The organism is Paenibacillus gorillae, from assembly GCF_000513275.1.
Classification (GTDB): domain Bacteria; phylum Bacillota; class Bacilli; order Paenibacillales; family Paenibacillaceae; genus Pristimantibacillus; species Pristimantibacillus gorillae.
Window position 1 is genome coordinate 1 of the sequence record NZ_CBVJ010000023.1, and the last position, 57671, is coordinate 57671.

Sequence of the window (57671 nt, forward strand, 5' to 3'; positions counted from 1 at the left end):
TTTCGGCTGGTGCTCCGCTCGAACCGACGACCTGCTGAATTACATACCAGCTCGTCTAACCGGCCTTTTATTGTCGCTTTCAGCGCTGCTGCATCCGGGAATGTCTGCTGCAAAGGCTTGGCAGTCCATGCGAAGGTTCGCCAAGCTTCACCCGAGTCCGAACAGCGGCATTCCGGAATCTGTGGTGGCCGGGGCACTCGGCATACAGCTCGGCGGCTTGAATTATTATTTCGGCCAGCCAAGTGAACGAGCCAGAATGGGCTGGCCGCTGCGCAAGCTGGAAGCGGCCGATATTCGCCGAGCGACGCGATTGCTCTATTTGACAAGCATCCTAATTCTAGTTGGAGTGTTGACATTATGGTGTTTCGTTCATTGATTTTGCATGGTCAAGCCTTCATAGCGGCCATCCAGTTTTTAACCCGGGTTCCGGTTCCTGTTCAGGTGCCGTTTGAAGCGAAGGTGCTGTCCCGAAGCCTGATTTACTTTCCGGCCGCAGGCATAATTGTCGGAGCAGTTACTGCAGCTGTCTTTGGCGGGCTTGAATGGTTCATGCCCGCTCTGCCGGCAGCTGTCATTGTGCTTGCTGCTTGGACGATCATGAGCGGAGGGCTTCATCTCGACGGCTGGATGGATACGGCAGATGGAGTGTTCAGCTACCGATCCCGCGAGCGGATGCTGGAGATTATGAAGGACAGCCGGGTTGGCGCCATGGGCGTTATAGCTGCTGTTCTGCTGTTATTATTCAAGTTCGCGGTCTTGAGCGAGCTGTTTGCACTTGTTGCAGCTGGAGATTTGCCGCAGTGGAAGCTATTGGCGCTTATTGTCATCGTACCGGTATGGAGCCGCTGGTGGATGTCCGTCGCAATCGTGGGCTGGCCAAGCGCTAGGAAAGGCGAAGGGATCGGAGCAATGTTCAGCTCAGCCAGATTCGGCCAGGCTTCAGCCGGTTTCGTCCTTGCTGCTGCACTGACGATGGGCTGCATGCTGGCCGGCGGAGTTGACGCATGGCCGGCAGCGGCTTGGTGCGCGGGTGCCGCGATTTTGGCTGCTTTGGTCGGCTCGGCAATTGCCGCATGGCTGAACCGGAAGCTTGGCGGTTTGACCGGCGATACATACGGGGCGATGAATGAAGCGGTTGAAGCCGTACTGCTTCTTGGGGTGCTGCTGTTGTTGAAATAAAGGTTGAGGTGAAGCGTAATGCTTGAAAGATACGGACACGGGGGCGATTTGCGGACAGCCGAGGAATCATACGGACTGCCCGCTGGCCGATTTCTCGACTACAGCTCCAATATGAATCCATTTGGCCCTCCTCCCGCCGTGCGGCGAGTGCTGGCTGCTTACGCAGAAGAAATAGACCGTTATCCCGATCCGGCCGTACGAGGGCTGAGGACGAAGCTTGCCCGGCTGCACGGCGTGGACGAGCAGTCCATTCTGATCGGCAATGGCGCGGCGGAGCTGATCGATCTTGTCGTGAGGTATCATAATCCTGTCATTACCGGACTGGTTTGTCCTTCATTTACGGAATACGGCGATGCCGTTCATAAAATTGGAGGCGGAACGGTGTCCATCCCGCTTGCCGATAGCGATCAATTTGAGTTAACGGAAAGCGCCTTGGAGCATTCGCAGGCGGCTGATTTTTTCATGCTTGGATCACCGAACAATCCGACAGGGAAGCTTGTCCGTCCTGACTTGATCCGGATGCTGCTGCGCCGCGGGGCAACTGTTGTTGTCGATGAAGCCTTTATGGACTTTGTTCCGGAGGAAAATAAATACTCGCTGCTGCATGAAGCCGCCGAGAACGAGCGGTTGTTCGTGATTCGTTCCATGACGAAATTTTATGCAATTCCCGGGATTCGTCTAGGTTACATGGTCGGTGAGCCAGTCAAAATCGCCGGATTGCGCGAGCTTCAAGTGCCGTGGAGCGTGAATTCACTGGCTCAGCTGATTGGCGAGGCGGTTTTGGATGAGACGGAATTTGCCGCAAGAACGATTGGCTGGCTGCAGGAGGAAAGCCGCTGGTTTGTTGACCAGCTTCGGGACAACGGATTAGAGGTGTTTCCTGGAGCGGCGAATTATGTGCTGGTCAGACTGCCTGAGAAGCAAGGGCTAACGGCAGCCGCCCTGCAGAAGGAAATGGGGAATCGTGGTATATTAATTCGCGATGCCTCGCATTTTACCGGTTTGAATAAGCAGTACTGCCGTTTCGCGATTAAGCTTCGCTCTCAGAATGAACAGCTGCTGGAGCAGCTGGAACAAGCGATGAATACGCTGCATACCCGCAGCACTGAGGAGGGGGAAGCCGAATGACACAGCCCTTTCGCCATTCAACACATTATGAATCTGGCGTGTGGAGCGGCGTTACAGCCGAGCTGCTGGATGGGGATCGTATCGTCGTCTCCGCTCCAACGGAGCTTCGTACAGTCAGCAGTGCTGTCCATCTCGGCGGTTTTGCGGCTGCCGGCACCGTCGTCAATTGGATGGTTCCCGTTCCTTATGAATGTGAGGACCCGGCATCAGATGCCAGCGGGCGGCTGGGCAAGTGGGGGTATGATCCGAACCGGACGGTGTGCTTGATGACTGCAGCCAAGCTGACGCATGTTTCTGTGGCCGAAGAGGAGGGGGACTGCTTCAAGGTGGTCTGTTTTACGACTTCCGGCACTAGCAACAGTGCGCGTGCAGGACTGGTACGGGAGACATTCTCCGCCTATACACCTGGTACGATTAATACAATTGTTCTGATCGAAGGCCGAATGACGGACGCAGCTTTGATCAATGCCGTTATTCAGGCGTCAGAAGCGAAAGCCGCTGCTCTGCAGGATCTCAACATTATCGATCCAGAGAGCGGATTGACGGCTACCGGCACGACAACGGATGCGATCGTTATCGGCGTCAGCGGGCAAGGATATGGCAACGCAGTGCATGCCTATGCAGGCGCCGCAACGACGATCGGCAACGCAATTGGCCGTCTTGTCTATGAGACGGTGTATGAATCGAGCCGGACGCAGCATGAGAAATAAGGAAATGTAAAAGGGCTGCATCTATCGTACCGGTAATGGTCGATAGATGCAGCCCTTTCCTTGTCAGAAAGTAAATTGTGAATGCCAGCTTGTGCTAGGCATCGGCTTGAAGAGACTCCCGGATGTCAAGCCGGGCTTTGCCGCCTTGTCCAACCCAAGTCTTTTTCCATTGGCCTTGCACAACCGCAATCAGAATGACGCAGCATAAGGCGATGCCGCTTAAAATGAGAAATCCTGGCGCATAGGAGCCGGTCGATTGATAGAGACCGCCCAAGATAAGAGGGAGCAAATAACCGCCGATACCTCCTGCCGCGCCAACAATACCCGTAACGATGCCAATGTCTTCACCAAACCGCTGTGGAACGAGCTGAAAGACGGAGCCGTTGCCTGCACCGAGGCACATCATGCCGAAGAACAGCAGGACGGCGACCGTGTAAAGCGGAGGGATCGAAGATATGGTGGCCAGCATGATGCCTGCTCCTCCGTAAAGCAGCATGAGCATCCGGATGCCGCCTATTTTATCCGACAAATAACCGCCAAGCGGCCGGAACAAACTGCCTGCTACAACGCAAATTGTTGTAAAGTCGGCGGCTTGCACAGCGGATAGCCCGTACTGCGTATTGAAGAAAATCGTCAAATAGTTGGATAAGCCAACGAACCCGCCGAACGTCACGCTGTACAATCCGCAAAACAGCCAAGCATCTTTTTGCTTTAAAATACGGCCGTAATGCCCCAGTTTTTTCGGAGCGGGCTGATTGGGGCTTTCTTTGGCGAATATCGTAAAAATAATAAAAACAAGCGTGATTGGAATAAGCGCCAAGCCGAATACGACTTCCCAGCTGCCAAAATGCTGTGCGATCCGGTTGGCAAACAGCGTTGTCAGCACAGTGCCGCTGTTGCCTGCGCCGGCAATGCCCATCGCCAGCCCTTGATATTGCGGCGGGTACCAGCGGCTTGCGAGCGGGAGGGCGGCGGCGAAGGAAGCGCCGGCAACACCTAGCAGAATAGCGACTATATGAAGCTCGGCAAGCGAGTTGACGAACTGCCAGCCCCAAATTAGCGGAATCATCGTCACAAGCATACCGATCTGTCCCGTTCTCTTGGGTCCAATGTAATCGGTCAGGAAGCCGAGTACCAGTCGTAAAATCGAGCCGCCGAGAATAGGCAATGCGACTAAGTTTGCTTTTTGCGCGGCATCCATCGGGTAATCGGCCATAATGACGACGGCCAGCGGCCCGATCAAAATCCAAATCATAAAGCTGATATCAAAGTACAGAAATGCGCTGAACAAGGATGGTTTATGTCCGCTTTGCCAAAAGGTTTTGTTCCCCATCATCTCCAAAACTCCCTCCATTACTCTTTTCTTTTGTTTTTCGGTACCGTCTTGCTTGCCCGGGAAGCAAGACAGGTTGGTTAAACGTTTATTCGATTGTGTTCGCGGCGCGGGGGCCCGAGCGGGCATTCATGCCATCGCCGGTAAAGTCCGCAATAAAAAAGGCCGCATTTTGTCCGGAAAGACAAAATAGCGGCCTCATTGCCAACGGAAGCATATGCGCTATGCTCCGATTATAAGCGGTCACGTCGTTGTGAACCCCAACCGAATTATAAAATAAACGTTAAGTCGGTGTCAATATACCTTACGTAAAATAGTTCTATAAAAAGATATCGGTTTATTATGTTAATATTATTGACATTACTTGCGGATTCAGATATGCTCAAATCAATTCAATAACAGTGCCACAACGATGTGGCGCAAGACCGGCAATGAAGCCCGTTCCCTTCGTATGGGACGGGTTTTTTCTGTTTTAATTAGGAATGCCAGTCGGGGATGAGGAGGGGAAAGCAATGCCGGCAGTTCGAATTAATACGGATCCAAAGCTGCACGTTTCGGTAGAAGAAGCGGTCGTTCTGCTCTGCGAGAAGCTTCCTTTTCCTAAGGGAAAGCAGCAGGTAGAGCTTCAGCAGGCCATGCATCGTATATTGGCGGAAGATTTCGTTACGCCTTTTCCGATGCCGCCTTTCCGCAGATCCGCTATGGATGGCTATGCCGTTTCATCAGAATGGACGGCTGCGGCATCGCCAGTGAACAAAGCGGTCTTTCCAGTCGCCGGGGAAACCCGGGCGGGCGGACATCGTCAGGATGCCGAAGGCAAGTCGATGCCAGTTCAAAGTGTTATGCGGATATTTACTGGAGCGCCGGTTCCAGACGGCTTTGATGCTGTTGTCGTGCAGGAAATGGCAAAGCCCTTTGTGAAGCGGGACGGCCAAAAATGGATGGAAATCGACCGGCCGGCTTTGGCCGGAACCCATATAGCAGAAGCGGGCGAGGATGTGCCAGCCCAAACCGTATTGTTGAAGAAAGGAAAGCCGGTTGGCTTAAGGGAGACAGCGATTTTGGCATCTTACGGCCATTCGGCGGCCTTCGTCTATCCGAAGCCCGTCGTTGCCGTGCTGCCGATTGGCGACGAATTGCTCACGGCCGGACAGCCGCTGCTGCCTCATCATATTTACGACGCTAATGGCATAACCGTGAACGCCTTTGCAAGAATGGCGGGGGCTGACACGATGCTTCATGCACCTATTGCGGACCGGCTTGAAGCTATTGAAGCGGCCTTGCATGCAGCGCAGGAACAAGCCGAACTGATTGTGACGACAGGGGGCATATCGGTCGGGGATTATGATTATGCCGGAAGAGCTGCGATTCGGTGCGGCTGGGAGCCTCTCTTTACGAAAGTGCTGATGCGGCCTGGAACGCCGACCTCATCTTACAGGAAGGGAGAGAAGCTGCTGATCTGTCTGTCCGGCAATCCATCCGCCTGCTATTCTGCGCTTGAGCTGCTCGTGAAGCCGGTGCTCATGAAGCTGTCCGGCCAATCCGGCTATAAGAGTGTTTGGCTGGAAGGTATTCTGGAGGCTCCCATAACGAAGCCCTGCCCGTATCCCCGGTTTATTCGGGCAACGACCTGCTATGCCGGCGGGCAATGGCGGGTAGCTCCGCTTACGAATGACCGCTCCGGCAATATTGCGGCATTCGCCGAGGCCACCGCTCTTGCCGTAATACCGGCCGGGGGAAGAGGGGCTGGGGCGGGAGAGGCGGTCCGCTTCATCCAGCTGACTTAGCCAGTGTTTATTTCTACAGAAAGGGAGGCTGGCGATGGGAAAAGAAAAACTCGTCGTAATCGGCAACGGGATGGCCGGCGTCAAGTGTGTGGAGCATATTCATGATCAAGCGCCTGATGCGTTTGATATTGCGATTATCGGCAATGAGCCTCATCCCAACTATAACCGGATCGAGCTCTCGAAAGTGCTGCAGGGCGATGCGCATATTGACCGGATTACGCTGAATGACTGGGACTGGTACAAGGAGCGGGGCATTCGTTTGTTCGCAGGCGAAACGGCGGTTAAAGCCGATACGGCTAATCGTCTCGTCGTCACGAATTCCGGGCTGACTCTGCCTTACGATAAGCTGATTTTTGCTACCGGCTCATCTGCCTTTATGCCGCAGCTGCCGGGTATCGACAAAGAAGGGGTAACGGCCTTTCGAACGCTTGCGGATTGCCGGACTATGCTTCGCGCAGCGGCGAAATATAAGCGCGCAGCCGTCATCGGAGGCGGACTTCTCGGGCTGGAGGCAGCGCGCGGCCTGCTGAATTTGGGCATGGAAGTGACTGTCGTCCACAATGCCTCCTATTTAATGAATCGTCAGCTCGACACGGCTGCCGCTGAGCTGCTGCAGCAGGAATTGACAGAGCAGGGTATGCGGTTTCTGCTGGGTAAACGAACCGAGCGGATTATCGGACGAAAGCGCGCTGAGGGGCTCCAGTTTACGGATGGCGGCCGCTTGGCTGCTGATTTAATTGTACTGGCGATCGGAATCAGTCCCAATATATTGGCAGCGGAAGCGAGCGGTATAACCGTCAATCGCGCGATTATCGTCAACGATTACTTGGAGACGAGCGTACCTGATGTCTATGCGGTTGGAGAATGCGCGGAGCATCGCAGCACGGTTTACGGGCTGGTTGCGCCGTTGTATGAACAGGGCAAGGTGTTGGCGGCGCGTTTGTGTAAGGCAGCAACGAAGCCTTATGAGGGCTCTGTACCCTATGCACAGCTGAAGGTGGCTGGCGTTGAGGTGTTTTCGGTGGGATTGATCCGGGAGGAGGAAGCCGAGACCGCTTTGCAGCGTTATAACGGGCTGAATAAAACGTATCAAAAAATAACAATGCGCGATGGCAAGGTTGCTGGCGCCGTGCTCTACGGAGACAGCACCGAGGGGATGAAGCTGCTCGATTTGGTGAAAAGATCGGCATCTGTTCAGGATCTGCAGCCGTTGGAATCCAGCTCGGGGACAGAGCAAAGCGGGCTGGACAAGGCGGCGGCCATGCCGGAGGGAGAGACGGTCTGCGCCTGTAATGGCGTTAGCAAAGGCGTTATCGTCGAGGCAGTCTGCTCATTTGGGCTGAAGACGGTAGAGCAGGTGCGGGAAAAGACGAAGGCTTCCGGGTCCTGCGGAGGCTGCAAGCCGGTCGTCAAGCTGCTGCTGGATTACGCCGTTGCCGGAGGCGGCGAACGGATTAAGGCGGGACCGCCGATATGCGATTGTACGCCGCTTGATCATTCGGCGGTGAAAGAAGCAGTGGAGAAACAGGGCCACCATGACTGGGCAGCGGCGATGAGGTCGCTCGGCTGGCTGAATGCGGAAGGGTGCAGCATTTGCCGCCGTACGCTGCGATATTATGCCGAGAAGAGGTCCGGACGTAATGCTCATACGCTTTGGGGACCTTCAGGCAGCTCCAAAGCAGGCTTTTCCAGAGATCATACCCCGATTGGGAATGCGCTTGAGGAGGGGCTGAGGGGAATTCCAATGCCGGCCGAGGTTCAAATTGCGATATCGGCAGGTCCTGCCTTTCCAGCAGGGGTCATGGTACATGATTTTGGCATTCGGGGCGTGCCTGCCGGCTGGGAAATATATGTTGGCGGGTACGGGGAAAATCCAGTCAAGCAAGGCACGCTTCTTAGCATCGAAGCGACTGGCGCTGCGGCAATTCTGACGATGTTAGGCTGCGTGCAGATCTATCGCGAGACAGCGCATTACGGAGAGCGGCCTTGGAAATGGCTCGACCGCTACGGCTTGCAGCGTATAAGAGAAGCTGTGCTCGACGGAGAAGAGTGCGAACAGCTGTATGCGAGATTGTCGGGTGCACGGCTGCCTCTGCCTGTATCTGCGAATAGCTGAGCTTTGCGTTAGAGAAATGGAGGGTGAAGACATTGACGACGATAGCGAATAACAGGGGGACAGAACGTGATACAGCACCGGCGATAAAAATGCTGACGCAGTGTCCGTTTTGCAGCGTGCAATGCAAAATGGCTGTCGAAGAAAAGGTCGATGAGAGAACGGGCCGCGCCGCCTACACGGTGTCAGGTATTCCGAATGCAGCATCCGAGGGAAGATTATGCGTGAAGGGGATGAATGCCCACCAGCATGCGACGAGCCGGGAGCGGCTGCTTTATCCGATGCTGCGCCAGGATGGTGTATTGACCCGCGTCTCATGGGAGGAAGCGCTGAATGAGGTTGCAGGCCGAATCGCTGCCATCCAAAGCAATCACGGCCGTGACTCTGTATCGGTATACGGAGGGGGCTCGTTAACGAACGAGACTGCCTATTTGCTGGGCAAATTTGCCCGGATAGGCTTACGTACTCGCTACATCGACTATAACGGCCGTTTTTGCATGTCCGCCGCAGCTTCCGCTGGCAGCAAGACATTCGGCATCGATCGCGGCTTAACGAATCCGCTGTCAGATATCGCGCTGGCTGAATGCATCATACTGGCGGGAACGAATATCGCAGAGTGCCAGCCGACGCTTATGCCTTATTTTACGAGGGCTAAGGAAACGGGCGCCTTTATTATTGTGATTGATCCCAGGGTTACGGCTACGGCCGAGATGGCGGATTTGCATTTGCAGGTACGGCCGGGCGCAGATGCAGCTTTGGTCAACGGAATGCTGAAGATAATCGTAGATGAGGGATTAACTGATGCAAGCTTCGTAGAGGGCAGAACGAAGGGTTATGAGGAACTGAAAAGCACGCTTGACGAGATGAAGCTTGAGGAGATCACGGCGTTGACGGGCGTTGATCGTGATCGGATCATTGAGGCGGCTCTTGCCTATGGCAGGGCGAAGACGGGGATGGTTTTTACGGCACGGGGTGTAGAGCAGCATGCGAATGGACATTTGGCCGTACGCAATTTTTTGAACCTTGTCCTTGCAACGGGAAAAATCGGCAAACCCGGCTGCGGTTATGGGGCGGTAACGGGTCAAGGGAACGGCCAAGGCGGCCGGGAGCATGGACAGAAGGCGGATCAGCTTCCCGGCTATCGTCTGATCGATAATGAGCAGGACCGTGCTTATATAGCGGGAGTATGGAAAATCAACCCGGAAGAGCTTCCCGGCAAAGGTGTATCAGCTTACGAGATGATGGAGCTGATTCACCGGAAGGAAATTAAGGCGATGTTCGTCATGGGCTCGAATCCGATCATGTCCAACCCGAATGCGCCGCTCGTGGAGGAGGCGATAGAAGGGCTGGATTTTCTCGTGGTTGCCGATATGTTTCTTTCGGAGACGGCTCAATTGGCGGATGTCGTATTGCCGGTAACGGCTTATCTTGAAAATACGGGCACGATGACTAATCTGGAAGGCCGCGTATTGCTCAGGCAAGCGGCAAGGGAGGCACCTGGGGAGGCGGTTCATGACTGGCAGCTGTTGTGCAGTCTTTCCGCCAGGCTGGGGAGGGCCAGCTATTTTACTTTCGACGAATCGGAGCAAATATTCGAAGAGCTGCGTGAGGCCAGCCGGGGCGGTATTGCCGACTATTATGGGATCACGTATGAAAGGCTGCTGCAGGAAGAGGGTGTGTATTGGCCCTGTCCGGAGAAGGATCATCCCGGTACGAATCGGCTGTTCGAGCAGTCCTTTGCGCATGCTGACGGTCGTGCCGTGTTTCAGCCGGTGCCATCGCAGTCAGAAGGGGAAGCGACAACGGGCGCTTATCCGCTGTTGTTGACCAACGGCCGCGTGCTGTCGCATTATTTGACCGGCGCACAAACCCGCCGCAGTCCGGCGCTCGCAGCGAAAGAAATTGAGAATTTTATGGAAATCCATCCGGAGACGGCGGAGCGGCATCGTATTGAAGACGGTACGCTTGTCAGCATCCAGTCAAGCCGTGGCACAGTGATCGTCCGCAGCAGACTGTCAGCCCGTATCCGCAAGGATACCGTTTTCGTTCCGATGCATTGGGGTGACGTACAAAATGTGAACCGGGTTACGAGCCCGTCGCTGGATCCTTTTTGCAAAATGCCGGATTTCAAAGTGAGCGCCGTACAAATAAGTCCGTTCTATGAGCCGGAGAGCGAGGAGGGGGAAGCTGATGAATGGGGCGTGTCCACATAAAGGAATGGATGGGATTATACTCGCTGGGGGACAAAGCAGAAGAATGAACGGAAAGCCAAAAGCACTGCTTCCATTTGGCGGAAGCCGGATGCTGGAACGGCTTCTCTCTCGAATGTCGCCGGTATGCGGCACCTTGACTGTTGTCGCCGGGACATCCAAGCAGGCGCAGGCTTTCGCGGGAGCCGCCATTCATACGCTTGTCGATAGACAGCCGCAGCAGGGGCCGCTTGCTGCTCTGCATCTAGCCTTGGAGCAGTCCAACTCCGAAAGGCTGCAATGGGTGACCGCATGTGATATGCCGTTTCTATCGGCAGAGGCGGCCGTCTGGATGCAGCAGCGGCTCCAACGGAGCGGGAGCATGGCTGTCGTTCCGGAAATCGGGGGGAAGCTTCATCCGCTGCAGGCGATATATCGTCCTGCCTGCGCATCGGCCGCCGCCACTTGCTTGGAGGATGGAAGCCGCGGCATGATGAGTCTGTTCCACCTAATCGATGTTGAGATTCTCAAGGAAACGGATTTTGTTGACGCCGGGCATGATATTCGCTTCGCCTTTAATATGAACACACCGGCGGATTACACCCAGGCTCTAATGCTAGAGAACGAAATGGGGACGGGGATGGAAGGTGTCTGCCGATGAGTGATAAAGCGGTCTTTCAAGTCGTTGGCTATAAAAAGCACGGGGAAAACGACACTTCTATGCGCTCTCATTGCGAGGTTTGTCGAAGATGGCATAAGCACAGCTGTGATCAAGCATGACGGACATGATTTTGAAGCCGATCCGCCGGGCTGCGATACGCGTCTCCTGCGGGAGGCGGGAGCGGTCTGGTCGGCCATTTCCTCCCGCGAACGGACAGCAGTTGTATGGGACGGAGCGACAGCTCTCGGCGAGCTTATCGCCGAGACGCCGCCCGTCGAGCTTGTACTAGTGGAGGGTTATAAGCAGGAGTTGTATCCCAAGCTTGTGATTGTTCGTAACGAGGAAGACTGGAATTTGGTTCGGCAGCTTTCGGCGGTAACGGCAGTCGTCTTCTGGCCAGAGGCTTGGAAGTTCAGGAATGAGATGATTGTGCCGGAGGACATGCTCATCTATCCATTAAATGATACGAAAGCGATAGCGGCTCATATTGCCGGATATGTCTGCGCTGTAAGCTCAAGCTAAATTCGCATAAGCTGCTTCATCGCGGTGCTGTCGATAATAAACGGCTCGGTCGGAACGAGGTCGAGCCGAAAGCCTTGAACGAGCTCAGCGGCCGACAGAGGCTTGAAGACGTCTGTTTGTCCAGCCAGCCGGGCGAGCCAGCCGATAATATGAGCGGGAGCGACGCCTGCTGCCCGCAAGCCGGCGATCGACGTGTCGCCGTGGCGCTTGGCAAGGCGTTTGCCGTCTTCTCCCATCAGCAGCGGGACATGGGCGAAGCGCGGGGCAGGAAGCGAAAGCGCCTCGTACAGCATCAGCTGCCTGGGGGTGGAATCCAGCAGGTCATAGCCGCGTAAAACATCGGTAATGCCCATTGCGGCGTCGTCCACCACGACGGCGAGCTGATAGCTGACGATGCCGTCCGCCCGGCGAACGACGAAGTCGCCCCCTGCATCCGCCGCGAAGGTTTGCTTGCCGGCAGCCTCATCATGAAAAGATATGGAGGAATGGTCCTCTCCAATCCGGAACCGAAGCGAAGGCGCCTTAATGGCCTTTCGCTTTTTTTGCTCTTCGGGCGACAGACAGCGACAGGTTCCTCCGTAGGCAGGACCTTCCTCGCTAAGACCATGAGGCGCGCTGGCAACAGCGAGCAGCTCGGCGCGGCTGCAGAAGCACGGGTATAGGAGGCCGTTCTGCTCTAGGCGGTCGAGCGCCGCAGCATACCATTCATCACGCTCGCTTTGTGTATAAGGAGCGAACGGTCCTCCAATATCGGGCCCCTCATCCCAGTCGATCCCCAGCCAGCGAAGGTCGGCAAGCGCCTGCTCCGCCAGCTCAGGCCGGCAGCGCGGCTTATCGATATCCTCCATTCGCAGCACGAATTGGCCGTTCGCATGTCTGGTCTGCAGCCAGGCGAGCAGCGCCGCCCATATATTTCCGATATGCATAAGCCCTGACGGCGTCGGGGCGAATCGTCCGCGAATCATAGACAAATCTCCTTTTCTGCAACGCATTCTCTATTTTACAAACGATAGCATGTCTAATTCCGCGAACGCAACCATTTCCGCCCGTTTGAAGTCTAATAGAGGAATGCTGCGTATGAACAATTAGAACGAAAAGATAAAGGGTAAAGGGGACAATGCGAATATGAACGAGGCCATTGCAAATTGGAATCGATTGCTGGAGGAAAACCGGGAGCGCGTCTCGACGCAAAGGCAGCTGGAACGCCGCCGCGAGCAGCTGCAAACGCAGGTTAATGCGGAGCTGAAACGCATCGTCGAGCTGGAGGTTAAACTGGATAAAGAGCAGGAAGATGTCGACCGGCTGCTTAAGCTGTCTTGGACGAACTTGTTCCATACGCTGCTGAGAAGCAAAGAGGAGCAGCTCGAGACAGAGCGTCAAGAGGCGCTGGCCGTATCGTTAAAGCTTCAACAGGCAAAGTTGGAAGTGGATACGCTCAAGGAGGAACTCGTCGAGGCAGGCGATAAGCTGGCATCGCTCCGGGGGGCCGATGAGGAATATACAAGCTTGATGCGCCAAAAAGAGCAATGGATCGTTCATTACGATGCCGAGTTTGCACGGCAGCTAGGTGAGCTTGACGAGCGGCTTGCGGAAGCGCAGCTGCAGGACAAGGAATGGTATGAAGCGGCTGCAGCTTGCCGCCAGCTTGTGCTCTCGCTGGAGGAGGCTGTGAACAAGCTGGATTCTGCGGCGAACTGGGGTACATATGATATGCTTGGCGGAGGGCTGATCAGCACCTCTATTAAACATTCCAAAATTGATGATGCCAAGGTTGCAATCAATACCGCCCGCCATTTGGTGAAACGGCTGAAGGAAGAGCTGAAGGATGTCAATCTTCAGTCGGATTTGGCGGTGGAGATCGGCGGGATGTCGACGTTTGCCGATTATTTTTTCGACGGATTGATTGCAGATTGGATTGTACAAGGTAAAATAAAAGAATCGCTGTCGCAGGCCGAGAACCAGCTTCACAAAGCCAGAATGCTGTTGAAGACGCTGGAGAAGGAAAGCGGACAGGCCGCAGGGCCGCATGCATCGTTGAAAGAGGAGCGCGACCGGCTGATCCGGCAGTTTGCGGGTTAACGGGCTTTCAAGGCGCTCCGCACAGGAGGTTGTTCGATTTGATAAGGATTACGGGATTGACGAAAGACGGACAATGGAGAGAAGATCTGACGATCGGCCAGCTGGCGACAGCCGGGCTGGAATGGTTTTGGGCAGATTTTAGCGAGCCGAGCGAGGAGGAATCCGCCTTGCTCTCTTCCTATTTCCATTTTCACCCGCTGGCAATCGAGGATTGCTTCCATCTGCTGCAGCGGCCGAAGCTGGATCATTATGATCCGCTGCATTTTTTGGTGCTGCATTCGATTGATCCCCGCACTTTGGCGATTTACGAGGTCAATATGTTTATCGGGAAAAATTTTCTGGTTACGTATCATTATCAGCCCTCTGAGGAAATTCAGGAGGCGCGGGCCAAAATCGCTAAGGTACCGGTCACGAAGCAGAATTGGTCTCTATTCGCCGCTTATATGGTGATCGACAAGCTGGTCGATCAGTACTTCCCTGCCGTTCAGGAGCTGGAGGAGCAGGTGCTGGACATGGAGGTAGGAGGCGGCAATGACAAGAACCAGACCGCGATCGAGGATATTTTCAGTATCCGTTCCCGACTGCTCCGATTGCGTAAAACAATTCTCCCGATGCGGGAGCTGCTGTACCGGATTATCAATACGGAGCGGATCGACGGTCTCGACCAGTACGTGGCGTTTTATCACGACATTTATGATCATTTGCTGAAGCTCGCCGAAATGACCGACGCCTGCCGTGAGATGACGGCGGATTTGCGGGACAGCTATATGTCGTACAATTCCAACCGGATGAATTCGATTATGAAGACGCTGACGGTGATTACGACGATTTTTATGCCGCTCACCTTTTTGGCGGGCATCTACGGGATGAACTTTCATAATATGCCAGAGTTGAATTGGAGCTGGGGATACTTTTTTACTGCTAGGCATCATGTTCGTCATCGGGCTGGGCATGTACGTCTGGTTCCGGCGCAAAGGCTGGTTTGATTGAGGGGATAGACGAGACAGACGAGATAGACGTGATTGACAGGCTGCATCCTGGCGGAGCTTGCAGTGACCGCCTTGCTTCGGCAATTCGGCGGACTCGGCGTGATGCAGGGAGACGGTTTGTGAATGGCTGAAAGAGAGAAGGGGCAAAGGGGAACGCAATGATGACAAGCAAGAACAATAATATAGAGACTGGACAGGGTCAGGGTGCGGTTAAAACGCCGCCGAACGATAAGCTTGGCGGTAAAAAGACAGCTGCCGTAGTAGCTGTAATGGCAGCTGTCATTGTTGGAGCTGGCATTTTGTTCTTCGTCATGATGACTGCGCTGCAGGCGAAAAGTGATCGGATGGAGGATTTTCCTAGCAGCTATACTTACGCTACGGCGACGTCAGCCGGGGGCATGGAGCTCCATGTGCTGGCGACTAAACCTTCTAACGTCACCTTGACGGCAATCCATAACAATGTATCGATCTCGCCGTTTTACGGCATTAACGGCGGTTTTTCTACGATAAGGCTTTACTTAGCATCGCCATCGTTAATAGTTTGCCAGTCAATGGAGCCATTAGCGATTATGGCTCAGGCAATGAAAATATCAAATATGCTCGCGGCACGCTGGTATGGGACGGGGCGGCCAATAAGCTGTCAGTTCAGGTTGCCGGCAAGGCATCGGAATTGAAGGTAATGGACCATACGCGTTTTTGGGCGCAGGGCGGCATAAGCATGAGTCTTGGTCATGACGCGGAATGGAGGGCGCAGACAGAAAGGGAGCAGGCTCCTTTCCCGGATGATCTTCGATTGCGCTCTGGAGCTGTCTACGACGAAAGTGGAACGCTGTATCTAGTTGTAAGCAAGACGAAAGGGACGCTGAGTCAATTCCGTGAAGCGGTTACGGAACTGGTCGGGGGAGGAAAGCTCGTTGATGGTATTTTTCTAGACGGCGACGGCTCATCGCAGCTGCGAAGCGGGGAGGCGCAGCTGGCTGGGGACAATCGGCCAGTTGTACAAATGATGCGAATCGTAAAATAGCCGGCCATACATCAGGAGATACATCATTAATTATTAATTGCGTTAATTATTGGCTTGGAGGCTATCTACATGTTAAAACCATCATTGCCCATCGATGAAGTGCTGCCAGAACTACTGGCAGCGCTTCGGACAAATACCGGTGTTGTGCTGACAGCGGAACCCGGCGCGGGCAAGACGACGAGAGTGCCGCTTGCACTGCTGGACGAGCCGTGGCTGCAAGGGCGCAAAATTATTATGCTGGAGCCGAGACGGCTGGCAGCTCGTTCCGCAGCTAAATATATGGCGGATATGCTGGGCGAGCCGGTGGGGGCAACGGTCGGCTATCGGGTGCGGCTCGATACGAAGGTGAGCCGTTCGACCCGCATCGAAGTCGTTACCGAAGGCATTCTCACGCGGATGCTGCAAGAGGATCAAGCATTGGAGCAGGTTGGGGCGGTGTTGTTCGACGAATTTCACGAGAGGCATCTGCATGGTGATTTGGGGCTGGCGTTATGCCTGCAGACGCAGGCGCTGCTTCGGGATGATCTGCGCCTGCTCGTCATGTCCGCGACGCTAGATACGGCAGCCGTAGCCGCACTGCTGGACGAAGCGCCGGTTATCACCAGCAAAGGCCGGGCCTATCCGGTGAATACAGTCTATCTTTCGTCGCGGCCGGAGGGCAAGCTGGAGGCCAATATGGCCGTTCTTATTGAACAGGCTATGCGAGACAGCGAGGGAGACGTCTTGGCTTTTCTTCCCGGTGTAGGAGAAATTAGACGGACAGCCTCCTTACTTGCACAGGCTGGCGTTAATGCGGACTGGGCAGTAAGGATAACGGAACTTCACGGCAATATGCCGCTTGAAATGCAGGATGAAGCGATAGCACCATGTAAGCCGGGAGAGCGGAAGGTTGTGCTTGCTACGTCGATTGCAGAATCGAGCTTGACTGTGGAAGGGGTTCGTATCGTCGTGGACAGCGGGCTTATGCGGGTTCCGCGTTTCTCGCCGCGAACCGGGATGTCAAGGCTTGAGACGATTCAGGTGTCACAAGCGTCAGCCGATCAGCGGAGAGGCCGTGCAGGCCGGCTGGCGCCTGGCGTTTGTTACCGGCTATGGACGGAACAGGAGCAGCGCTATTTGCCGGAGCAGAGCACGCCTGAGCTTGCAGAAGCGGATTTGACGCAGCTGGCGCTGGAGCTCGCCGTATGGGGCATTCAGCAGCCATCCGAGCTCCGCTGGCTGGACGAGCCGCCGCAAGCGGCGTTCGAGCATGCGACGGAGCTCTTGAAGCTGCTGCGCGCCATCGATGCTTCCGGCAAGCCAACAAGCTGGGGCAGGCGTATGGCCAGACTGGGTTTGCATCCTCGACTGGGCTATATGCTGCTCCGGGCGAAGCGGCTTGGATTGGCGGAAACTGCCAGCGAATTGGCTGCGCTGCTCAGCGAACGTGATTTGCTGCCGCAGGAGCGCAATGTCGACCTGATGCTGCGGGTCGATGCGCTTAAGGGCAGAGGCGCTGGTGCCGCAGACCGCGGCGCTGTTCAGCGGATGAAAGCGCAAGCGGCACAGTGGATGCGGATGCTGGATACAGCTGATGGAGAGGAGGCCGGCGGCGGGAAAGAAGCGGAACAGCGGGAGCAGACGACAGAAGGTGAGCCTTTCGGCTTGCTGCTAGCTTTCGCTTTCCCTGACCGGATTGCCCAGCGGCGGAACGACGGCCGCTACTTGCTGGCGAACGGCCGGGGAGCTGCGCTTCCTGAGCTTCAGCCGTTATCGCGGGCTGCGTATTTAGTCGCAGCCGAGCTGGATGATTCCGGTACAGAAAGCCGGATTCGGCTGGCAACTATGCTTCAAGCGGAACAGCTTCAGCTGGCAGCAGGCGAGCAAATTGACGTACAGGATTCGGTGGAGTGGGACTCTGCCGCTGGAGCTGTCAGGGCGCGCCGGCGGCAGCGGCTGGGTGCTATTGTCTTGAAGGAGGGCCCACAGCCGAAGCCTGATCCCGAGCAAGTGGCAAGGGCGCTGCTGGATGGTATCCGGCAATCAGGGCTAGGGCTGCTCCAGATGAGCAAGCAGTCGTTGCAGCTGCTCGCACGAATGCGACTGATGTCAGGGAGGAACAAGGACTGGCCGGATGTTTCGGAGGAGACGCTGCTTGCGACTCTTGAGGATTGGCTGCTGCCGCATTTGACCGGAATGAAAAATCGCAACGATCTGCAGCGGCTGAATATGTTTCAAGTGCTGCAATCAGTGTACAGCTGGCAGCAGTGCCAACAGCTCGATGAGATGGTGCCAACTCATATTACCGTGCCGAGCGGCTCGCGTATTCCTGTAGATTATAGCGATCCCGAAGCGCCATTCATTGCTGTTCGGCTGCAGGAGCTGTTCGGCTTGCGGGAAACGCCGATGCTGGCTGGCGGCAAGCTGCCGCTTACGATTCATCTGCTTTCCCCTTCCCAGCGGCCGGTTCAGGTGACTCGGGATTTAGGCAGCTTTTGGAGCGGCGCTTATTTCGAAGTGAAAAAAGATCTAAAAGGAAGATATCCGAAGCACTATTGGCCGGACGATCCCTATGCCGCGCAGCCTACTAATCGGGCGAAGCCGCGGGGGCAGTAAAGGAAGGAAGTGCATGAGCATTCCAGTAGAGTGGTTATGGAGCTATTTGGTTGTCGTTAATGTAGTTGCGTTTGCCCTCATGGGAGCGGATAAACATGCTGCCCGCAAAAAGCAAAGACGCGTACCTGAAAAACGGTTATTTGTCTTCGCGGCCCTAGGAGGAGCGGCTGGCGCTTGGATTGGGATGCAGGCGTATCGTCATAAGACGAAGCACCGGTCGTTCATGGTTGGTATGCCGCTGCTGATTCTGTGGAACCTGATAGCGGTTTATGTTGTTTTACACTTGCTAGGGAAGTTGGTTCTTCCGTTCTAGTGTACGTTTAGCAGGAGCCGACCTTCTTCGCACCGTAGACACAGCTCTATGTTCAGATGTTTGAAGTATGAGGGGCTTGGCGTCATGATGGCGGGAGGTGTAATTGTTAATTTGCAGAGTTCCAGCATGAGAGCCACCACGGTGTAGTATCACGGTCCGCCCCCTCTCATCAAGAGTAAAAGCAAGAGCAAACGTAATGACAGCCGAATCAAAATGTAAAAGTGCATTTTGATTCTGTCTAAACTCGCCTAAATCGCCATCAAAATGTAAAAGTGCAGGTGAAATAGCCTCAAATGGTCAAAATGGGCTCAAAAAGCACGATCAAACTGCACTTTTGCATTTTGACGGGCTAAATGGGCTATTTTACCCGTAACAAAATGTACTTTTACATTTTGTTGCTCCGAATGGTGAATGTTAGGCCAACTGGGAGCTCACGCCACGGCACCCCGAACATTCCGGGCAAGGCTGCGGCCCTGCAGAGCGTGATACCCCTATAATGCTTGGAATACTTGCTCGACCAGTTGCTACGAGTCCAATCGAGTCGACCCAATAGCCCCAAGTACAGGAGCACACTGAGAATTGGATTGCCATTGGGCCTGTAATAATGGTATAGTTGTAATCCATATTTTATCCATCGCAAACATACTCGCCGTCGTTCAGACGGCGATCTTTGCGTTTGAGAGAGTAATCAACCTTAGGAGGTAACTGACACATGACGGTTCAAAGTGCCTATCAAGAAGAGAAGGACCGGCTCGCGATGTCGATGAATGAGATCGTCGCGCAGTTGAATGAGATCGGTCCGCGATACACAGGCCATGACTTCACGGAGCAAATGCTCGACCTGCAGCGCGAAGAGCGCAAGCAAAGGCTGGAGATCGCACAGCGGGAGCCTTATTTCGGACGCATCGATTTTCAGGAGACACAGGCGGAGGCAAGCAAGCCGCTCTATATCGGTAAAGCCGGCGTGGCGAAACAGAGCAACAAGGATGAGCTGATCGTCATCGATTGGCGGGCTCCTGTAGCCAGCCTTTTCTATTCTTTTACGGGTGGAGAGGATATGGCTGCCTACGAATCGCCGGAGGGCGAAATTGAAGGCTACGTGCATTTGAAACGCAACCTGATGGTCCGGCACGGGGAGTTAGTGCGCATGGTGGACAGCTATACGCGCGGACAAGAGGATGACGCCGTTACCGATGAGTTTCTGCTCTACCGGTTAGGCGAGAATAAGGATAATAAGCTTCGCGACATCGTCTCCACCATCCAGCACGAGCAGGATCAAATTATCCGTTCGGAGCGGGCAAAGGCGCTGTTTATTCAAGGTGTGGCGGGCAGCGGTAAGACGACGGTGGCGCTGCACAGGCTTGCATTCCTTCTCTATCAATATGCAGATCGGATGCGTGCCGAGCGAATGATTATATTCGCGCCGAACCGGATGTTTCTTGACTATATTTCCGGCGTGCTGCCGGAGCTTGGCGTAGGCGATATTCAGCAGACGACGTTCGCGGACTGGGCGCTTGAGCTTCTGGAGCTTGAGGTGTCGCTCGCAAGCACGGAGGATACGCTCAATTATTGGTTCGAGCAGCACCGTACGGCGGAGGAGGCTGCGAATTCTTCCGGCAGGCTGAAGGGTTCGCTGGCGTTCAAAGCGATCGTGGATCAGCGCATTGCCGAGACGGCAGCCCGCATCGTACCGGTCATTCCGTTCGAACCGCTTCCGGGACTGGTACTTAAGCCCGAGCAGATGCAGGAGTGGTACGACACAGATTACGGCGAAGAGACGCTGATGAAGAAACGCGACCGGCTGGCGAGCCGTATTCGCCGCTGGTTTGAGTCGGAGCTAAAAACCCGCGGCATCACGGATAAAAAAATTCGGGCGAAGGCTTCCGCTAAGCTGAACGCTTTTCTGAAAAAAATTCCTTCCTATACGGCTCCTCAGCTGTATATGACGCTATTCCACGGCAAGCAGGCTTCCTCTGAGCTGCCGAAAGGCGTAGCTGCTGCAACCTGGTCTCGTCTAAAAGAAGGCAGAGTGGAAGGCGAGGATCTGGCTCCTCTGGCGTATATTCACTTGCGACTGCGCGGCTTGCAAACGCCGGCCTACGACCATGTCGTCATTGATGAAGCACAAGATTATTCACCGTTCCAGTTGGAGGCTCTACGACTTTGCCAAACGTCGCCATCCATGACGGTGCTGGGCGACTTGCAGCAGGGGATTCATGACTATGCCGGCATCCAGAGCTGGAAGGAGCTTACAGCGCTGTTCGACGAGGAGCGTACCGGCTACTTCGAATTGAATCGGAGCTATCGTTCGACGATGGAAATTATCGAATTTGCCAACCGGATTTTAGGCGCGATGGGCGGCGGTGTAAAACCGGCAGTACCGGTATTCCGCAGCGGCGATTCTGTACTTGTTGAAGCCATCGAGCCTGAGGGCTGGGCTTCCGGCATCATCTCAACGGTCCGGGAATGGCAGAGCACAGGCCTCTACGAGACGATATCCGTCATCGGGAGAACCGCGGAACAGTGTGAGCGGATATATGAAGCGCTCAAAGCTGATGGACTGGAGCCATCCCTAGTGCGAAGCAAGCAGCCGGAATACGGGGGCGGACTGTCAGTTGTACCGGTTTATTTGTCAAAAGGGCTGGAGTTTGACGCCGTACTTATCGCAGATGCGGATGCGGACAGCTACGCGAATCATGATGCCAAACTGCTCTATGTCGGCTGTACGAGAGCACTGCACAAATTAAAGCTGATTCATAGTGGAGAATTAACGGCATTAATTGCTCCGGAGCAGTTGACAACGTAATAGTAAATTTGACAGTATTAAGACAACTCCTTTAGGCATATTGACTTTAAAGTGACTTGTAACTAAACTTGCTACAAAGCGCTATAATCCCATGTCCAGGAAGGAATTGAATGGCATTGAGTAAACCGAAACCAAAAAAGCAAAATCGCCCCAACACGTATAAGCAATCTAAAGAGGCGCAGCGAAAAGGGTCGAACAAATCGCTTATTTTTCTGACACTGGCGTTTGTGGCCGTTATTGCTGTCATCATTATCGGCCTGAACCAGCAAGGCAAACCGGCTAGCTTCGATTATGCTTCATTGCCAACGCAAGGAAGCGCGGAAGCACCAGTCAAACTCGTCGAATTCGGCGACTACAAATGTCCATCCTGCCAATTTTTCGCGCAAAATATTAAACCGCAGCTAGAGAAGGATTTTATCGAAACAGGCAAAGCTTCGCTATCTTTCGTAAACTATACGTTCATCGGCCCGGACTCGGTGACGGCAGCCCTGGCGGCTGAATCGGTTCATCAGCAAAATCCGGAAGCTTACTGGACATACTACAAAACGTTGTATGACAACCAGCAGGACGAGCGAATTGAATGGGCAACGCCGGATCATCTCGTACAACTGGCGAAGGACGCTAACCTGCCGATCGACTTCGATAAGCTGCGCAGCGACATCGACAACAAGACCTATCAAAAAAGAGTGGACAAGGATAATGACTCTGTTCGTCCATTGAACGTAACGGGCACGCCGACGCTGTTCATCAACGGCAAGAAGTATACCGGTTCGATGGATTACGTATCGATTAAAGCGACGATCGAAAAAACGCTGAAGGGGTAATATCCATTGAGATATGAATCTTGGAGTCAAAGGACCGGCCTGTACTTAGCTTGGCTGGTATCGCTCGTAGCGACCGGAGGCAGCTTGTATTTCAGTGAAATCGAAGGCTTTATTCCATGCGATTTGTGCTGGTACCAGCGTATATTTATGTATCCGCAAGCGATTATTCTAGGCATCGCAGCTTATCGCGGCGACCGCCGTATCGTCTGGTACACGCTGCCGCTCAGCTTGATTGGCGGACTGATTTCCCTGTATCACAACATCGAAATTTGGTTTCCTAAGCTTGGTGAGGTTGCACCTTGCCGTTCCGGCATTCCATGCAACCAAGACTATCTCAATTGGCTGGGCTTCATTACGATTCCGCTGATGGCGCTTGCCGCTTTCATCTTGATTACGATTTTCTTGCTGTTGGCGCGTGAAAGAGCTCAACTGCAAGAAGATGCAGATGAGCAGGAGTCAGCAGAGTAACAAAATGTTCAAATGTAACAGAAAAAAGCTCCGAACGGGCCAGGTATGCTGGCTGTTCGGAGCTTTTTTCATCTATAATAGACCTATTCTATTAATAAATTATCGGAGTGAATACGTTTGTCGGATTGGACTTGGGAACAATGGACGGAGCCGCTCCTCCTATCTCTGCGCATTGCGCTGATTGCCAGTGTCATCGTGCTTGCGTTAGGTACGCTAGTAGCCTGGCTTATGACGAAAAAGCCGCTGCGGGGCGCTTTATGGCTGGAAACGTTATTCATGCTGCCGCTTGTCCTGCCCCCGACTGTCGTCGGATTTCTGCTGCTTGTTGTTATAGGGCGAAGAGGCTTGGCCGGCAAAGCGTATGAATGGCTGTTCGGGCAGCCGGTTATCTTTACTTGGATGGCTGCAGTTATCGCAGCTGTCATCGTCGCTTTTCCGCTCGTCTATCAGACGATGAAAAACGGTTTTGCGGCGGTAGACAAGCATTTGGTGGAAGCGGCGCGTTCAGCGGGAGCGAGCGAATGGCAGGTGTTTCGCCATATTTCCTTGCCGCTGGCAAGCCGCTCGCTTATGACAGCCTATTTACTCGGCTTTGCCCGGAGCCTTGGAGAGTTCGGCGCTACGCTGATGGTGGCCGGCAATATTCCGGGCGTCACGCAAACGACACCGACAGCTATTTATGTAGCAGTCGAATCCGGCAATATGGGACTTGCCTGGGCATGGACTGGAGCTATCGTCTTGGTTTCGTTCGTCATGCTTTACTTGACAGGACGAAGAAGTGACCGATTAGACAAGTAAGCAACCGTGCGTCTTTGCAACTGCAGTATCCCGGAATGCACCCATTTGATCGTTGATTTCGTATTGCAAGCAAAGGGAGGCGTCAGAATGATAAGGGAACATAGGGATACGGAGAAGCAGCTTGCCGATGCGCTGCGCGAGATTGAGGCATGGGAAAGCTCGCAGAAGGATTTATGGTTTTGGGAGAAGCTGGGCCGGTTGCCATTCATGCTGCTGGATAAATTGACGCCTGCCATCATTCAGCAGAAAATCGGAGAAGCAGTTAATGAGGTTGGCGCGTTCATCCAGACCGGCGGCCGCTATCTGCTGTCGGAGAAGTCGGTACTGGAACGATTGAAGAAGCAAATGCCTGATGGGACAGAAAGATTTGAACTGGACGGCGTCGCAAGATTGCCGCTTAGCGTTATGGATGTAACGGCAGACCAACTGTCCGCTAGCCGTTCGAAGCTCGCAACGGTGCAAGGGGCGACGACCGGCTTTGGCGGACTATTGACACTAGCCCTCGACATTCCCGCTATATTGGGTTTGTCGCTGAAGATTATACAGGAAATCGGCATCTGTTACGGCTATGATCCGAATCTCCGCGAGGAACGGGTATTTGCGGTGAAAATCATGCAGTTCGCCTCGTCGGATATCGTAGGCAAAAAGGCTATTTTAGATGAATTGGCGGTATTCGAGGGGAGTGACGGAGACAGGCAAATGATGTCGCAGCTTCAAGGCTGGCAGGAAGTCGTCGCTCTCTATCGTGACAATTTCGGCTGGAAGAAGCTGTTTCAGATGATTCCAGTTGCAGGCATGCTGTTTGGCGCGTTTATCAACAGAGGCATGTTGAATGACGTAGCTGAGGCTGCAAAGATGCTGTATCGTAAAAGAAGAGTATTGCAAAAGATTGAAGAGAGCAGGGAACAGCATGATCGCATCTAGCGCTGCACTATGGTCGGAAGCGGAACAATTTATTATAGAATGTTATGCCGAGCTCGGAAAAAGTGAAGAAGAAGCTAAGCTCCGCTTGTCCGAGATTGAGCGGCTAATTGAGCGCGACGGCAGTTATACACATACGTACGAAGAATTGCAGCATGGCGCCAGACTGGCTTGGCGCAACAGCAACCGCTGTATCGGGCGGCTGTTCTGGCAATCATTAGAGGTCCGTGACGCAAGGGAACTAGAGCAAGAGGATGAGGTTGCTGAGGCGATATTTAATCATATTAAATATGCCACAAACGGAGGACGCGTTCGTTCAACCATTACCGTATTTGCCCCTGAGCGGCCGAACCGCCGTATTCGCATATGGAATCATCAGCTCGTCCGTTATGCCGGCTATCAGACAGAGCAAGGCGTAATTGGTGATCCGGCTTCCGTTGCATTTACAGAAGTTTGTACGAAGCTTGGCTGGAAAGGCCTCCAGACACCGTTTGATGTGCTGCCGCTCGTCATTCAGATTGATGACCGCAAGCCAAAGCTTTACGAGTTGCCGGAAGGCATTGCGCTTGAGGTTCCGCTTGAGCATCCGGAGCTTGGAGAGGCTTTTCAAGCGCTGCAATTGAAATGGTATGCCGTCCCGTTCATTTCGGATATGAAGCTGGAAATCGGCGGCTTGAACTATACGGCTGCTCCATTCAACGGCTGGTATATGGGGACGGAGATCGGTGCACGCAACCTGGCTGATGTGCAGCGCTACAATCAGCTGCCGAAATTAGCGCAAGTGATGGGTCTGGATACGACGACGAATACGTCGCTATGGAAGGACCGGGCTTTAGTAGAGCTGAATGCGGCCGTTATCCATTCCTATAAAAAGCATGGTGTCAGCATTGTGGATCATCACACGGCCGCAGAGCAGTTTATGCGGTTTGAGAAGCAAGAGGAGGCGAACGGCCGCGAAGTGACGGGCAGATGGTCCTGGCTTATTCCGCCGCTGTCACCGTCCACAACCCCGATATGGCATCGGGGCTTTAAAGATAAACAATTGAAGCCGACCTACAGCTATCAGGCAGCGGCTTATGATACCGGGGGTTAATCTGTGGATTTCAAAATGGAGTATTTATCGTTTTTCGTCATTGTGACCGATGGCGACGACAGCGGTTCGTCCAAGCGGTACAAGCATTATCAGACGCTGGACGAGGATGATTATGAAGACAGTGAAATTAAGAAGTTTTTGGATGGAGAGTTCAAGCGGATCGTCAAGCGAAAAGTTGAACGGAATCCTAATTCCGAGAACGCGCCGACTAAAATCGGAAGATTTATGGTTGAGCCCGGCTATGAGCTTGGAAGCAACCAGAACTACAATCTGTTCCAGCGTTTGCGCGATGCTGAACATAAGGAGCGTTTCATTGGCATCGCCGATGAACTCGTTCATATTTATATGGATACAAGTGCAGTGCGCGGCGGTGCGTTTATTATTGCAAGAGCGAAGCTGAATACGTATTTCGATGAACCGTTTTTGTTTTTGCTGAAATGTGATTTCGAGCCCAATATCGCACGTATTGCCGATGAGCGCAGCTTGATTTCTCATGTCGAAATGGCTATCAGCGCGCGCAGCATCAAGTCGATTCAATATCCGCATATGCCGGAGGAAGGGATGCTCGAGCACTGGGAGCTGAAAATACACCAGGCTTCTCATGCCCGCTATTTCGAAGACTTTTTGAAGTATGTGTCCTATGAAAAACCGCTGCCTGAAGTTATGGGAGAGCAGGTTCTAGGCATGGTTCAGCAGTATATGGAGGATAAATGGCAGGATGCTCCCGAAAGCACAGAGCGGCGGGAGGAAGAGAACGCCATCGAGGTGTGGGCTAGCAGCGAGAAACGCGACATTCAAGAATATTGGACGCATGAGCAGGTTGCTGCGGCATCGGCGGCGCTTGTGGAGCAGAAGCCGGACTTATCTTTTTCGTTCAAGCTCGATAGCGTCACGATGAAAGGGCTGCTGGCTGATTTCGGAACAGCGTTCCACTTCGCCAAGCATAACGGAAGATACGTTGTCGTCATTGAAGGCGATTCCTTCCAATTTGACAAGGGAATGTCTCCAGTCGAGCTGCTTCAGCCGCCGGATTTGACTGATATCCTCGATGTGATCGGAACGCACCGGCGCGAGCGGGAGGAAATGCCTCCACCTCAAACGGAGCTTGAAGCTTCGCTGAACAGAGCCCAGTCAGACGATACGCATGGGAACGACAGTTCCTCTAATGACGATGTGCCCTGGTAGTACCCGCTAATTCCGCTGCGGAATGTGAATGATGAGCTTTGGCAACAATAAGGGCAAGCCAAGCCATCTTGCATTGTTAAAGGGGAGTTGCTGCGGCATATGGTGCTGAAATTGTTCTTATTCGCGATACTGCTGTTATTTTCAGCTTTTTTCGTCGCCACGGAATTTGCTGTCGTACGCTTACGCACGAGCCGCGTTAACCAGATGGTTAACGAAGGAGCTAAAAACGCCAAAGCTGTTGAGAAGGTCATTACTCATCTCGACGGCTATTTATCCGCGTGCCAGCTTGGAATAACAATAACAGCACTGGGCCTTGGCTGGCTCGGTGAACCGACTGTACATGAGCTGCTGCATCCGTTGTTTGACCGGCTGCATCTTCAAGGAAATGTATCGAATGCTTTATCCTTTATTATTTCCTTTGTCATTGTAACCTATTTGCATGTCGTGCTGGGGGAGCTTGCGCCAAAGACGCTTGCAATTATCAAATCGGAGCAAGTCAGCCAGTTCACTGCACCGATTATCATCTGGTTCAATAAGCTGATGTTTCCGTTCATCTGGCTTCTTAACGGCTCCGCCAACGGACTCGTTCGTATGCTCGGTTTAAAGCCGACGGGGGAGCATGAGGCTCATTCCGAGGAGGAAATTCGGCTTATTATGTCGGAGAGCTATGAGAGCGGAAAAATCAATAAAAGCGAGCTTAGCTACGTGAACCGGATCTTTGAATTCGACGAACGGCTGGCCCGTGAAATTATGGTGCCGCGTACCGATATGGTTTGTCTGTACGTCGAGAAATCGAAGGAAGAAAATATCGCGATAATCCGTAAAGAGCAATATACGCGTTTTCCGGTAGCAAGCGGGAGTAAAGACAATATAATCGGCGTAATTAATACGAAGCAGTTTTTCATGCATGATTTCGAGACGCATAACTCAACCGTACGTTCACTCATGCAGCCGATGATGTCGGTGCCTGAAGTGATGCCGATCAAAAAACTGCTGCGTCGCATGCAGCTTGAACGCGTTCATATTGCGATCTTGCTTGATGAATATGGCGGCACTTCCGGAATGATTACGATCGAAGATATCGTAGAGGAGATTGTCGGTGAAATACGCGATGAATTCGATGAGGATGAAGTCGTAGAAATCGATCCTATCGGGGACAATGTTTTCCTGGTGGACGGCAAAGCGTTAATTAGTGAGGTCAACGAGGCGACGGGAAGCCATCTGGAGAGTCAAGACGTCGACTCCATCGGCGGCTGGCTGTTCAACCAGAACCCGGAGCTAAAGGTTGGCGAGCCATGGACGTATGCCGAGCTGACATTTACCGTACGGGTGAAGGAGAAGCACCGCATCCGCAAAGTCGAAATTATGGTGAATCACAATAAATAATTTAACCGCATTCTGAAGGGAAACACCGTTGAAGAAGAAACGCTTCAGCGGCCTCCCGTTAAGAATGCGGTTTTTTGTATACTCTTTCACAAATTATGGGAGAGGACAGGTCATATTTAAACCGCTATGTATCGTAGAATGGAAGAGGGCGGCTGGACAAGGATGACAGGCCGCGGCTTACGTTTGGGAAAGGCGGAGATGGCGTGGGAGATTTGCTGAATGCGATTATTATGGGCATTGTGGAAGGCTTAACTGAATTTTTACCCGTTTCATCGACGGGTCATTTAATTTTGACTGCAGATTTGCTTGGGTTTACGGATGAACGGGCGAAAACGTTCGAGGTCGTCGTTCAATTTGGCGCTGTCTTGGCCGTACTTGTGCTGTACCGGAAAAGGTTCCTACGCCTGCTCAACTTCAATCTGTCCAAAACGTCGGGACTGAACGTGCTGCATATTGCACTAGCGCTAATTCCAGCGGGGATATTCGGTTTTCTTCTGCACGGCTTTATTAAAGACTATTTGTTCAGTCCGGCAACGGTGCTTGTCGGATTGGTAGCTGGCGGGCTGCTAATGATCGCCGCTGATCGGTTGAAACGGAAAATAACGGCGGAGGAGCTGGACGATATTTCGTATAGGCAAGCGCTAGCCATCGGTTTGTTCCAGGTACTTGCCTTATGGCCCGGCTTCTCACGCTCGGGCTCGACGATATCGGGCGGGATGTTTTTTGGCGCAAGCCAGAAGGCGGCCGCTGAATTCACGTTTATCGTCTCCGTGCCTATAATGGCTGGAGCAAGCGGAATCGATTTGATTAAAAGCAGGGAGTTTCTAACAGCAGCGGATTTGCCCCTGTTTCTAATCGGCTTGCTCGCTGCGTTCATCGTGGCTACGATTGCGATTGTAACCTTTTTGAATTTGATTAAAAAGCTCCGGTTATCCTGGTTTGCCTATTACCGGTTTGGACTTGCCGCTTTATTTGCGCTCCTTATTTTATAGAGCCAGCTTTTTGTGAAGCGTGTCCGCTTATGGCTTCCGCGGAGCAAGACCGTTCCAGAAGAGCTGAACAATATCTTTGGCCGCTTGCTGCAAGCTCTCTTTGTCATTCACAATATCTTTGCGGTTACGTACTGTCATGACGGCAATATAAGCGTGGGCGAGGAGCAGCGGATTGGCCGGGGCAATCTCTCCGTCTGCTATAGCCTGCCGGAACACGTCCTCAAGCAGCTGATTGAGGGCGTTTTCGGCATTGCGGATACGCGTAATCTGTTCCTCGCTCAAGCCTGCGGAAGCCTCTCGCATCATCGTCTCGAAATCGACGTGTGCATTCGCCATATGCCCCTCTGCTACTTTAAGCAGCCGCTCTTGCAGTGAGCCAGGCCCGTCCATAATTCGTCTGGTCTGCTCAAGCGCGACAGAGAGGACCAGCAGTACCGATTCGGTGAACAACTGAGCTTTGTTGTTGAAATAATAATAGACGCTCGCTTTCGTTACGCCGCATGCTTGAGCGACGCCTTCCAGCGATACCTTCTCGAAGCCATGCTCCATAAATAAAAAGGCGGCAGTGCGCATAATTTGAATCATCGTCTGGTTTTTTCCATCGGCTTTAGGTCTTCCGGGTTTTCGTTTTGGCGGCTGTTCTGTCAAAGTCAGGCCCTCCTCGTTAATGTTGGCAGGTTTAGCCTAACGGCTAGCTTTATATAGCGAGTTCGCAAATTTGTAATCAAATTCGGTTGATTAATTAACCTTCCGGTATATATAATTATTTTATACACAAATCTATTGTAAACCAAATAAGACTGCAAAGGAAACGGGGATGAATCAGAATGTTGGAAAAGCTTAGCCACATCGTGGCAGGAAGACGCAGTAGATGGGTGACGCTGGCGGTCTGGATTGCGCTTGCTGCGCTGCTGACCGTATTGCTGCCGCCTGTCGGCGACAAGGAAAACAATAGGGCTCCGAATTTAGAGAAGGACAGTCCATCCGTTATCGCAGATCACTTAATTAAAGAAAAATTCCCTAGTGAGTCCGGGGTGCCCGCATTAATCGTCTGGCACCGGGAAGGGGGGCTGACCGAGGATGATTACAAGCTCTTCCAGCAATTGTCCGCCTCACTCTCCGACAATCCGCTGGAAGCGCAGGGCGCAATTATTCCTTTTCACCAAATGCCTTTGCCTGCGCTCGCCGCTTTCACCTCTGAGGATGGAGCGACTCTGGTGCAGCCTGTTCCGTTTGATGAAAGCACCGAATCCGACGTACTGAAAACCAATTTCGAGCACATTCAGAAGGAAGTCTCTTCATGGACTAGCGGACCCGATCCTTTCTCGGTTCCGGTGAAAGACCAGAACGCGCTAAGCGCCAGAATAAGCGGTCCGGCCGGTATATCGGTGGATGCCAGCGGCTTATTCAAGGGTGCCGATATCTCCCTGATGATCGCAACCGTGCTGCTCGTTCTCGTCTTGCTGCTGCTTATCTACCGCTCACCGATACTGGCATTTATTCCGTTAATCGGTGTTGGATTTGCCTACTTGGTTACAAGTCCGCTGCTCGGCTGGATGGCAGGCGAGGGCTGGATTACAGTCGATGCTCAAGCGATTTCCATTATGACCGTGCTGCTGTTTGGCGCGGGGACCGATTATTGCCTGTTCCTCATTTCACACTACCGTCAGGAATTGAAGCTGGATAATGATAAGCTCCGCGCCTTGCGTACCGCGTTCAAGGACGCTTCCGGCGCTATTGCGATGAGCGGTTTCACGGTCGTTCTTGCTTTGATCACACTGCTGGCGGCTAAATATGGTGCTTACCAGCGTTTTGCGGTACCGTTCAGCTTGTCGATTCTTATTATGGGAATCGCTAGTCTTACGCTTGTTCCAGCCTTGCTCGCTATTTTTGGAAGAGGCTCCTTTTATCCCTTTGTTCCACGGACCGCTGAAATGGAGGCTGCCCGCGCGCAAAGCAAAGGGAAGCCAGTGAAGGCGGAGAAGCGGAGGGAAAATCGTTTTGGCACGAAAATCGGCAATCTAGTCGTTGCCAAGCCTTGGACCGTAGTCATTGCTAGCGTCGTTGTACTGACGGCATTGGCCGGATTTACGACGCAAGTAAAATTCACGTATGATCTGTTATCGTCATTTCCGAAGGATATGCCTTCCCGAGAAGGCTTCGACGTCATTTCCGACTCATTCACCCCTGGTCAGCTAGCGCCTGTCACCGTTGTCGTCCAAACGGAAGGCAAATCGGTAGACCTGGCGTCTGGTTTAGGCACGCTGCGCGAGGTGGATACGGTATCGAAGGCGGTGGCCAGCGGGCAGGATCCGAATTTGCAGTCGGTGCAACTGCTCTTCAATCTCAATCCTTACTCGCAAGAAGCAATGGATGCAATTCCGCAAATTTATGAGAAAACGGAGGCGCTGCTCACTGAGGCAGGCATAGACCATGCAGCCGATAAAGTGTGGGTCGGAGGACAGACGGCGACCCAATACGATTCGAGGGCGCTCACGAACCGGGATAATACCGTTGTGATTCCGCTTGTCATCGCGCTGATTATGCTGCTGCTCCTCATCTATTTGCGATCAATAACGGCAATGCTGTATTTGACCGCAACCGTTGTGCTTTCATTCGGCTCGGCGCTTGGCCTTGGCTGGATCATTCTCCATTATGTCATGGGAGTCGATGCGATTCAGGGTGCCATTCCGCTCTACTCCTTTGTGTTTCTCGTTGCACTCGGCGAGGATTACAACATCTTCATGATTTCGAGCATCTGGCGGAAACGCAAGACGATGCCTTTGTCGCAAGCCATTAAGGAAGGCGTCAGCGAGACGGGAGGCGTTATTACTTCGGCCGGACTCATCCTGGCGGCAACCTTCGCCGTGCTGGCAACGCTGCCGATCCAGGTGCTTGTACAGTTTGGCCTTATAACGGCGCTGGGCGTTCTTATGGACACGTTTATCGTGCGTCCGTTCCTTGTGCCGGCTATAACGGCGCTGCTTGGCAGACGGGCATTCTGGCCGTCTAAAGCGAATCTGATCGAACAAACGAAAAACGAAGGCTAGTTATCATTTATTGTACCGGCTTGATGGATCGTTAGATCTGTTGGGTCGGTTTTTTTGTGCGCTGCTGCTATGGAATGGCAGATGGTGCGCCTGTAACGGGGCATGAAACATTTTGGAGCCGGCAGCCGTCTAGGAATGAAATTGCCAAAAATTAGAGAGAGATAAGGGAGGTTGTCTGCATTGAACAAAATCGCGGTCACGGCCGGCTCCATTGCCATTGCACTCATAATTATTGTTATAGGCGGTTTGCTGGCTCCGCAAGCGGTACAGGCTTGCTCATGCGCGGAGAGACCTGAAGTACAACAGCAAATGAAAAGCAAAGCCGCTATTTTTGCTGGAACAGTCGTTTTTACGAAAAAGAAGGCTGATATCCCATTCGTTAGCCGCTCGTCGGACAGTCCGGTTCAGGTGAACTTTGAAGTCAATGAAGTTTGGAAGGGTCATGTTACCAATCATTTAACCGTACATACTGCTCTGGGCAGCGAAAGCTGCGGCGTCGAATTCAAGGACGGTCAACAATATCTTGTTTATGCCAATGCAAAAAAGGGGGATCTCCAGGTCGATTCCTGCAGCGGAACGATGCTGCTGTCGCAAGCCAGCGCTGATCTCTCCGTTCTTGGAGGCGGCTCAGTACCGCCTGTACTGCAAGCGCCAGCCAAACAATCGAGCAGTATTCCCATTATCATCTCCATCGTCGCCGTGCTGCTGCTTGCCGTTTTTATAGCGTATGCGATTCGAAGAAGACGAGAGGTTAGCTAATAACCATTATTGACGAAAAATTTTATAAGGGTAAAATGAGGAAAGGACGAGTTCAGGAAGGAAGATTACCCGCAAATGAAAGTGAAAATTTTAGAAGCAAAAATGACGTATACGAAGGCCGACGGCTATGTCGGACAAGTTCAGTTCGAAATCGACGGCTCTCCGAATCAATACGAAATGACGCTGCACAGCCGCAAAGCGACTGAATGGGGCTATGGCTTGTTTTTTCTGAATGAGTCAGGCGATGAGGATCAGCTGCTTGCTCTCGAAGATGAGCTAGAGGAAGACGATGAGCTGTTCGATTTCCTGGTACAAGCAGCGCAAGATAAACTGGTGCGTCTATAAGCGTAAAAGAACCATTCGTTCCTGTTAAGAACAGGCGAATGGTTCTTTTTAAGTTAATCAGGCTATAAATGCTGTTCTGCATTGTCTTCCTTCTTCGCCCGGCTGCGAAGCGAGTAATGCCAGAAAAGATAAGCAATAACCGCAACGGCAAGCACTGCAGCAATGATGCCGTAATCATAAATGAAATCGCCGATCTCCTCGACGTGATCTCCGAACAATGCGCCAATAGTGAAATAAATCGATGTCCATATGAAAGCCGAAGGGTAAGCGAATAAGGAGAATCGGCCGTACTTCATTCGATTGGTGCCAGCAACAAAGGGCATGACATGGCGCAGAAAGGGGAACAACAGCCCAATCCCAAGCGACCAGCCGCCGTATTTCGCGTTCAATTGATCGGCTTTGACGACGAATTTCTCAATGTTCTTCTTACGCATGAACCAATCAAATAGTCTGGAGCCGGCAAAGCGGCCTATGGAGTAATTGAAGGTCATAGCGGAGGAAATGCCGAGAAACGTCATTAAGTAGGCTGGTCCCGGCTCCAGCATTCCGGATGCGGCTAAAGCGCCCCCGGTCAATACGACCGCTTCATTCGGAATCGGCAGCCCGATCAGACCCAGACATAGAACAAGGAATAAGGCGACGTAACCGAATTGTTCGATGATGGTCAATAAATACGAATAGCCCATATGGCTTCTTCACCCTGTCGTAAAAAAGATTAAATTCCGGACCGTGATATTGCTCTAAATAGGCTAACATAATCAATGACAATTTGAACACAGCATAAATTTGCATTTTAACCATTTCGTAACTAATTAAGTCCCTAGACTTTATTATAATAACATTGCATCGTTATTGAGTCGAAGGGCGGGATAACTCCCATGTTACCATTTCAAAACCAGGTGGATCGGCTTCGAAGGTACGAACCGGTCTGTTATACGATATGCTTGACCTTGCTGCGCGACGAGCAAACCTCCGCAATGGCAGCACAACAGCTTTTACTGCAGTTATTTGACGATTCAAACTTCTGGAAGCTGGAGGAGAACAAGAGAGATCGCTATGTATTACGTGCGGCGGGTCCGATATGTTGCGAACAATTGAAAAATACCCGATATATGAAGACCTCGTGAACGATAGCGATTAAGGATTGATATTTAAACGATAATGGCAGATGATAATAATAGACGCATGCAGCCTAATTCTCCCATTACCGAGATTGACGGAAAGGAAATACAATGAATAACAACAGTAATCGGCGAAGCGTCACGATTGCCCTCTTTGTCGCGACTTTTCTGGCGGCTATCGAAGGAACGATCGTAAGTACGGCTATGCCAAGCATCACCAAAGAGCTTCAGGGTATCGAGCAGTACAGCTGGGTTATTTCAATTTATTTATTGGCAACGGTCATAACGACGCCAATCTACGGAAAGCTCTCCGATCTGTATGGACGAAGAAAAATGTTTATGATTGGCGCTATTATTTTTCTCGCGGGCTCTATGTTGTCGGGACTTGCCCAGTCTATGGAAATGCTAATTTTGTTCCGCGCTCTGCAAGGCTTGGGGGCAGGGGCATTAACCACAATTCCGTATACCATAATAGGGGATCTCTATTCCTATGAACAAAGAGCCAAGGTACAGGGCTGGATGTCGAGCATTTGGGGCATTGCAGGTATCTCAGGGCCTCTATTAGGCGGCCTGTTGGTCGATTACGTGTCATGGCGGGCTATCTTTTATATGAACCTGCCGTTTGGCATTATCGCCATTGCGCTTTTGCTCTCATCATTTAAAGAAAGCTATGAGAAGAAGAAACGGCATATCGATTATGCGGGTATCACGACCTTTTCGATCGGCATGTTCAGCTTCCTGTATGCATTGACTTTGCTTCGTAATGAGGATGGCACGGCAGGAGCGGGGCCGCTCGTTATCGGCTTGCTGTTTGCAGCTGCAGCTTTGTTTCTAGGGTTGTTTTTCATTATTGAGAAAAAATCGCCGGAGCCGATTATTCCGCTTAAATTGTTTAAGCTGCGGACGATCAGCGCTGTTAATGCAGTCAGCTTCCTGTTATGCGTGATTAACGTCGTGACGATCTTTTACCTGCCGCTATGGCTCCAAGGCGTGCTTGGAAAAAGCGCGACTTATTCCGGTCTGGCGATGATCCCGCTCTCCGTATCATGGCCTCTGGGCTCTATACTGGCGGGCAACTGGATTTCCAAAATCGGCCTGCGCCGTATTGCCTTTACAGGTGCCGTGTTCCTCATTTGCGGAAGCCTTGGCTTTATGTTTATGAACAGCAGCACGCCAATTATACTTTTTATGTTCTATACGTTTTTGACCGGATTATCCTTTGGTCTTTCCTTGACAAGCTTTACGGTAGCCGTTTCTTCAGCAGTCAATTGGGAGCTGCGCGGCGCGGCCGTAGCCAGCAACAACTTTATCCGTACGCTTGGGCAGACGATCGGTATCGCGTTATTCGGGCTGCTGTTGCATACGGGTAGTGCAGAGACCATTGATGCTGCTTTGCTGGAGACAAGCCTGCATCGCATTTTCATTATTTTGACCGGATTATCCGTTATTGTCCTGTTTGCTGCATTCAGCTTGCCCAAGATGCAGCAGACGGCTGAAGCACAGCCTACCAGCGCATAGACAGAATAAGTGAGCTTAGTAAACCGCTGTCTTTGTGATCGGCTGTCAGTCTCACATCTGCTGAGCCTCGCTTATCGGCTTTATCCTTGCATGCGATGAAGCCGAGACTGCCGGCAAGGCGGGCGAATCAGTCTGCAAAATTTCATTACTGGCAATCGCCTGCGCCGTACAACGGCGTATTCGATTGCTTTTTTGCATTTAGGCGACCGTCAAATGCTGCTTGGCGGTGCCTTTACAACAGCTTTAAGTCAGCCTTTGCAAACATATTATGGGACGATATACAATGAATTTGTCGACAAAGCTCGTTATAAATAATATCGCGCCGGCGATTTTTCGCTAATTTTGTGTGCAACTTTTTCCTCTCGTTTGCGTTCATAGTTTGTCGGTTCAAATGCAGTTCAGCAATTATTACAGAAAAAAGGAGATTGTAATGGGTAAAAAAGTCAGCTTAGTCGCACTTGTCGCATTGTTCCTCTTTGCCGTGGCCATTCCTGTCCAGGCGCAAGGTCAACTCCAAGATCAGCTCGTACTGATCCAAAAAACGAACCAGATGTACCATAACGGTAAGCTCTACAAAGCTTCGCAGCCGTTAACCGAGAAGAAGGGGGTAACTTACGTCGCCGCCCGTTCAATTGCTGAACGTCTATACGGTAATGTTGTTTATGATTCAAAACTGAAGGAGTACATATTGATGACGGGGCAGCAGGAGCTTCGCTACAAAGCTGGCAGCACTGTCTATCGAATCAATGGTGCTTCGACCAAACTTGACGGCGCTCCTTTCGTACAACAGGGCACGTTAATGATTCCGCTGCGCTCGCTGCTTAAGCCTTACGGTATGAAGATCAGCAGCAACGCCGAGCAGAAGAAAGTTACGCTGGAGTGGACAGTGAAGCCGGTTGCGGCATTCACCGTATCGCCAGCGACGATTTATGCCGGTGAAACTGAGGTTTCCTACATCGATAAAGCTTCCCATCCGAAAGGACTGCTCATCACTGATGAGCGTTGGGAGGGACAAGCCTCTTCCTTTGACACTCCGGGCACTTACAAGGTAACCCGTTGGGTACAGGACGAGAATGGCGTATGGAGTGATCCTTTCTCTGTTAACGTCGCAGTCAAGCAGCCGAATTTGCCGCCGGTCGCAAACTTTACGACCGACAAAAATTCTTACAAAATGGGCGAGATGATCCATTATACCGACCTCAGCACAGATGATGAGAACAAGATTAAAAAGACGGAATGGACGAATAACGCTAAAGGCTTCTTTACTCCAGGCCCGCAGACAATCACGCTGAAAGTAACCGATACACATGGTGCAGTCGGCGAATTCTCAAAAACGATTATGATCGAGGATGAGACACTTTACAGCAAACAGGATTTCGACATGCTGTTTACTGAAGTTGGCGATAAATACCAGATCGACGGAGCAAGCGTTCTGAAGCTTCCGACGGTATCGTATGAATTGTCCGTCGTTGGTCAGCAGACGCTGATCCGCAGCAACAGCCCTGAGCATATTGATGAAGAGGGCATCTATTATTCCGATACGGCTACGGGTAATGTTCGTTTCTTGACTCACAATCAGAACAACCGAGCGAATCCGGTTCGTATCTATATCATTGCAACAAACGAAAATGCTGAAGAAGCTACAGTAACTGAGGAACGCGTTGGCGTTGGCGGTCCTGCACCATATGTATCGCAAACAGGTAAAGCTGCTGTCGGCAACTATCTGTTTGGCCGCACGCAGCCATCCTTGAACAAAGTAACGAAAATTCCAGCAGGTGAAAGCCGTGTCGTGCTTAGCAAACTGAGCGACGTTAAGCTGGCGCAAGACCGAGTGGTAACGATGTATTCTGACGTGTCCACTTCGGCACCGATTAAATTCAGCGTCGTTGTTGTAGATGCTGACAAAGATGTTCTAGCTGAGCTTCCGCACCTGCAGCAGCTTCCGCGTGACGGCAAGCACGTTCGCGGCACATTCCATGACGCAAACCGCAACATTCATGTTCTGGATACGATCGGTAATGAGCCGTCCCGTATGATTTTGGCCGATAAAGTAGTAGACACTCGCCTGTCCGGCTATGATGTAACGACTGGCGATATCATGTCCAACGACGGCAACAATGGCGCTTACTATGTGCTGCGACTGTATAACGTGCAGCCGCATACGCTCATTGCGCTTAATCCGCGGGGCGGACATTATGGCGGAGCATTCCTGGTTAACAATAAGCTCGTCTATACGACAACGACGACCATTTTGAGCAATGCCAACGATGTTGGCGTACTGCACCGGACTGGCAACGATGTTGAACAGGTGACAATTGCATTCACACCAGCATCCGGAAGCAATCTGCCGTTCAACTTGCTGTTCTTGCCACTTCCTGAGTTGAAGTACTAAGGATTTGTAATGACTTGTAAGTAGTGTGAAAGAACCTTCAACCCTTTGGTTGGAGGTTCTTTTACTAATTATGTTAGATTATGGGTGAGAGGCTTATCATCATTTAAAAAAACGAGTAATTTGTATTGTGTTATTAATGCTTCTGCACTAATATGTTATCTAAACTAACATTGTGTTGATTGCGCTGGACAATACTGCTGAGTGTTTACGGATAAGTGAGTGTGAATGGAGGAAGGTTTAATGATCCAGTTATCGGAATTAAATGAAATGAACCAGAAGGAATTCGTTCTGGCTTTGGGTACTGTATTCGAAAATTCGCCGTGGGTAGCGGAGGGTGTATGGGCATTAAGGCCATTCCAGAGCCGTTCCGGGCTTCATGAGGCGATGCTGCGGATGATTAAGGACTTGCCGGAGGCGCGTCTCCATGCTTTCTACTGCTTGCATCCCGATTTGGCAACGAAACTTAGTATCGGTGAATATTCGACCCGTGAGCAGCAGGGAGCGGGGCTTGATAGGCTATCACCGCAGGAATTTGCGGAGTTTGCCGCTGCAAATAAACAGTATATGGAGCAATTCGGGTTTCCTTTCATATACGCCGTGCGGGGCAGCGATAAGTCGGCAATTTGGTCAGCGCTACAGGAACGCCTTGCTCATTCGTCGGAACATGAGTCGAAAGAAGCGATGAAGCAAATTGCAAAAATTACGTCGTTTCGGCTAGAAGATCTTATTGCAGAATAGAGTTGGTGCATCGAAGCGAAGGGAGCGAGGACAGGATGGATGACAAGAGAGTGGAGCAGCTGAAGCGGCTTCCGAAAATTGATCTTCATCTGCATCTGGATGGAAGTGTTAAGCCGGAAACGATTCGCGAACTTGCTCATCAACAGGGCAAACCGCTCCCGGCAGATTCTCATCTGCTGTCTAGGATGCAAATCGATGAGGACTGCACCAATTTGCGCGAATATTTAAGTAAATTTGATTTCGTGCTGCGGTTTCTGCAAACGGGAGAGGCATTGGAACGCGTCGCATTTGAAGTTGTTGAACAAGCCGCCAATCAAGGCTGCATTTATATTGAGGCCCGGTATGCGCCGATTCTTCATACGCTGGAGGGGCTTAGCGTAGAAGATGCCATACGGCATGTTCGTGACGGCCTGCGCCGCGGAGAGCGGCAGTATGGCGTCATAGCGAGAGCAATCGTGATCTGTATGCGGCATGACAGTTATGAACGAAATGAAGCTGTTATTACAGCGGCTGCCAGCCATTATGGGGACGGGGTAGTTGCTGTTGATCTCGCTGGAGATGAAGCGGGCTTTCCGCCGCAGCTGCATCGCTCCATATTCGAGTTAGCCCGCCGATTGGGCTTGCCTGTAACGATTCATGCAGGGGAAGCGGGGGGCGCGGAAAATGTTATTGAAGCGATTACCAGCCTCGGCGCCGCCCGAATCGGGCACGGCGTTCAGATCGACGGCCATCACGAAGCGATGGAATTGGTCCGCTCGACGCGAACGCCATTGGAGCTTTGTCCCATCAGCAATGTACAGACGAAGGCCGTTAACTCATGGGAGGCGTACCCGTTAAAACGATTTTTAGATTTTGGAATAACGGCCACGGTAAACACGGACAACTTAACGGTATCGGGTACGTCGATCACGTTGGAGTATGTTATGCTATTGCAGCATTGCGGCTTAACGCTTGGGGATATAGGCAAGCTCATTCGCAACGGAGCGGAAGCGTCTTTTCTGGAGGAGTCCTTGAAGAGCGGTTTGATCGACACCATAAATCGTCAATTGGCGGAGCAAGGGTTATAACTGTCCCGATAGAGTGAGGCTGTTATATGTTTGGATCACGACAGTTCAGATTAGAATCAAAGCGCAAGTATTGGGGCTCGATCAGCCCCGATACTTGCGCTTTCTTTATCTTTTACCCTTGTTGGCATGTAATATTCGATTATACAGCGCCACGGAACGAAATCCATATGGCTATGCCCGCTACAGCAACGGTAACGAGCGCAACAAATGCGAAATAGCCGGTTTTGGTTGTTGAAGCGGTATGTTTGTCGTAGAAGTCAGATTTACGATGAAAAGCGCCCGTCCAAAGTTCTCCGGTCAAATTTAGTACGACAAGGACAAAACGTCGAATAAGCTTCATGAAAGACCACCCCCTAGATTTGAAGATATATACAAATAGTGGATTATTTTCCAATATGAAGTAAACCTTTGGGCATAGAGATACTATAATTCAAGAAATTATCGGTTTTCACAAAGTTGTTTGTTTGGCGCCACTCTTTTGTCACCCAATCCCCTCGGATAAGCCAACGTTCAGCTGATATAGTCCGTATAATGAGAGGAAACGATCCGCGTGCGAATACAGCAACTATGACATAGGCAAAGCAGGGGGAGTGATGACGGTGCAGAAAGTGCGGGTCCTCATCGTGGATGATCATCACCAAGCGCGCGAGAGAATGAGGGCAATCCTTGATGAGGATTCCTTATTCGAAATTGTGGCTGAAGCTCCAAACGGGCTGAACGCTATACAAAAGACGGAACAAATACTGCCGGATTTGATTTTAATGGCTGTCGATAAGTGCAGAGCTGATGATCTAGATGCGACTAGAGCAATCAAATTAAAATTTCCGTTTGTCAAAATCGTCTGGATAACTGCTGCAGATGACATAACCCATTTCTTCGAAGCGTTGAAGAACGGCGCTCAAGGATACTTAGTGAAGCATTACAGCGCAGAGACTTGGCTTGAATATTTGCGTGCAATCGTATTGGACGATGAGCCAATGCCAAGAGAGTTTGCAGCTCGTATTTTGAATAGCTTTTTTTATGCCGGAGATTCCCGTGATGATGATACGCCTCTGACTCCAAGAGAAAAGGAGCTGCTATGTTTAGTAGCTGACGGCTTGGCGAATCGGGATATTGCCGAAAAGCTGATCATTTCGGAGCATACGGTCAAAAACCATCTGAAGAACATTTTGCAGAAGCTGCATTTGGACAACCGTGTTCAGCTTGCGAGATATGCTTTTGAGCGGGGTTATTGTTACGCATGATGGGGTGCGTCCTCATAAATGGACTGGAGATAGCCAATGCTAATTAGCGAATAACTCAGATAAGCAGAAGATGGGATGGGGCTACCATGTATTCGAGATATGTTGTGCTGCTGTGTGCATGCCTGTTGATCGTCATGCTTTCCGCATGCGGGAGCCAAGCGGCAGTTACGAATGATGCGGTCTCCGAGCAGAATGGGATGACAAACGGTGATACTGCCGAAACGCTTTATAAAAACCAATGTTTATCTTGTCACGGCACTGATCTGGAAGGAAGCCAGTCGGGCACTAACCTGCAGCATATCGGCAGTACAATGTCGGAGGAGCAGATTGCCGCTATCATCACAAATGGAAAAGGCGGTATGCCTGCTTTCGGCAGGAGATTGTCGGAGAGTGAAATTCAAAGCTTGGCCAAATGGCTGTCGGAGCAACATTGATCTGACAGCCGCGCCGTAAGCGTCAAAGGGATGAATGTCTCTTTGACGCTTCTTTTCATTTTTTAGAAAGATTATCAGACCTATTTTAAAGATTGGAGCGCCTGATCCTGCAATTCATCATCGTCCCGAATTGCTTTCGAACCTGCTACTACCAAATACAATACCCCAAATACGAATAATGCTCCCAAAAGGGTCATGTATGCAGCTGCCATAAAATGATCGCCTCCTTTCCAACCTAGTATAAAAGAAAAAGAGAAACCGTTTCATGACTCGATATGGCTATTTTATTACAATTACCGACACAGATAGGTCACCTTCCAATATTTGTTGCGTCGGCTTGAGCAAGGAGAGGAGCATTCTGCTATAATTAGCTTTACGAAAATGAAGGTGGTGCGCCAATTGGAGAAACTAATGGATGAGCAATGCGAGGACAACTGTATCGGAACGGAGCCGGGCAGCGACAACCTGAGCAAGGCGCGGGTAGACGAGCAAACGGCGGTTGAGCTGGCTGAGCTGTTCAAGGCGCTTGGCGACCCGACCCGTGTGAAAATGATCTACGCACTTCTGGAGCAAGAGCTGTGCGTACATGATTTGTGCGTCGTGCTGGATATGGCGCAATCAGCGGTCTCGCATCAGCTTCGCTATTTGCGTAATGTGCGCATCGTGAAGCGGCGCAAAGCAGGCAAAACCGTCTATTACTCACTCGACGACGATCATGTGAAAGAAATTTTTACGCAAACGCTGCAACATTTGCATCATAGCTGACATAAATATAATTATGATCTTCCTACCAGCGACTCCTTCTCGTTTCCTTATTTTGCTAGTATAATGAAACGTAAACTGCCGCTGCAAAGGAGTTCAAATGTGACGAAGCCAAAGCTGTTTATTGGATCATCCAGGGAAGCAATAAAATATGTGAACGCCATTCATCGCGCTTTGAACCGTGTAGCGGAGGTTACGCCCTGGCATGCGGGAGCTTTCAAAGCGAATGATTATGCGATCGAGGCGCTGGAGCGCCAGCTGCAGACTGCCGATTATGCGGTCTTCGTGCTGGCAGCGGACGATGTAGTCATGATGAGAGGCAAAGCTTTTCTAGCGCCGAGAGACAATACGGTGTTTGAAATGGGCATGTTCTGGGGACGGCTCAGACGGACCCGCGTTTTTTTCCTCATTCCGGAGCAAGTGTCATCGGAGAGGGAAGGAATCGCAATCGATGAGTTTCATTTGCCCTCCGATCTGCTGGGGTTGACCGTGCTGCGCTATGAGGAGCGTTCGGATGGCAACTTCGACGCCGCAGTGAATCTGGCCTGTGATGAGATTGCCGATCGAATCCGTGCGCTGGGGCATTTCCAGGATCCTGCCGTTCTGGCCGCAGCCTATGAATCCGAACTTAAGCGCAAGCAAAGCTTGCTGCATTTTTTTATAGCATTCAACCAGAACACATTTAGTGAGCGTGAGCATCATCCCTATGAACGGATGTACGAGGCCATACGGAACGGCTACGACGCCTCTCCGCTGGAAGGCTATCGTGTCACAGGCGCTGCGTTATGGCAGGCTGATCTGGACGGCATGCGGCAAATTGCCGGCAATGTCGGCAAAGGGCGCTTTTTTCCCTATCATACGAATGAAGGGAAAAAAAGAAGGGGAGTCCCCCGTTCTCGTCGTGGATGCGTTCTTGAACAGCACGATGCGCTTCTTGCGAATGGGAAAGCTGGTTGCGGCTGGTTATTTACTGTGTTATCCTGTGGGTAAGGATTTTGTCGTAACGGTTCATTTAGCTGGAGCACGCACCGTAACAGACGAGGAGCTCGGAATACTCGCCGAACGGAACAGCGAATTAATGGACACCGTGAACTATTTGCTGGGAGGCGATTCACAATGAACAAGAGCAGAGGAAACCGTGAGAGTCACACTGCCCGACTAATTCGCAAGCCTGCCCGTGGCGAACAGCAATCCAATTCGGTATTTGTCGCGCCTTCGGTCGATGGCCGGGACCGGGAATATACGGTGGTGCTGGAACGCAAAGCGATATATAAAAAGCCATCATTTCTATAATTGAACTTTGAATGGGCCTCGCCTTTGTCTCACAAACGGGGGCAGTCTCAATAGGAAGCCTCGGAGAAATCCGGGGCTTTTTTGTTTTCCCGGCGTTTGCGGCAGCCGCCTGCCTTGAACGGGCCGCCGCGATAAGGTATGCTTTGGATAGGGGGATACGCAGATGGTCTATATAATTGCAGCAACCGCAGCAGCTGTGCTGCTTTATTTTCTGTTTATATTTCCGACCCAGTGGCTGAAGGTCGAACGGGTTCAGTATCCGGCAGGTCTCGGCATGAAGGTGCTGCATATTAGCGATCTGCATGTAGAGAAGATTCGGATAAGCGCCGCCAGAATAAAAAGATTGATTGAGACAGAGCGTCCATCGTATATTTTTATTACCGGAGACTTTACGCAAAACGGCAAATATTTGCCGAAAGTCCGTGTCTATCTGGAAGCGATCGCCGGCTGTGGCGTTCCGGTGTTTGCAGTACTCGGCAATCATGATCACCGGCTGGCCGCGGGGCCAATGAAGCAGCTCGTTCAGCTCATGAGAGAAACGGGCGTGCAATTGCTGAGCAATCGCAGCTACGATGCGGGCGAGTTTATGCTGGTTGGCATTGACGATTGGGGAAGCAAGAAGAGCAAGCCGAAATTGGCGTTTCAAGGCGCAGGCAAGGTCAAGCCCGTTATCGTGCTAACCCATGACCCGAATCTTGTACTTCAACTCACTCAACGCTATGCTTATTTAATGGCTGGACATTTTCACGGCATGCAATTTAACGTACCTTTTCTTTTCCGATATATTAACAAAGGAAAGCTGGCAGCCGCCGGCATCGTGAAAGGGCTGCATGAAGGGAATCAGGGCGCTTATTACATATCCAAAGGAATCAGCCAGGCTGGGCCCAATGCCCGCTTTCTCATTCGCAGTGAAGTGACCATACACCAATTATAGGTTGATGGCCGACAGGCCTTGCTAGCCATAATGAACGCATGACAACATCGGAAGGGGTGAAGAGAATGAAAATGAGCGTAACATCAGCCGCAACGGCATGTTTTATGGAAGAATGGGGCTTCAAGCCAGAGGACAGCGTACGTATTTATGTGCGGTACAGCGGCGGAGGCGAGGATGCGTTTTCGTTCGGCATCATGAAGGATACAGCAAGATACCCGGCGGTTAGTACGGTTCAGGATGGCATTCATTTTTACATGGAAGAGAACGACGCTTGGTATATGGACGGCAAGGATTTGACCATTGATCTGCGTAATGAAAATATCGTCTTCGTCAAATAAAGAAAGGCTTTTCTCGTTGGGACCGGCTACGATCCTTCGAGAAAAGCCTTTTTCTTGCGGTTGTGCGAGCTAACGCAGCTTGATCGATTTTTTGAAAATCGGGTAAAACCACTTCACGCCGCTTGGCGTAAGGGTGTCAGCGATAAGGTGGGAGAGATAGCCGAGAACGGCCACGCGCATTAGTCCCTCTAACTGGAGCTCGCGCTCGAGGCCGAGTCCGATGGCTCCCCAGGCAATTACCGCCCATACCGTATGTGTCATCCCGCGATGCTTCAGCCATGGTGCGATGCCGACAAATAGGCCGAATCCGATGAGCCAAGTCATGTTAGCCATAAATCCGGCGTACATCATTCCGCAGCCGACAGCGGTGACTAAGGCGTTACGTATAGCTCCTCGTCCGGCAAACAAGCCGGCTAATACGACGGCAACGGAAAAGATGGCAAGCTTCAGGTTGAAGTACTGGTCGGCGGCATACAAATAGGCGACAGCGCCTGCAAGCAGCCACCCGCCTCCTTGAATGAGGGAGTAGATGAGCTTCGACAGCTTGCCCAGCTTAGAGCTAAGAATGCTAGGCCCATCCAAATCCGCGCTCAGGGCAGACACACCTGCTACAGCAACGTAGACGGCAGCATTCATAACGGAGAATGGGTAATAAACGGCGGCGGCAGCGCCGATAGCGACTCCGATCGCCAAATGAGTAGAGCCTTTCATATTGCCTCCCGTGACTGACTATGGCGTCAAACATATGTTCGCATTCTTATTATAACGTTATAATAAGGGAGAAAACAATAGGGAAGTCTTTAACTTCAGTCCATGGGTTGTGTGAATGAATGATATCAAGCTATTCGCTCCGGCGCTGCAGGCGGGCGCTTATTTCTTCAGTGACGACGAATGCAAGCTCTTCGTTGTCGAACAAGGACAACACTTGAAGCACCGTATCGTCATCGATGTCGCCAGCTTCCTCGCGTGGTGCGGTAAGCGACAATGCCTCTTGGAGCGCGGCGTTGTCTAACTGGTGAGGATAGGCACGAGCGTACAGCTCGGCTGCGTCCAGTCCATGATTGACACACCATTGCGCAAAGACGAGAATCATCGTCTGTTCGTCGCGGCGGTAGGCGTCAATAATAAATTGATCCCGTTCCTTGGCATTCATTGAGCGTTCCCCTTATTAGTGATAATATGAAATGAAATTCATTATAGCATGGTTTGACGGAGTGTAAGCAACGATTTCCTTTGGAAACCTTGCTTGCATCGTATACAATGGAGGCATACATAGGAGAGGAGTCCAACATATATGACGGACAGAAAAAAAAGAATCATACTGGATGTAGACACAGGAATTGATGATGCGGTAGCGGTATTATACGCGCTGTTATCCCCGGATATTGAACTCGTAGGTATAACGACGGTTTTCGGCAACATTGAGGTGGAGCAAGCGACGGAAAATACGCTGCGTCTGATTAAATTAGCCAATTGCGGCTACGAGGTGCCCGTTGCAATGGGCGCCAGCAAACCGCTTGCACGCGAATATAGCGGACCGGTGCCGCATATCCACGGCCATAACGGAATTGGTGATGTGGAGCTGCCAAAATCAGAGCAGCAGCCGCTTGAAGAATCGGCTGAGGATTTCATCATCCGGAAGGCGCATGAGCTTGCTGGCGAACTCATTATCGTACCGGTAGGCAGAATGACCAACGTTGCCAATGCGGTTCAGAAAGATCCGTCGATTGCGAAGCTGATCAACCGCGTCGTTATCATGGGCGGAACGGTGTTCGCACCGGGCAATGTAACGCCGGTCAGTGAAGCGAATTTCTGGGGCGATCCAGAGGCAGCAGCCGTTTTGTTCAATTCCGAACTGGCCATTACGGTAGTTGGTCTGGATGTAACGATGAAAGTAAAGCTGACGCGTCAGCATCTGGAGCAGCTGCTGCAGAACGCGCCATCCGAAAAGCGGGAAGTTGCCCTATTCTTGCAGCAATCGATGGATCGTTATATTCAGTTCTACGGGGAGTCGAGCGGCTTCTTGGGCGCATGCGCGATGCATGATCCGCTAGCTGTGCTGGTTGCCGTCGATCCTTCACTTGTACGGACACAAACACTGAAGGCTGTCATCGACTGCGGGCATGATCTGACCGCCGGTATGATTATTACGGATCGTCGTTTCAATTCCGATATCGGCAGAGAAATTGAATTCTGCCTGGAGGTTGAAGCAGAGCGTTCGTTAAGTCAGCTGCTGTCCGTATTTGCTGCCCCTGTAGCGGAGAGGACTGTATAGTCATGGAGCAACGGTATGCGCGCGAGTCCAGATGCTACAAAACTTCCCGTGTATTCCCGACGGACGTCAACAATCACAATACGCTGTTCGGCGGAAAGCTGATGCAATTTATTGATGATATCGCTTCTATTGCTGCTACCAAACACTGCCGCCGTACGGTCGTTACGGCATCTACGGATTCTGTCGACTTTCTGCAGCCTATCCGGCCTACCGATTACGTGAGTCTGGAATCGTACGTCACTTGGAATGGCAGAACATCGGTAGAGGTGTTCGTTAAAGTCATTAAAGAAGATCTGTTGAGCGGCGAGAGGGTAGTAGCGGCAACGTCGTTCTTAACATTCGTTGCGCTGGATGAGAATAACAAGCCGATTCCGGTTCCACGTGTTATTCCGGAATCTGAGGAGGAGCTGAAGCTGTTCGAGACGGCTCCGCAGCGCTCAGAGATGCGCCGTCAGCGAAGGGAAGAGAGCAAGAAGTTTGCCGGTTATTTGACCGTCAAACCGCCCTGGGTATAAAGGGAAAGGCGCAGCCTATGGCTGCGCCTTTATTACGAGTTGAATCATAAGGTAAACGACTAAGGCAAGCGCTACGCAAATACCTAGAATCGTGAATACCGCTCTTCGGCCATTCATATGTAAGCACCAACTTTCTTGGACTAGCCTCTCTATTACTCCATTATATACGAATCAGGAGAGAAAGTCATAAGTGCAGGTGCTCAAATTGGCCTCTTGCTGCGAAAGTTATTATAATGGACGTATCGGCAAGAGAGGAATGAGAGCAATGGAAGCGGAAGATACGAAGATCATCACTCAAGAGGAATTTGCAGCGGTATCCGAACTGTTTCGCAAGGCATACCCTTATTTTGTTCATGAAATAGAGCGGGTAGAAGAGGAGCGCGGCAAGCTTAATGATTTTCAGCTTATGCTGGCAGTAAGCCGCGCGAAAGAAAGCCTTGCTATCGTCAACTGGGATTACCGCAAAATGATTAACATGGTGTTTGACGGCTACGTCGATATTTATAAGGAATTAGGCCGCAAAGAGGCGGACGAATGGGCGATTGTCACCTTCGGCTGCAGCAGGTATATAAAGCGTATAGACGGGTTTACTTCCGTTGCTGAGGATGAGAACGAGAAACAGGTTGAATATGATGCGGCAAGCTTGCAGATTCTGCTCAATGAATTATCGCTGCAGATGGAGGCAAAGGAGGCTGAACTGCTGCAGCTTTACGAGGACTTTAACCGGCTGCAGCGAATCTCGGAGAAATTGAAGAAGGAGCCTCTGGCACCAGCTCCTCTGCCGGAAGAGGCGGATGCTGATCAGCAGCAGAAGCATGAAGAAGCGGATGTCTCAGCGAAAAATGAAGATTAAAACAAATAACCTCCAGGACCAAAAGTCCTGGAGGTTATTTGTTTTGAATATTTTCAAAATGAGAAAACTAAAGGACACGGCGAGCTGTCACGTAAGTCTTGTCCCATGCACTGCCGCTAAAGTTCGAGATTGTAACGCCAACGCCTACTTTGTAAGTGTGAAGAAGCTTGTTGTTGCCCAAGTAGACACTAACATGGTTAATAACGCCATCGCGGTTCGTATCCGAGAAGATCAAATCGCCTGGCTTCAGATTGGCTCTCGATACGAATTTGCCGACTTTAGATTGCTGTTGGGAGGAGCGGGGAAGGCTGACTCCATGTTTTTTGAAAATATATTGCGTGAACGAGGAGCAGTCGAAATAGGCTGTGCTTCCCGCTTTTGCACCGTGCTTATATGGTTTGCCAAGCAGGGCTTTACCTGACGCTATAATTTGATTAGCTTTTGTACTGCTGCTGACTGCTGCATGCGCCTGCTGCGGAACTGCGATCACCGCGCCGCTGAATGCAATGGATAAGCTAATGCCGACACCGGCGATTACTTTAATCATTTTTTGAGTTGTGTTTCTTTTCATAGGGAAAACCTCCTAATTGTGTTTGCCGAAGTAGGCATGTAGTCTAGTTGTTTATTTGCTAGAGCTAGCATAACACAGCAAAAACAGCCATTATTTACTAATGGGAGATTGAAACCTTATGAAATATGGACTATTACTGCATTATTAAAATAAAATGAAAGATCATTAATTTTGGACCAATTGACAAAATCATCATTGTAAGGGTTTGCTATTAACTTTTTGTAAGAGAAGAAGATGAAGTTGAATAGTTTTCCAATGTATAATAGTGGAAGTTGTGTATGTATTTATTGAGGACGGGGGTAATTGCGTTGAGTATATATTATAGAAGGTTAGTTATTGAAGATTGTGAACGAATAAAGGATATGAACGCTTCACAATATATTAAGAGAGCATGGAGAGAAGTAGACGGGCAACGCCAGTTAATCGATATCAATTATCAAGATCCGGATTGGCCGAGCGGCTACGAGTACCATTTCAATCATTTGAAAGCGACCGTATCAGGTAAAGGTGAAGCTGTAGGCGCTTTTGATGAGAACAATAAACTAGCAGGCTTCGCAGCCTTAAATCGTGAGTTTTTTGGTGAGAAATATAACTACGTTTTATTAGACCAGCTTTTTATTTCGCTTGAGCACAGAAATAAAGGGATTGGCAAGCAGCTGTTTTTGAAAATGGCTGAAGCAGCAAGAGAGTGGCGAGCCGATAAAATATATATTTGCGCAGGTTCTGCCGAGGAAACCATTGCCTTCTATTTTGCGATAGGCTGTAAAGAGGCGGTTGAACTAAATAAGGAATTGTATGAGGGTGACCCTCGAGATTTTCAATTAGAGTACTTGTTGGCTTCAAATAGGTAACAAGCCTGCTCATCAATAAAAAAGCAGAAACTTCTGAATCATTCAGAGGTTTCTGCTTTTTTACTTTGTTTTTCTTGCTTCTTGGTGTGCCAGTCCGCGAATACGAGAATAAGCAGAATTGGGGTATGCGTCACGCAATTCACGATTAGAAAAGCCCATGGAAGCTTGGCAATGCTTAAATACGTTGCATTATGAGGTGCATACAGCAGCAGAGTCAGCAGCCAGAAAGCCGAGAAAACATACGCCCATATATAGGCTTTCAATTTCATATTCAGCCCCCCTTGTACTGCTGTCATTGTTCCCCGATTGAAGGCTTTATAACGTGAATAATTTACAGCGCCGGGGACAGACTGAGGTTATTAAGAAAGGGATAATTTCACTATGATGCGTCAAACTACCATTACGAATCAACAGATGATGGCACTTCTCGTGATTTCAACAGTTGGCACAGCCAGTCTGTATGCGCCAGCGATTTTAACACAATATGCAAGCAGGGATTCCTGGTTTCTCGTCTTGCTCGGGGGCAGTGTAGGCATATTGAACGTCCTCGTTTTTCTGCAATTGAATAAGTGGTATCCCGGTAAAAGCATTGTTGCGATTTCGAGGCAAGTGCTGGGGGGATGGTTCGGGGGACTCTTCTCGTTTCTGTTCTTCTTTTATTATCTGGACATTACGTCTTGGGTGCTGCGGGAATATGCCCAGTTTTTCATTATTGCGCTTAACCCGATGATTCCGCAGAACGGTTATATGGTAGTGGGCGTCATCATGTGTGCCTATGCCGTATTTCACGGCCTGGAGGTCATTGCTCGCGTAGCGCTGCTTATTCTGGGCATATCTGTCGTGACTTTTTTGTTCATATATATCCTGCTCTTTAACAGCTATAACTTTGAATATTTGCTTCCAGTTATGGAGAATGGAATCGGGAGTGCCTTTAAAGGAAGCTTTGTCGTGATCTCCTGGTTCGGCGATATGATGTTTATTTCGATGATTATTCAACATGTGAAACGGACAAAAAAGACGGTCCCCTATGCCATTGCAGGCATCGTCATTTCATTCCTGCTGCTTATGATGTCTGTTGTAGGCTGTATCGTCGTGTTTGGCGGAAAGGGTACGAGTACTTTTACATACCCCATTGTCAGCCTTATTCAGAATATTAAGCTGTTCGGGGATATCGAGCGGCTTGATGCCATTCTAATCGCCATTTGGGTTATGAGCTCGTTCGTCAAAGTAACCGTCTATTTCTGGTCCTCGCTTCAAGCGCTAACCGAATGGCTGCATATTAACCGTCCTCGCTTGTTCATTCCGCCGCTTGCAGTTGCCGTTGTCCTTTGCGCCCGATTTAAAATATGGGGACTGATCGAGATGAGCAGCCTGTATGACCGGCAAGCTTGGTATTTCTTGATCTTTCAATTTGTTCTGCCCGTTGTACTGCTTCTTGTTGCTGCTGTGAGACAAAATTCGATCCCGGAGGAGAAATCTTATGGAAGCGGATGAACAACGGTTCACATTTGACATGGCAGAAAATAAACGGTTATTGTCCGAGCGAATGTATCATACGGAAGATTTGATGATGAATGAGATCGAAGGACAAGACGGAGAAGGACAAATTACGATTTGCCACCTCACTGGACTTGCCAACGCTGAGATGCTGCGGCAGGTTTATGCCTTTTACCCCGATCATGTTTCGCTGCTGCGTACCGTAACGAGTGAATATGAAATTCATACTATCTCCGAGGCTGCGAAAGAATTAGCCAGCGGCAATACGGTCTTGCTGTATCACAGCAAGCAGTACGGCATTTCAATTGATACGCTGAGCGTTCAACTGCGCAGTGTGGAAGAGCCGGTCAGCGAAGCAGCGGTGAAAGGGGCCCGCAGCGGCTTCACAGAATCCTTTCGCAACAACCTGGCCTTAATCCGTTATCATTGTCCCTCTCCGGATTTGAAAATCGAGTTTAAGGACGCGGGGGTTGTTACCAGCACAACGCTAGCGGTCATCTCCATGGGAGGAATAACCAATCCTGCGCTGCTGGAAGAGGTTCATCGGCGGATACAGGAAATACCTGTCGACATCATACAAGGCGATAACACTGTAGAGGAATGGATCGTCGATAATCGAGGGACACTGCTTCCGCTTATCGAGACGACGGAGAGGCCGGACAGAGTCGTTGCCGCTTTATTGGAAGGGCGGATCGGGATCATCATACAAGGCTCACCGTTTGCGCTGATGCTCCCATACGTTTTTCTTCAGGCTTTCCAAGTAAGTGAGGACTATGCCTGGAGCTTTTATATTGGCTCCAGCATTCGCTTCATGAGACTGGCATGCGCCCTGATCGGCGCGCTGCTGCCCGGTTTCTACGTCGCGACGGTCACCTTTCACCACGAGCTGGTTCCCACCTCTCTGCTGCAGAGTATCGCTTCGGCACGTGAGCCGGTACCGTTTCCTGCGGTCATTGAAAGCTTCGCCATGATGATCGCTTTCGAAATTATGCGGGAAGCGGGAGTCCGTATGCCTAAGCAGGTCGGCCAAGCTGTCAGTATTGTAGGTGCTTTGATTCTAGGCCAGGCAGCGGTGCAAGCCGGAATTGTATCGCCTATTATGGTCATCGTTGCAGCCTTAACAGGCATCGCTACCTTCACACTGCCTTCTACCGCGATCAATTACGTTATTCGAATGATTCAGTTCGGTATTACGCTCATGGCGTCAATGCTCGGATATGTCGGTATCGTAGCGTCCGTTATTATGCTCATGACCTATTTGGCCTCACTGCGGTCGTTTGGCGTGCCTTACTTGTCGCCGGCTGCTCCGTTTGACTTTGAACAGTTGTCGGATATCGTAATTAGAAGGCCCAGCACATTCAACAGCAAGCGTCCGGGCTTGTTCCACCCGCTGCGCCGCCGGAGGTTTCGGGAAGGAACGCGAAGATGAGCAGCCTCAAATTCATAGGGCTGTTCATTCTAACGGTGGCTGCTCTGTTCATTGGCGGCTGTGATGGAGGCTTGGAATTGAATGAAATTCATATTGTGCATGCCATTGCAATCGATAAGGGAGAGCATGCTCCGATTCGTCTGACGGCCGAGATTTCCAAAATCGTAACGGGCGGACAACAGCCGAAAGGGATGCAAAGTGACAGCTTCTTCCTCTCGCATGAGGGAGAGAATGTATTTGAAGCAGCCCGATTAATGCGAAATAAATCCGACCGCATGCTTTTATGGGGACATACATCCGTTATTCTATTCAGCAAAGATGTCATGAAGGATGGGTTGTCTCAGCATGTGGAATCGATTCGCCGTCTGAGGCAGTTCCGCAACTCGACATTGCTCTATATGACGGAGGGAAAGGCTTACGAGAAGCTGCAGATGCCAGCCCCTAATTTAATGATTACGTCTCAGGTGCTTAAGGGATTGGCTCAGAATGGCAAAGCCAACGCAATGACGATGAAGGTAACTCTCATTGACGTATATCGGGATTATATCAATGAATTTCGGGACATTGCCATACCAGCAATTTTGCGGGTCAAAGACTCGGAGGATGACAAGCTTATTCTGCAGGCGACAGGATTGTTTATATTTGAAAAGGATCACTTGGCCGGGAAGTTGTCGCCGGGCCAAACGAGAGCTTTCATGCGTGCGAACAATCGGATGGCAGGCTCTCTTGAGAAAATCCCATGCGGTTCAGGCAAGGAAATTTCATTCGAAAATATTAACAATAACTCGAAAATGCATGTGACCCTTGATTCGGAGCAAAAGCCGCAGGTTAGCTTCAATATTACAGCCGATTTGACGATCACGGATTTGCCATGCGAGGAATTCGACATTACGCCAGCAATGATTCATGCCTGGGAAGATCAGTTGAATGAAAAGATTGCAGAGGATATCCGTAAATTCATCCGGTATACCCAAAAACGGCATACTGACTTGCTGGGCGTCGGGGAATGGATTCATCGCAAGCATCCGCAAATATGGCGGACGATGAAGGAAAATTGGCCGGAGCAATATAGCGGCATACAGCCGAAGATTGAAGTGCATACGAGAATAGACCATTCGAATTTTATAACGTAGCCATAACCTTATGGCAAAGAGGCCGCAGTGAATGGGAGCGGCCTCTTTGTTTTATTATTTATGCCCTGCAACCTTAACGGATTCTGTATATTCCTCTAACGTCAATCCGCTCTCGTGCATGTCGGAGGCGGCATCAATTCCTACATATCTTAAATGCCAAGGCTCATATTTATAACCGGTTAAATCGTCCTTGCCTTTAGGATAACGGATTATAAAACCGTACTCATGAGCGTGATCCGCAAGCCAGCCTGCTTCAGCCGTATCCGCGAAGCAATCGGCCGCGCTGCATTTGCCGTCTGCTCCGGCAACATCGATCGCAAGTCCTGTCTCGTGCTCGCTTGTGCCCGGAAAAGCACTGTAAGTACGTGCTTTCTCCAAGCCGTCTTTTTGGACATAGCCCTCGAAAAGCTGTTTCTGCCTGCTATGCGAGCGGTAGGCGGATACTCCGGCTAATGGCAGCCCGTCCTTGCTTGCGGCTTGAAACAGCTGTTCCAGCGCGTCCGCGGCTTCCTTTGTCATTTTTCGTTTATCGATGCGTTCATTGAACGTAAATTTCACATCAGGATAGACCAGGTTTGACGGGGTATAGTCTTCCGGCAATTTATTATGCTTGTTCACCAGCACAGTGACGGAATCTGCATTGGCAACAGTCGCTATGTCATCGGGCGATTGTTGATCACCCGGTTTATTTGATCCGGCCTGTCCGTTAGTTCCGCTGTCTGGCTGATCAGGTGTTTTGCCGCTGCCTGCATTCGAAGGCTGCTCCTCTTTAACATTACCGCTGCCGGGGTTGTCCGCTGGCAGCTCCTGCTTAGGCCCGCCGCAGGCCGACAATAGAAGAATGATGATGACAATAACGATGGATGATGGCATGATGCTTTTTAACATGTTGACTTCTCCTTTTATCGAGGGTGATTTCCCGGAATAAGAGAAGTTTACCGGCTACATGTTTCTATCCAACCCGCAAATGTATGCGAAAAGCAGCCAAGTTGTATCCAAATTGTAAATTCATTCGAAATGGCGAATGCTACGAAGAGATTTCGATTCGGTCATGTTAAGATGGAAACAGTTATTTCAATGTTTCATGGAGGCATCATGCGAAAACAAACGATATTGGTCGTAGAGGATGAGACGGCGCTGGCGGAGCTGCTGATCTATGCGCTTAGAAGAGAAGGCTACTCCGCGATTCATGCCGGAACAGGGCGAATGGCCGAAGAGAGGGTGCGGCAGGAGAAGCCCGATCTGATATTGCTGGATCTTATGCTGCCAGACTTGAGCGGATTCGACCTATGCAAGACCGCTTCGATGGAGAAGTGGAACATTCCGATCATAATGCTGACGGCGAAGGCGGATATGGTCGATAAATTGCTTGGCATGGAGCTGGGCGCCGACGATTATATGACGAAGCCGTTTGATGTTCGGGAAGTTATCGTGCGAATTAAAGCTGTATTCCGCCGAATCGAGCTTGCAACCGCACTGGCAAAAGGCGAGGCGGAGGCAGCGATTGAAATAAAAGATGGAATCCGGGTTATTAAGCGGCAACGAGTCGTACTGCGGGATGGAGAAAAGGTTGAGCTGAAGAACAAAGAGTTCGATCTGCTGCTGTTTTTGGCTGAGAACCGGGGAACCGTGTTTACCCGGCCGCAGCTGCTGGATCATGTCTGGGGCTATGATTTTCCAGGGGATACGAGGACGGTCGATATTCATGTTCAAAGACTCCGCTAAAAAACTGGACCGCGAAGGGGGAAGAGTCGCTTATCGACACGATATTTGGTGTAGGGTACAAGCTGCCATGAAGAGGTTCTCTGGCATGAGACTGACGATCCGGCACAAAATGCTGCTCTCATTTACGCTGGTCATATTCGCTGGATTGGTGTCGCTTCTTCTTGTGTCCGTCACAATTACGGAGCAGAATGTGTCCCGTTTAATTAATCAGGATGTCATACAGCTCAAGAAATCTATTGATTTGTACATCGGCCAATATTATTTGAGCAAAAATGTAACGCTGGACCGGCAGTCGTTTAAGAATGAAGCGGATAGCCTGGTGAAGGAACTGAGCTCGTCCGTCAGTGCTCCAATCTCAATATATGACGCGGAGGGAAAGGCGTTGTCTCGCCTAAATGTCGAGGAGCTCCCTTCTTCCCATGATTTCGCCGAATCGATGCAGGGTAAAATCGCTTATTCGGTCAATCGGTCCGGTTCGTCTTCCGTTGTTAGTCTGTCCAGTCCGGTCGAAGCAAACGGCAAGCTCATCGGCATCGTTCATCTGACGAAAAACTACTCCGAGCTTCATGCATTTACCAACCGCTTTCTTGCCGCAATTCGCTGGTTTGCTGTCGCCATCTTCGTACTCGTATTCTTAACAGCTTGGTTGTTAGCCAATCGGATTACACAACCAGTAGCCAGATTGGCTAGAAGCGTAAAACGAGTAGGTGAAGGTGTGTACGAACCGGTTCCGATCCGGGGCGGAAATGACGAAGTGATGGATTTGACCCATGGCTATAACTTGATGATGCAGCAAATTCAAGAGCAAATCGCCATGATTAAGCGGGAACGTGATGCGCTGCAAATTACGCAGCAGATGAGCAAGACCTTTTTCGATAACGTCACACATGATTTGAAAACGCCGCTTACGACGATAAGAGGATACGCGCAAATTATGGAGGAGAACGGGTTCAACGACAAGCCTTTCTTCGATAAAGGGATGCGTTATATTATCGATGAAAGCAAGCGGCTGAATGAGAAAGTCGTTCAGCTTCTTCTATTCTCCACGTCTGGAGCTGAACAGATCGCTTACCGGTTTGAGCGTGTCGGGCTGTCCGTGCTTGTTGGCAGTGTATGTGAAGATATGGCGGTAAGAGGCGATAAATACGGGATTCGCATTCTTTTCAGGGCGGGTGAGGAACCGCTGTTTATTCGGGGCGACCGGGAGAAATTGCGTGAGATGCTGCTTAATGTGCTGGACAATGCCATTAAATACGGCGGCGTTCATTCAGAGATTACTGTAACGCTAAGCCGTAAAGGCGATGACCGGTGCCTCATTCAAGTCGCGGATCAGGGAGCGGGTATTCCGGAGGAGCATTTGGCCCGTTTATTCGAGCCGTACTATCGACTAGCAACTGCTAACCCCGAAGAGGAGAGAGGCAGCGCTGGACTGGGTCTTGCAATCGTTAAGACGATTGCCCAGCGGCATGCCGGTCAGGTTGCGATTGAAAGCACCCCGGGAAGAGGGACCTGTGTAACGATGGAATTAGGAGGCATTCTGAATGTCTAAGCAATGGCGTTTGGACTCGATCTGGGGACGGCTGGCGGTATTGACGGCACTATCTGTCTTGGTAGCGGCGCTGTTTCTCGGTGCAGGCGAATGGTATTTGCGTGCGATGAACCGGGATAAGACGATTATTCTCGATCGGTCACTATTCGAAGAAAGCGGATTGAACCGGATTGACCGGATCAT

The 57671-nt window shown here is 51.1% G+C and carries 59 protein-coding genes and 1 pseudogene (1 of these 60 running past the window's edge); 49 read left to right on the forward strand and 11 right to left on the reverse strand.

Features of this window, described 5'->3' with window-relative positions; all coding sequences use genetic code 11:
* The 4 genes from TY10_RS03635 to TY10_RS03650 form a co-directional block, all read left to right on the forward strand.
* Positions 1 to 376 (forward strand): cobalamin biosynthesis protein CobD/CbiB (locus tag TY10_RS03635; RefSeq protein ID WP_042160698.1); only part of this gene is annotated, 376 nt, incomplete at its 5' end.
* Positions 358 to 1179 carry an adenosylcobinamide-GDP ribazoletransferase gene (cobS, locus tag TY10_RS03640; protein WP_042160699.1) on the forward strand — a complete coding sequence of 274 codons (822 nt, stop codon included), beginning with the start codon at positions 358 to 360 and terminating at the stop codon, positions 1177 to 1179. The genes TY10_RS03635 and cobS, both read left to right, overlap by 19 nt.
* A gap of 18 nt (positions 1180 to 1197) precedes the next feature.
* Positions 1198 to 2307, forward strand: coding sequence for a threonine-phosphate decarboxylase CobD (gene cobD / locus TY10_RS03645; RefSeq protein ID WP_042160701.1), 1110 nt, complete (start codon positions 1198 to 1200; stop codon positions 2305 to 2307).
* On the forward strand, positions 2304 to 3017 hold the full coding sequence (locus TY10_RS03650) for an adenosylcobinamide amidohydrolase (RefSeq protein WP_042160703.1): 714 nt from the start codon (positions 2304 to 2306) through the stop codon (positions 3015 to 3017). The genes cobD and TY10_RS03650 overlap by 4 nt, the downstream gene beginning before the upstream one ends.
* A gap of 94 nt (positions 3018 to 3111) precedes the next feature.
* Here TY10_RS03650 and TY10_RS03655 read toward each other — a convergent pair whose 3' ends face one another.
* Positions 3112 to 4350, reverse strand: a complete 1239-nt coding sequence (locus tag TY10_RS03655; protein WP_042160777.1) for a nitrate/nitrite transporter — start codon at positions 4348 to 4350, stop codon at positions 3112 to 3114.
* Between the two features lie 512 nt (positions 4351 to 4862).
* On the opposite strand from TY10_RS03655, the gene TY10_RS03660 reads away from it, so the two are divergent.
* From TY10_RS03660 to mobB, 5 genes are read left to right on the forward strand one after another with little or no spacing between them, the layout of a single operon-like run.
* Complete coding sequence (locus TY10_RS03660; protein WP_042160705.1) at positions 4863 to 6137, forward strand: molybdopterin molybdotransferase MoeA; 1275 nt, start codon at positions 4863 to 4865, stop codon at positions 6135 to 6137.
* A 34-nt stretch (positions 6138 to 6171) separates the two neighbouring features.
* Complete coding sequence (gene nirB, locus TY10_RS03665; protein WP_042160707.1) at positions 6172 to 8253, forward strand: nitrite reductase large subunit NirB; 2082 nt, start codon at positions 6172 to 6174, stop codon at positions 8251 to 8253.
* 41 nt (positions 8254 to 8294) lie between these two features.
* The gene (nasC, locus tag TY10_RS03670; RefSeq protein WP_420329374.1) at positions 8295 to 10463 is read left to right on the forward strand and encodes an assimilatory nitrate reductase catalytic subunit NasC; all 2169 of its coding nucleotides are present in this window, start codon (positions 8295 to 8297) and stop codon (positions 10461 to 10463) included.
* 4 nt (positions 10464 to 10467) lie between these two features.
* Complete coding sequence (gene mobA / locus TY10_RS03675; RefSeq protein ID WP_272945262.1) at positions 10468 to 11100, forward strand: molybdenum cofactor guanylyltransferase; 633 nt, start codon at positions 10468 to 10470, stop codon at positions 11098 to 11100.
* A complete protein-coding gene (mobB, locus tag TY10_RS03680) occupies positions 11101 to 11622 on the forward strand; it encodes a molybdopterin-guanine dinucleotide biosynthesis protein B (RefSeq protein WP_052350335.1) in 522 nt (173 codons plus the stop codon). It begins immediately after the preceding gene.
* On the opposite strand, the gene gluQRS is transcribed toward mobB, so the two are convergent.
* Positions 11619 to 12587, reverse strand: coding sequence for a tRNA glutamyl-Q(34) synthetase GluQRS (gene gluQRS / locus TY10_RS03685; protein WP_081735090.1), 969 nt, complete (start codon positions 12585 to 12587; stop codon positions 11619 to 11621). The two genes, mobB and gluQRS, sit on opposite strands and share 4 nt — an antisense overlap.
* A gap of 160 nt (positions 12588 to 12747) precedes the next feature.
* Between gluQRS and TY10_RS03690 the strand changes: the two genes are divergently transcribed.
* The 15 genes and pseudogenes from TY10_RS03690 to TY10_RS03755 all read left to right on the forward strand — a co-directional run bounded on the left by TY10_RS03690 (position 12748) and on the right by TY10_RS03755 (position 29095).
* Positions 12748 to 13701 carry a hypothetical protein gene (locus TY10_RS03690; protein ID WP_052350336.1) on the forward strand — a complete coding sequence of 318 codons (954 nt, stop codon included), beginning with the start codon at positions 12748 to 12750 and terminating at the stop codon, positions 13699 to 13701.
* A gap of 38 nt (positions 13702 to 13739) precedes the next feature.
* Positions 13740 to 14691: pseudogene (gene corA, locus TY10_RS03695) on the forward strand (magnesium/cobalt transporter CorA).
* 157 nt (positions 14692 to 14848) lie between these two features.
* Positions 14849 to 15364 (forward strand): hypothetical protein, encoded by a 516-nt coding sequence (locus TY10_RS29610; protein WP_155985676.1) that lies wholly within the window; start codon positions 14849 to 14851, stop codon positions 15362 to 15364.
* A gap of 44 nt (positions 15365 to 15408) precedes the next feature.
* Complete coding sequence (locus TY10_RS29615) at positions 15409 to 15714, forward strand: hypothetical protein (RefSeq protein ID WP_155985678.1); 306 nt, start codon at positions 15409 to 15411, stop codon at positions 15712 to 15714.
* 69 nt (positions 15715 to 15783) lie between these two features.
* Positions 15784 to 18309: an ATP-dependent helicase HrpB gene (gene hrpB / locus TY10_RS03705; protein WP_042160713.1), complete on the forward strand. Its 2526-nt coding sequence runs from the start codon at positions 15784 to 15786 to the stop codon at positions 18307 to 18309.
* A gap of 13 nt (positions 18310 to 18322) precedes the next feature.
* The gene (locus tag TY10_RS03710; protein ID WP_042160715.1) at positions 18323 to 18622 is read left to right on the forward strand and encodes a DUF1294 domain-containing protein; all 300 of its coding nucleotides are present in this window, start codon (positions 18323 to 18325) and stop codon (positions 18620 to 18622) included.
* Positions 18623 to 19334: 712 nt separating this feature from the next.
* Positions 19335 to 21428 carry a HelD family protein gene (locus tag TY10_RS03715; protein WP_042160717.1) on the forward strand — a complete coding sequence of 698 codons (2094 nt, stop codon included), beginning with the start codon at positions 19335 to 19337 and terminating at the stop codon, positions 21426 to 21428.
* A gap of 110 nt (positions 21429 to 21538) precedes the next feature.
* Positions 21539 to 22252 carry a DsbA family protein gene (locus tag TY10_RS03720; protein ID WP_042160719.1) on the forward strand — a complete coding sequence of 238 codons (714 nt, stop codon included), beginning with the start codon at positions 21539 to 21541 and terminating at the stop codon, positions 22250 to 22252.
* A gap of 6 nt (positions 22253 to 22258) precedes the next feature.
* On the forward strand, positions 22259 to 22720 hold the full coding sequence (locus tag TY10_RS03725) for a disulfide oxidoreductase (protein ID WP_042160721.1): 462 nt from the start codon (positions 22259 to 22261) through the stop codon (positions 22718 to 22720).
* A 111-nt stretch (positions 22721 to 22831) separates the two neighbouring features.
* The gene (modB, locus tag TY10_RS03730; protein WP_420329375.1) at positions 22832 to 23518 is read left to right on the forward strand and encodes a molybdate ABC transporter permease subunit; all 687 of its coding nucleotides are present in this window, start codon (positions 22832 to 22834) and stop codon (positions 23516 to 23518) included.
* Between the two features lie 87 nt (positions 23519 to 23605).
* Positions 23606 to 24442 carry an EcsC family protein gene (locus TY10_RS03735; protein ID WP_042160725.1) on the forward strand — a complete coding sequence of 279 codons (837 nt, stop codon included), beginning with the start codon at positions 23606 to 23608 and terminating at the stop codon, positions 24440 to 24442.
* Complete coding sequence (locus TY10_RS03740) at positions 24429 to 25532, forward strand: nitric oxide synthase oxygenase (protein WP_042160726.1); 1104 nt, start codon at positions 24429 to 24431, stop codon at positions 25530 to 25532. The genes TY10_RS03735 and TY10_RS03740 overlap by 14 nt, the downstream gene beginning before the upstream one ends.
* 3 nt (positions 25533 to 25535) lie before the next feature.
* A complete protein-coding gene (locus TY10_RS03745) occupies positions 25536 to 26717 on the forward strand; it encodes a DUF3900 domain-containing protein (RefSeq protein WP_081735091.1) in 1182 nt (393 codons plus the stop codon).
* A gap of 99 nt (positions 26718 to 26816) precedes the next feature.
* A complete protein-coding gene (locus TY10_RS03750; RefSeq protein ID WP_042160727.1) occupies positions 26817 to 28103 on the forward strand; it encodes a hemolysin family protein in 1287 nt (428 codons plus the stop codon).
* A 203-nt stretch (positions 28104 to 28306) separates the two neighbouring features.
* Positions 28307 to 29095, forward strand: coding sequence for an undecaprenyl-diphosphate phosphatase (locus tag TY10_RS03755; RefSeq protein ID WP_042160728.1), 789 nt, complete (start codon positions 28307 to 28309; stop codon positions 29093 to 29095).
* A gap of 27 nt (positions 29096 to 29122) precedes the next feature.
* Here TY10_RS03755 and TY10_RS03760 read toward each other — a convergent pair whose 3' ends face one another.
* A complete protein-coding gene (locus TY10_RS03760) occupies positions 29123 to 29743 on the reverse strand; it encodes a TetR/AcrR family transcriptional regulator (protein WP_042160729.1) in 621 nt (206 codons plus the stop codon).
* 179 nt (positions 29744 to 29922) lie between these two features.
* On the opposite strand from TY10_RS03760, the gene TY10_RS03765 reads away from it, so the two are divergent.
* The 3 genes from TY10_RS03765 (at position 29923) to TY10_RS03775 (ending at position 33249) form a co-directional block, all read left to right on the forward strand.
* Positions 29923 to 32145 (forward strand): MMPL family transporter, encoded by a 2223-nt coding sequence (locus TY10_RS03765; protein ID WP_042160730.1) that lies wholly within the window; start codon positions 29923 to 29925, stop codon positions 32143 to 32145.
* 180 nt (positions 32146 to 32325) lie between these two features.
* On the forward strand, positions 32326 to 32904 hold the full coding sequence (locus tag TY10_RS03770) for a hypothetical protein (RefSeq protein WP_052350339.1): 579 nt from the start codon (positions 32326 to 32328) through the stop codon (positions 32902 to 32904).
* A 75-nt stretch (positions 32905 to 32979) separates the two neighbouring features.
* Positions 32980 to 33249 (forward strand): hypothetical protein, encoded by a 270-nt coding sequence (locus tag TY10_RS03775; RefSeq protein WP_042160731.1) that lies wholly within the window; start codon positions 32980 to 32982, stop codon positions 33247 to 33249.
* Positions 33250 to 33311: 62 nt separating this feature from the next.
* Here TY10_RS03775 and TY10_RS03780 read toward each other — a convergent pair whose 3' ends face one another.
* A complete protein-coding gene (locus tag TY10_RS03780; RefSeq protein WP_042160732.1) occupies positions 33312 to 33935 on the reverse strand; it encodes a DedA family protein in 624 nt (207 codons plus the stop codon).
* 192 nt (positions 33936 to 34127) lie between these two features.
* On the opposite strand from TY10_RS03780, the gene TY10_RS31255 reads away from it, so the two are divergent.
* The 5 genes from TY10_RS31255 to add all read left to right on the forward strand — a co-directional run bounded on the left by TY10_RS31255 (position 34128) and on the right by add (position 40085).
* Entirely contained in the window at positions 34128 to 34376 is a 249-nt protein-coding gene (locus TY10_RS31255) for a hypothetical protein (RefSeq protein ID WP_042160733.1), read from the forward strand.
* 105 nt (positions 34377 to 34481) lie between these two features.
* Positions 34482 to 35888, forward strand: a complete 1407-nt coding sequence (locus tag TY10_RS03790; protein WP_042160734.1) for an MDR family MFS transporter — start codon at positions 34482 to 34484, stop codon at positions 35886 to 35888.
* A 430-nt stretch (positions 35889 to 36318) separates the two neighbouring features.
* Entirely contained in the window at positions 36319 to 38280 is a 1962-nt protein-coding gene (locus TY10_RS03795) for a stalk domain-containing protein (RefSeq protein ID WP_052350340.1), read from the forward strand.
* A 240-nt stretch (positions 38281 to 38520) separates the two neighbouring features.
* Positions 38521 to 39018 (forward strand): 2-oxo-4-hydroxy-4-carboxy-5-ureidoimidazoline decarboxylase, encoded by a 498-nt coding sequence (gene uraD / locus TY10_RS03800; RefSeq protein ID WP_042160735.1) that lies wholly within the window; start codon positions 38521 to 38523, stop codon positions 39016 to 39018.
* 35 nt (positions 39019 to 39053) lie between these two features.
* A complete protein-coding gene (gene add / locus TY10_RS03805; RefSeq protein ID WP_042160736.1) occupies positions 39054 to 40085 on the forward strand; it encodes an adenosine deaminase in 1032 nt (343 codons plus the stop codon).
* 139 nt (positions 40086 to 40224) lie between these two features.
* Here add and TY10_RS03810 read toward each other — a convergent pair whose 3' ends face one another.
* A complete protein-coding gene (locus TY10_RS03810; RefSeq protein WP_042160739.1) occupies positions 40225 to 40425 on the reverse strand; it encodes a hypothetical protein in 201 nt (66 codons plus the stop codon).
* A gap of 259 nt (positions 40426 to 40684) precedes the next feature.
* On the opposite strand from TY10_RS03810, the gene TY10_RS03815 reads away from it, so the two are divergent.
* Positions 40685 to 41329: a LuxR C-terminal-related transcriptional regulator gene (locus TY10_RS03815; protein ID WP_202903141.1), complete on the forward strand. Its 645-nt coding sequence runs from the start codon at positions 40685 to 40687 to the stop codon at positions 41327 to 41329.
* Between the two features lie 86 nt (positions 41330 to 41415).
* On the forward strand, positions 41416 to 41763 hold the full coding sequence (locus TY10_RS03820) for a c-type cytochrome (protein ID WP_042160742.1): 348 nt from the start codon (positions 41416 to 41418) through the stop codon (positions 41761 to 41763).
* An 80-nt stretch (positions 41764 to 41843) separates the two neighbouring features.
* Here TY10_RS03820 and TY10_RS31965 read toward each other — a convergent pair whose 3' ends face one another.
* Positions 41844 to 41975, reverse strand: a complete 132-nt coding sequence (locus tag TY10_RS31965) for a hypothetical protein (RefSeq protein WP_272945260.1) — start codon at positions 41973 to 41975, stop codon at positions 41844 to 41846.
* Between the two features lie 187 nt (positions 41976 to 42162).
* On the opposite strand from TY10_RS31965, the gene TY10_RS03825 reads away from it, so the two are divergent.
* From TY10_RS03825 to TY10_RS03840, 5 genes are all read left to right on the forward strand, one after another.
* A complete protein-coding gene (locus TY10_RS03825; protein ID WP_042160791.1) occupies positions 42163 to 42528 on the forward strand; it encodes an ArsR/SmtB family transcription factor in 366 nt (121 codons plus the stop codon).
* A 99-nt stretch (positions 42529 to 42627) separates the two neighbouring features.
* The gene (locus TY10_RS03830) at positions 42628 to 43515 is read left to right on the forward strand and encodes a TIR domain-containing protein (protein WP_052350342.1); all 888 of its coding nucleotides are present in this window, start codon (positions 42628 to 42630) and stop codon (positions 43513 to 43515) included.
* 126 nt (positions 43516 to 43641) lie between these two features.
* Entirely contained in the window at positions 43642 to 43818 is a 177-nt protein-coding gene (locus tag TY10_RS30225) for a hypothetical protein (RefSeq protein ID WP_155985680.1), read from the forward strand.
* A gap of 163 nt (positions 43819 to 43981) precedes the next feature.
* On the forward strand, positions 43982 to 44752 hold the full coding sequence (locus TY10_RS03835) for a metallophosphoesterase (protein WP_042160744.1): 771 nt from the start codon (positions 43982 to 43984) through the stop codon (positions 44750 to 44752).
* Between the two features lie 65 nt (positions 44753 to 44817).
* Complete coding sequence (locus TY10_RS03840) at positions 44818 to 45090, forward strand: HesB/YadR/YfhF family protein (protein ID WP_042160746.1); 273 nt, start codon at positions 44818 to 44820, stop codon at positions 45088 to 45090.
* Between the two features lie 69 nt (positions 45091 to 45159).
* Here TY10_RS03840 and TY10_RS03845 read toward each other — a convergent pair whose 3' ends face one another.
* Positions 45160 to 45801, reverse strand: coding sequence for a metal-dependent hydrolase (locus tag TY10_RS03845; protein ID WP_042160748.1), 642 nt, complete (start codon positions 45799 to 45801; stop codon positions 45160 to 45162).
* Between the two features lie 130 nt (positions 45802 to 45931).
* Positions 45932 to 46243 (reverse strand): hypothetical protein, encoded by a 312-nt coding sequence (locus TY10_RS03850; RefSeq protein ID WP_042160750.1) that lies wholly within the window; start codon positions 46241 to 46243, stop codon positions 45932 to 45934.
* A gap of 141 nt (positions 46244 to 46384) precedes the next feature.
* On the opposite strand from TY10_RS03850, the gene TY10_RS03855 reads away from it, so the two are divergent.
* From TY10_RS03855 to TY10_RS03865, 3 genes are all read left to right on the forward strand, one after another.
* A complete protein-coding gene (locus tag TY10_RS03855) occupies positions 46385 to 47365 on the forward strand; it encodes a nucleoside hydrolase (protein ID WP_042160752.1) in 981 nt (326 codons plus the stop codon).
* A 2-nt stretch (positions 47366 to 47367) separates the two neighbouring features.
* Positions 47368 to 47880, forward strand: coding sequence for an acyl-CoA thioesterase (locus TY10_RS03860; protein ID WP_042160753.1), 513 nt, complete (start codon positions 47368 to 47370; stop codon positions 47878 to 47880).
* Positions 47881 to 48070: 190 nt separating this feature from the next.
* On the forward strand, positions 48071 to 48733 hold the full coding sequence (locus TY10_RS03865; RefSeq protein WP_042160755.1) for a hypothetical protein: 663 nt from the start codon (positions 48071 to 48073) through the stop codon (positions 48731 to 48733).
* Between the two features lie 67 nt (positions 48734 to 48800).
* On the opposite strand, the gene TY10_RS03870 is transcribed toward TY10_RS03865, so the two are convergent.
* Entirely contained in the window at positions 48801 to 49304 is a 504-nt protein-coding gene (locus TY10_RS03870; protein WP_042160757.1) for a C40 family peptidase, read from the reverse strand.
* Positions 49305 to 49612: 308 nt separating this feature from the next.
* On the opposite strand from TY10_RS03870, the gene TY10_RS03875 reads away from it, so the two are divergent.
* On the forward strand, positions 49613 to 50155 hold the full coding sequence (locus tag TY10_RS03875) for a GNAT family N-acetyltransferase (RefSeq protein ID WP_042160793.1): 543 nt from the start codon (positions 49613 to 49615) through the stop codon (positions 50153 to 50155).
* Positions 50156 to 50193: 38 nt separating this feature from the next.
* Here TY10_RS03875 and TY10_RS03880 read toward each other — a convergent pair whose 3' ends face one another.
* On the reverse strand, positions 50194 to 50424 hold the full coding sequence (locus tag TY10_RS03880; RefSeq protein WP_042160759.1) for a hypothetical protein: 231 nt from the start codon (positions 50422 to 50424) through the stop codon (positions 50194 to 50196).
* Positions 50425 to 50536: 112 nt separating this feature from the next.
* Between TY10_RS03880 and TY10_RS03885 the strand changes: the two genes are divergently transcribed.
* From TY10_RS03885 to TY10_RS03895, 3 genes are read left to right on the forward strand one after another with little or no spacing between them, the layout of a single operon-like run.
* Positions 50537 to 51649 (forward strand): GerAB/ArcD/ProY family transporter, encoded by a 1113-nt coding sequence (locus TY10_RS03885; RefSeq protein WP_042160761.1) that lies wholly within the window; start codon positions 50537 to 50539, stop codon positions 51647 to 51649.
* Positions 51636 to 53081 (forward strand): spore germination protein, encoded by a 1446-nt coding sequence (locus TY10_RS03890; protein ID WP_052350344.1) that lies wholly within the window; start codon positions 51636 to 51638, stop codon positions 53079 to 53081. The genes TY10_RS03885 and TY10_RS03890 overlap by 14 nt, the downstream gene beginning before the upstream one ends.
* Complete coding sequence (locus tag TY10_RS03895) at positions 53078 to 54214, forward strand: Ger(x)C family spore germination protein (RefSeq protein WP_042160762.1); 1137 nt, start codon at positions 53078 to 53080, stop codon at positions 54212 to 54214. The genes TY10_RS03890 and TY10_RS03895 overlap by 4 nt, the downstream gene beginning before the upstream one ends.
* A gap of 54 nt (positions 54215 to 54268) precedes the next feature.
* On the opposite strand, the gene TY10_RS03900 is transcribed toward TY10_RS03895, so the two are convergent.
* Positions 54269 to 55102, reverse strand: coding sequence for a M15 family metallopeptidase (locus TY10_RS03900; RefSeq protein WP_042160764.1), 834 nt, complete (start codon positions 55100 to 55102; stop codon positions 54269 to 54271).
* 207 nt (positions 55103 to 55309) lie between these two features.
* Between TY10_RS03900 and TY10_RS03905 the strand changes: the two genes are divergently transcribed.
* The 3 genes from TY10_RS03905 to TY10_RS03915 form a co-directional block, all read left to right on the forward strand.
* A complete protein-coding gene (locus TY10_RS03905) occupies positions 55310 to 55939 on the forward strand; it encodes a response regulator transcription factor (RefSeq protein WP_337588324.1) in 630 nt (209 codons plus the stop codon).
* Between the two features lie 85 nt (positions 55940 to 56024).
* The gene (locus tag TY10_RS03910) at positions 56025 to 57488 is read left to right on the forward strand and encodes a sensor histidine kinase (RefSeq protein WP_042160766.1); all 1464 of its coding nucleotides are present in this window, start codon (positions 56025 to 56027) and stop codon (positions 57486 to 57488) included.
* On the forward strand, positions 57481 to 57671 hold the 5' portion of the coding sequence (locus tag TY10_RS03915) for a TolB family protein (RefSeq protein WP_042160768.1). The gene runs 964 nt beyond the window's last position; the window shows 191 of its 1155 coding nt (coding positions 1–191); it begins with the start codon at positions 57481 to 57483; its stop codon lies off the right edge, out of view. Before TY10_RS03910 ends, TY10_RS03915 begins: the two co-directional genes overlap by 8 nt.

Bases quoted from the DNA above. Each gene is read 5' to 3' on its own strand.
- TY10_RS30225 (WP_155985680.1), top strand. From the start codon at position 43,642: ATGAACAAGAGCAGAGGAAACCGTGAGAGTCACACTGCCCGACTAATT.
- mobA (WP_272945262.1), top strand. From the start codon at position 10,468: ATGGATGGGATTATACTCGCTGGGGGACAAAGCAGAAGAATGAACGGA.
- TY10_RS03860 (WP_042160753.1), top strand. From the start codon at position 47,368: ATGGAGCAACGGTATGCGCGCGAGTCCAGATGCTACAAAACTTCCCGT.
- nirB (WP_042160707.1), top strand. From the start codon at position 6,172: ATGGGAAAAGAAAAACTCGTCGTAATCGGCAACGGGATGGCCGGCGTC.
- TY10_RS03885 (WP_042160761.1), top strand. From the start codon at position 50,537: ATGATGCGTCAAACTACCATTACGAATCAACAGATGATGGCACTTCTC.
- cobS (WP_042160699.1), top strand. From the start codon at position 358: ATGGTGTTTCGTTCATTGATTTTGCATGGTCAAGCCTTCATAGCGGCC.
- TY10_RS03690 (WP_052350336.1), top strand. From the start codon at position 12,748: ATGAACGAGGCCATTGCAAATTGGAATCGATTGCTGGAGGAAAACCGG.
- TY10_RS03835 (WP_042160744.1), top strand. From the start codon at position 43,982: ATGGTCTATATAATTGCAGCAACCGCAGCAGCTGTGCTGCTTTATTTT.
- TY10_RS03655 (WP_042160777.1), bottom strand. From the start codon at position 4,350: ATGGGGAACAAAACCTTTTGGCAAAGCGGACATAAACCATCCTTGTTC.
- TY10_RS03710 (WP_042160715.1), top strand. From the start codon at position 18,323: ATGAGCATTCCAGTAGAGTGGTTATGGAGCTATTTGGTTGTCGTTAAT.
- TY10_RS03810 (WP_042160739.1), bottom strand. From the start codon at position 40,425: ATGAAGCTTATTCGACGTTTTGTCCTTGTCGTACTAAATTTGACCGGA.
- TY10_RS29610 (WP_155985676.1), top strand. From the start codon at position 14,849: ATGATGACAAGCAAGAACAATAATATAGAGACTGGACAGGGTCAGGGT.
- add (WP_042160736.1), top strand. From the start codon at position 39,054: ATGGATGACAAGAGAGTGGAGCAGCTGAAGCGGCTTCCGAAAATTGAT.
- TY10_RS03780 (WP_042160732.1), bottom strand. From the start codon at position 33,935: ATGGGCTATTCGTATTTATTGACCATCATCGAACAATTCGGTTACGTC.
- TY10_RS03765 (WP_042160730.1), top strand. From the start codon at position 29,923: ATGTTGGAAAAGCTTAGCCACATCGTGGCAGGAAGACGCAGTAGATGG.
- TY10_RS03850 (WP_042160750.1), bottom strand. From the start codon at position 46,243: ATGAATGCCAAGGAACGGGATCAATTTATTATTGACGCCTACCGCCGC.
- hrpB (WP_042160713.1), top strand. From the start codon at position 15,784: ATGTTAAAACCATCATTGCCCATCGATGAAGTGCTGCCAGAACTACTG.
- uraD (WP_042160735.1), top strand. From the start codon at position 38,521: ATGATCCAGTTATCGGAATTAAATGAAATGAACCAGAAGGAATTCGTT.
- TY10_RS03720 (WP_042160719.1), top strand. From the start codon at position 21,539: ATGGCATTGAGTAAACCGAAACCAAAAAAGCAAAATCGCCCCAACACG.
- TY10_RS03660 (WP_042160705.1), top strand. From the start codon at position 4,863: ATGCCGGCAGTTCGAATTAATACGGATCCAAAGCTGCACGTTTCGGTA.
- TY10_RS03790 (WP_042160734.1), top strand. From the start codon at position 34,482: ATGAATAACAACAGTAATCGGCGAAGCGTCACGATTGCCCTCTTTGTC.
- TY10_RS31255 (WP_042160733.1), top strand. From the start codon at position 34,128: ATGTTACCATTTCAAAACCAGGTGGATCGGCTTCGAAGGTACGAACCG.
- TY10_RS03905 (WP_337588324.1), top strand. From the start codon at position 55,310: ATGCGAAAACAAACGATATTGGTCGTAGAGGATGAGACGGCGCTGGCG.
- TY10_RS03650 (WP_042160703.1), top strand. From the start codon at position 2,304: ATGACACAGCCCTTTCGCCATTCAACACATTATGAATCTGGCGTGTGG.
- TY10_RS03735 (WP_042160725.1), top strand. From the start codon at position 23,606: ATGATAAGGGAACATAGGGATACGGAGAAGCAGCTTGCCGATGCGCTG.
- TY10_RS03870 (WP_042160757.1), bottom strand. From the start codon at position 49,304: ATGAAAAGAAACACAACTCAAAAAATGATTAAAGTAATCGCCGGTGTC.
- TY10_RS03900 (WP_042160764.1), bottom strand. From the start codon at position 55,102: ATGTTAAAAAGCATCATGCCATCATCCATCGTTATTGTCATCATCATT.
- TY10_RS03890 (WP_052350344.1), top strand. From the start codon at position 51,636: ATGGAAGCGGATGAACAACGGTTCACATTTGACATGGCAGAAAATAAA.
- TY10_RS03910 (WP_042160766.1), top strand. From the start codon at position 56,025: ATGAGACTGACGATCCGGCACAAAATGCTGCTCTCATTTACGCTGGTC.
- TY10_RS03895 (WP_042160762.1), top strand. From the start codon at position 53,078: ATGAGCAGCCTCAAATTCATAGGGCTGTTCATTCTAACGGTGGCTGCT.
- TY10_RS03880 (WP_042160759.1), bottom strand. From the start codon at position 50,424: ATGAAATTGAAAGCCTATATATGGGCGTATGTTTTCTCGGCTTTCTGG.
- TY10_RS03845 (WP_042160748.1), bottom strand. From the start codon at position 45,801: ATGAAAGGCTCTACTCATTTGGCGATCGGAGTCGCTATCGGCGCTGCC.
- cobD (WP_042160701.1), top strand. From the start codon at position 1,198: ATGCTTGAAAGATACGGACACGGGGGCGATTTGCGGACAGCCGAGGAA.
- TY10_RS03750 (WP_042160727.1), top strand. From the start codon at position 26,817: ATGGTGCTGAAATTGTTCTTATTCGCGATACTGCTGTTATTTTCAGCT.
- TY10_RS03740 (WP_042160726.1), top strand. From the start codon at position 24,429: ATGATCGCATCTAGCGCTGCACTATGGTCGGAAGCGGAACAATTTATT.
- TY10_RS03775 (WP_042160731.1), top strand. From the start codon at position 32,980: ATGAAAGTGAAAATTTTAGAAGCAAAAATGACGTATACGAAGGCCGAC.
- TY10_RS03795 (WP_052350340.1), top strand. From the start codon at position 36,319: ATGGGTAAAAAAGTCAGCTTAGTCGCACTTGTCGCATTGTTCCTCTTT.
- TY10_RS03855 (WP_042160752.1), top strand. From the start codon at position 46,385: ATGACGGACAGAAAAAAAAGAATCATACTGGATGTAGACACAGGAATT.
- gluQRS (WP_081735090.1), bottom strand. From the start codon at position 12,587: ATGATTCGCGGACGATTCGCCCCGACGCCGTCAGGGCTTATGCATATC.
- TY10_RS03840 (WP_042160746.1), top strand. From the start codon at position 44,818: ATGAAAATGAGCGTAACATCAGCCGCAACGGCATGTTTTATGGAAGAA.
- TY10_RS03715 (WP_042160717.1), top strand. From the start codon at position 19,335: ATGACGGTTCAAAGTGCCTATCAAGAAGAGAAGGACCGGCTCGCGATG.
- TY10_RS03820 (WP_042160742.1), top strand. From the start codon at position 41,416: ATGTATTCGAGATATGTTGTGCTGCTGTGTGCATGCCTGTTGATCGTC.
- TY10_RS31965 (WP_272945260.1), bottom strand. From the start codon at position 41,975: ATGGCAGCTGCATACATGACCCTTTTGGGAGCATTATTCGTATTTGGG.
- TY10_RS29615 (WP_155985678.1), top strand. From the start codon at position 15,409: ATGAGTCTTGGTCATGACGCGGAATGGAGGGCGCAGACAGAAAGGGAG.